This window comes from Nonomuraea pusilla (assembly GCF_900109355.1).
Classification (GTDB): domain Bacteria; phylum Actinomycetota; class Actinomycetes; order Streptosporangiales; family Streptosporangiaceae; genus Nonomuraea; species Nonomuraea pusilla.
The window spans coordinates 1-57,671 of record NZ_FOBF01000021.1; the positions used below are offsets into that span (position 1 = coordinate 1).

Below are 57,671 nucleotides of genomic sequence, written 5' to 3' on the forward strand. Positions count from 1 at the left end.
GAGATGCCCCGCGCCCCCGCCGACGGGTCGGTCACCGCCATGACCGTGTAGTACTCCGACACACCCGCGTTGGTGATCCACATCTTGACGCCGTCGAGCACGTAGTGATCGCCGTCGAGCACCGCCCTCGTCTTCATCGCGGCCGCGTCCGAACCCGCCTCCGGCTCGCTCAGCGCGTACGAGAACATCGCCTCACCACGCGCCACCGGCGGCAGATACCGCGACTTGAGCTCCTCCGACGCCGACAGCAGCAACGGCACCGTACCCAACTTGTTCACCGCCGGGATCAGCGAGGACGACGCGCAGGCCCGCGCCACCTCCTCGATCACGATGACCGCCGCGAGCGCATCGGCCCCCGCGCCGCCGTACTGCTCCGGGACATGGACAGCATGCAGGTCGGCCGCGACCAGCGCCTTGTACACGTCCCACGGGAACTCGCCCGTCTCGTCGGCCTCCGCGGCACGCGGAGCGATCTTGTCGTCGGCCAGGGCCCGGACCGTCTCGCGGAGCATCGGGTGCTCCTCTGCCGCGTCGTGCAGGTGGCTCGCCAGGCTCATGGGCCTCTCCCAATCCCGAAGTGTGCACTTAGTGCCTTATCGTAAGTCACTGAGTGCCATAGGGGAAGAGCTGCTGTTACGGTGGAGCGCCATGGACGACGGGAGGGACCGCATGCCGGCGAGACGCGACGTGCGCCGCGAGCTGATGTCGGCGGCCATCAGCCTGTCCCTCACCACGGGGTTCGACGAGACGACCGTGGACGAGATCGCCAGAGCCGCCGGCGTGGCCAGGCGGACGTTCTTCCGGCACTTCCGTACGAAGGAAGACGCGATCTTCCCCGACCACGACGAGTGCCTGGAGCGGGTGGTCGCGTTCCTGGACGCCGCCTCACCCCTGCGCCCGCCCCTGCTCGTGATCGCGGAGGCCGCCGGGATCGTCCTGGACATGTACGTCGAGGACCCCGACACGGCGGTCAAGCGCTACGAGCTGACGCGGCGCGTCCCCGCCCTGCGGGAACGCGAGATCGCCGCGACCAGCCGCTACCAGCGGGCCTTCACCCGCTACCTGGGCGGGCGCAGCGACGAGGCCACCGGCGACGGCGCCGCCGGCGAAGCCGCACCGGCGGGCGCGAAGGAGCCGCCGGTGGGCCCGGAGGTGGGCCCAGGGGTGGGCGGGGAGGCGGCGCGGTTGCGGCACGAGGTGGCGGCGGCGGCCGTCGTGGCCGCCCACAACCACGTGCTGCGCAGCTGGCTGCGCGGCGGCGGCCGGGGCGACCCGCGGGCCCGGCTCACCTCCGCCATGGACGAGGTGACGCGGGCCCTGCAGCCGTGGGCCGACGGCCGGGACGCCAGCGGCGACGCGCACTCCGACGAGGTCGTCGTGCTGGTGACGACGCGGCGCGCGCCCCTGTGGAAGATCGCCGAGGAGATCAGGAACGCCACGGGCGAGCCGCCCTCCTGACCCGGGCCGGGCGTGGCGCCGCCCGCGTCGTCCAGCCGCGCCGGGGTGAGGTCACCCCATCGTGGCGGGCCCGCAGCCGATGGCGATCAGGCCTCCGACGTTGTTCTGTTCGCACACCAGGGGCTGGGAGGCCCCGGGTCGATGCCGAGCATGGCGGCCAGGTTGCGGAACGCCTCGCTGTCGCCGGAGACAGTGCCGACGCAGCCGCGGCTCTCACGGCACGCAACCTGGCCGCACGCCTCCGGCCGCGTCTCTCTCCGCAGGCCGCACGCGCGCGGTCCGGGTCCGTTCCGGGCGGTCGCACCACCCCCGAACAGGGGTGGTGTGGCGACCACCCGCATGTTTGGATCGGGACATGGTGGAGGATTCGGACGTGTTCCAGCAGGCGCTCGCCAGCCTGCAGCGGGCCGCCGGCCTGCCTGTGGTGTTCGGCGGCATGGTGGGCGAGCGCCGCCGGATCACGCTCACCGAGATGCGCGGAACCCGGACGACGGCGCTCAACAACCTGGCCGTCAGCTCGGGCACCGGCCTCGGCGGCAAGGTGCTCGCCCTCGCCAAGCCGTCCGCCGTCGCCGACTACGCCGACTCGACCGACATCTCCCACGAGTACGACCGTCCCGTCCTGGCCGAGTCGCTGCGCGCGGTGCTGGCGGTGCCCGTCGTCGTGGACGGCGTCGTACGGGCCGTGCTCTACGGCGCGACCAGGCAGCGGCTCGCCTTCGGCGACAAGGTGCTGACGACGGGGATGTGCGTCGGCAGGGAGCTCGGCGCCGAACTGCGGATCCGCGCCGAGGTCGCCAGGCGGCTCGCCGTCGCCCAGACCTCCCCGACGGCGGAGCGGCAGAGCACGTCCGCGCTGGAGGAGGTGCGGGAGGCCAACGCCGAACTGCGCACCATCGCCCACGACGTCGCCGATCCGGAGCTGCGGCAGCGGCTGCTGGAGGTCTGCGCGCGGCTGAGCGGCGGCGGCACGCCGCGGCCCGCCGCCGGGGTGTGGCTGTCGCCGCGCGAACTCGACGTGCTGAGCTGGGTGGGCGTCGGCTGCGGCAACGCCGAGACGGCCCGCCGGCTCGGGCTGCTGCCGGAGACCGTCAAGAGCTACCTGCGCAGCGCCATGCACAAGCTGGGCACGCACAACCGCTACGAGACCGTCGTCACCGCCCGCAGGCTCGGCCTCCTCCCGTGACCCGTCCGTCCGCGCGGTCAGGTGCGGACGACGATGATCGGGGAGCGGGCGTGGTGGAGGACGGCGTGGACGGTGCCGCCCAGGGCGGGCAGGGGTCCTGGCCGGGCGTGGGTGCCGAGGATCAGGAGGTCGGCGTCCTCCGAGGCCCGGATGAGGATCTCCGCCGGGTGGCCGTGGGCGACGTGCTGGGTGAGGCGGACGTCGGGGTACTTCTCGCGCCAGCCGGCCAGGATCTGGCCGAGGAGCAGGGCTTCCTGCTCGCCGACGGTCTCGATGTCGTACACGAGGGGCTGCATGTCGCCCGGCGCGATGGCGGAGGGGTGGAGCCAGCCGTGGACGGCGCGCAGCGTGGCGTGGCGCAGCGCGGCCTCGGCGAAGGCGAAGTCGAGGAGGTCGTCCTGGCCGGGCTGGCCGCTCACGCCGACGACGACGGTGCCGGCGCCGGCGGCGGTGCCCGCGCCGGCGGGGCGCGGCTGCGGGACGACGGCCACCGGGCACGGGGCGCGGGTGGCGACGTGGCGGCTCACGGAGCCGAGGAGCAGGGCGGTGAAGCCGCCGCGCCCGCGGCTGCCGACCACGAGGAGGTCGGCCTCCTCCGCGGCGGAGATCAGGGCTTCGGCGGCGGAGCCCGCGGCGAGGTCGGTGGTGACGGGCAGGTGCGGGCGTCCGGCCCTGGCGCGGAGCGCGGCCTCCTCCAGTTGCCGCCTGGCGGCGGCCTCGGCCTCGACGTCCCAGCCGGACGGTTCGGGGACGAGGAGCACGTCGGGGGTCCAGCGCGCGACGGCGTGCACGATGTGCAGGGTGGCGTCGCGGAGGGCGGCCTCCCGGCCGGCCCAGTTCACGGCGTCGAGCGAGGGTTCGGAACCGTCGAAGCCGACGACGATCGTCCTGGTCATGGCCGTCCCCCTGAGCAGTCCCCCGAGCGCACCGCGCTCTTCACACCACGTTAGGCATACCCGTCAGGAGGGGTGGCATCCCCGGGCGGGTCAAGTGGTCTCGTCCAGCTCGGCCGCCGCGTCACGCAGCCGTTCGATGGCCGCGACGACGGCGGGGTCGGCGATCTCCAGGTCGGAGCGGTCGTAGATGTCGATGACGGCCAGCGCGGCGTTCTCGACGTGGTCCACCTCGGCGTCGGCGGCGAGGAGCGTCTCCAGGTGCCGCGCGGGCTCGCGCAGGGGCTCCACGTCGGCGCGGCGCGGATGGTGGTGGATCGCCTGGGCGAGCCGGCACGCGACCGCGCGGAACTCGATCTCGCTGTCCGGCATGCCGCCGCCGGGCATCCCGTTCCCCTGCGTCTCGTGGTGCGGCGGCCTCTGGTCCGGGGGCCCGTTGCCGGGCGTCCTGTCGGTCATCGTGTACGTCGTCCTTTCCGCAGGAAGCGCCGCAGCCGGTCGAGCGGCCACGTGTTGATCACCTGTTCGGGGGTGAGCCAGCCGCGCTGCGCCGTGCCTATGCCGTACCTGAGGTGGGCCAGGTGCGGGACGGCGTGGGCGTCGGTGTCGATCGAGAAGACCACGCCCGCCCCGGCGGCGAGCCTGATGAGGTCGGCCGGGAGGTCGAGCCGGTCGGGGAAGGCGTTGACCTCCAGGGCGGTGCCGGTGCGGGCGCAGGCGGCGAACACCTCCGCCCAGTCGGCGTCCACGGGCTCCCGCCTGCCGATGAGCCGGGCCGTGGGGTGGCCGACGATGTTGACGTGCGGGTTCTCGCAGGCCCGTACGAGGCGTGCGGTCATCTCCGCCCGCGACTGCCCGAAGTGGGAGTGGACGGACGCCACGCACAGGTCGAAGCCGTCGAGGAAGCCGGGCGGCCAGTCCACGTCGCCGTCGGGGCCGATGTTGAGCTCGATGCCGTGCAGCAGCCGCATGCCGCCGAGGGCGCCGTCGAGCGCCCGCACCAGCTCCCGCTGTTCGAGCGCCTTGGCGTCGGTCATGCGCTGCATGGACAGGCCGGGCGCGTGGTCGGTGACGGCGTAGTACGCGTAGCCGCGCGCGGCGGCGGCCTCGGCCATCTCCTCCAGCGACGCGAGCCCGTCGGTGAGGACGGTGTGGGTGTGCAGGTCGCCCCGGATGTCGCCGGCCGTGACGAGCCTGGGCAGGGCGCCGGCGAGCGCGGCCTCGATCTCCCCCGCGTCCTCGCGCAGCGTCGGCGCGATCCAGGGGAGGCCCAGGCGGCCGTACACGTCCTCCTCGTCGGTGGAGGCGATGCTGTCACCGGTCACCACGTCGAACAGGCCGTACTCGGAGAGCTTGAGCTTCTTGTGCACGGCGATCTCCCTGGTGCGGATGTTGTGCGCGCGGGAGCCGGTGAAGTACTGCAGGGCGGCGCCCCAGCTCCCCGGGGTGACGACGCGCAGGTCCACCTGCAGGCCGGTGTCGGTCCTGACGGAGGTCTTCGTCTCGCCGTGGGCGATCACCTCGGCGACGGCGGGCAGGCCGGGCAGCGCCGCCATCAGCGCGGCGGAGTCGTCGGCGGTGGCGAGGACGTCCACGTCGCCGATGGTGTCCTTCATGCGGCGCAGCGACCCGGCGTAGGCGCAGCGGACGCAGCCGGGCACGTCCGACAGCGCGGCGACGATCGCCTCGGCGACCTCCATGGCGGCGTCGAGGCGCACCCGGGCGCCGGTCTTGTGCATCAGCGCGATGCCGTGCAGGAGGTTGTCCTCGGTCTTCGGGCCGAAGCCGTGCAGGCCCTGGAGCCTGCCCGCGTGGATGGCCGCCTCCAGGTCCTCGACGGAGCGGACGCCCACCTCCTCGTACAGGACCATGGCCTTCTTCGGGCCGAGCGTGGGAACGTCGATGAGCCTGCGCACGCCGGCGGGGACCTTCGCGCGCAGTTCCTCAAGCTGGTGGATGGCGCCCGTGCGCAGGTACTCCTCGATCTTCGCGGCGATCGACTGCCCGACGTTCGGTATCCGGCGCAGCCCGGCCTCGTCCAGGGCCGAGAGGTCCTGGACGTAGCCGCCCACCGACCTGGCCGCCTTCTCGTAGACGCGGACCTTGAACGGCTCGCCGCCGGTGATGGCGATCAGGTCGGCGTACTCCTGCAGCAGGTCGGCGACCGCGTCGTTGCAGCGGGGCATGGGCGCTCAGCCCCGGCCGCCCGTCCCCGCGGGAGTGGCGACCTCGGTGCTCATCGGGGTCCACCGGTCGGCCAGCCGCTCCGTGAGCAGGGTCATCGTGGTGTATTCGAGCTCGTCGAGCGGCAGCCGGTGCGGCTCGAACGGGCCGTGCCGCCGCAGGTAGTCCATGACCTCGTTGGCCTGCTCCCTGGCCTTGTCGAACGCCGGGTCGGCGAACAGGTCGCGGGGGCCGATCAGCTTGCCGTCGTGGATCTGGAAGCCGAGCGCGACGACGCGCGGCGGCCCGTCGAAGCGTGACGGGTGGGCGTGGCCGCTGGCGACCGGCATGAGCGGCGCGTGGTGCGAGCCGCGCAGGCAGCCGGCGACGCCGTACGCGAGCGTGAACGGCTCCAGCACCTCGCCGACGGCGGGCAGGCCGGACTGACAGCGCACGATCATGACGGGGTCGTCCTTGCCGACGTACTCGCCGGCCATGAGCGACAGCCGCTGGGTGCTGGTGGCGACGGCGGTCTCGTCGAGGGTCTTGGACCGGACGCGGTGGACGACGTAGCGGGAGGGGGCGCCGATGTACATCAGCATCTCGTACAGCTCGGCGGGGCAGTCGAACAGGATGCGCTTGCCCGCCTGCAGGTCGTGGACCTCGAAGACGAAGCCGGCGTGCATCTTCTGGTCGATGACCAGCCCGGCGGTGTTGAACGGGTCGGCGAACATCTTGTACAGCGGCAGGTTCCACGCGCCAGGCCCGGTCTTGTCGGCGAGGAAGCAGACGACGGGCTCGGACGGGCGCTCCTCGAAGTCCAGTTCGGCGTAGCCGGGGCCCATACCGCGCAGGTTGCCGGAGAACGCGTCCGAGAGCAGGTCCTGGCCGGCGCCGTAGAGGCCGAGGTCCTTGGCGACGTGGGCGGTGTTCTGGAAGGTGTCCCAGGCGAAGGAGTGGATCAGGTCGGCGTCGGGGCCGTACGTGTGGGTCATGATGAGCGAGATGTCGTCGCCGCAGCTCGCTACGTGGCCGTCGACGAGCAGGCCGGCCTCGATGGCGCGGGTCATCTCGCGGCGGGCCTCGGCGAGCATGTCGGGGTGCACGGCGGAGTGGCCGACGAATCCCCCGGTGTCGGCCTTGATGATGCTCAGAGTGATCATTAGCAACCTCCCCCTTTCTGTCAGTCTTTGTCCGCCATTTTTCGGACGAAAAGGGAAATAGGTCCCATAAATGTGGGCCTTCCGGACATACGGGGAAATTTGACCTGATTGTGCCCGGGTCTTGGACGGCGGGAGGCGGCGGCGGCCGGGCAGCGGGAAGGTATGCGTCCGTGGACCGAGCCGAACGCTTCGACGCGTTCCGCGCGCTGGCCGACCGCCGGGGACGCCCCGGCATCGAGCTGATCGCGTCCCTGGACGCCACCAGGGACGGCCGCGCCGACGACCCCGCCGCCTGGGCCCCCGGCGTCGCCGCGCGGCTGGGGCTGCCCGCGGCCGCCGGGCTCGGCCCCGCCACCTTCTACGCCGACCTGGCCGCCCCCCACGGCCGCCGCCACGTACGCGTCTGCTCCGCCGCGGCCTGCTTCGCCGCCCGCCTCGGACGGCACCTGCCCGAGACCGAGCAGGCGCTCGGCGTCGCGGCCGGCACCGCGAGCCCCGACGGCGCGGTCTCCCTCCAGCGCGTACGCTGCCTCGGCTACTGCTACGCCGGACCCGCCTGCCTCGACGGCGACACGCCGTGCACCGGCCCGCGCCTCGCCGCGCAGCTCACCGGCGGCCGCCCGCCGCTCGACCCGCCCGTGCCCGCGTACGACGCCACCGGCGACCCCGTGACGCTCGCCGGGATCGCCGGCGGCGACCCGCCCTGGCAGGTCTGGCCCTCGGCGCTCGCGCTGCGCACACCCGAACAGGTGATGGCCGAGGTCGCCGCCTCCGGCCTGCGGGGGCGCGGCGGAGCCGGGTTCCCCGTGGCCGCCAAGTGGGCGTCGGCGGGCGGCTCGCCGGACACCGTCCTCATCGCGAACGGCGACGAGGGCGACCCCGGCTCCTTCGCCGACCGGCTGCTGATGGAGTCGGACCCCGGCCGGGTGCTGGAAGGGCTGGCGCTGGCCTGCTTCGCCTGTGGGTCGCGGCGGGCCGTGGTGCTGGTGCGCTCGGAGTACCCGCGGGCGCTCGCCGCGATGCGGGCCGCCGTGCGGAGGGCGTACGAGGACGGCCACCTGGGCCTGTCCGTCCACGGCAGCGGCGTGGACGTGGACGTCGAGGTGGTCCAGGGGGCGGGCTCGTACGTCGCGGGCGAGGAGACCGCGCTCATCGCCTCGCTGGAGGGCGACAGGGGGTGCGCGCGGCCCCGGCCGCCGTACCCCACGCGGCGGGGCGTCTGGGGGGCGCCGACCGTGGTCAACAACGTCGAGACCCTGGCCGCGGTGCCGTGGATCGTGCGCAGGGGCGGGCGCGCGTACGCCCGCAGGGGCACCAGGGACGAGGCGGGGACGAAGCTCGTCTGCCTGTCCGAGCGGTTCGCGAGGCCCGGCTGCTACGAGGTGGAGCTCGGCACGCCGGTGCGGCGGATCGTCACCGAGCTGGGCGGCGGGCTCAAGGACGGCGCGCGGCTGCGGGTGCTGCAGGTCGGCGGGCCGCTCGGCGGGTTCCTCGCGCCGGAGGCGCTGGACGTGCCGCTGGCGGAGGCCGCGCTGGAGTGCCGGGGGGCGGCGCTCGGGCACGCCGGGCTGGTCGCGTTCGACGAGCGGGCCAGGCCTGAGGAGATCCTGCGGCACGTCTGGGAGTTCGCCGCCGCCGAGAGCTGCGGGGCCTGCTCGCCGTGCCGGGTGGGGTCGCGGCGCGGCCTCGCCCTCGTACGGGAGGCCCTGGAGGGCGGGGCGGACGGCCCGGGACCCGACCGGACCCGGCGCGGCGACGAGTACCGGCGCGTGCTGCGGGTGATGGGCGAGGCGAGCCTGTGCGCGTTCGGCCGCCGGGTGCCGCCCGCGGTGCGCAGCCTCGCCCGCGCCTGCCGCCTGCCGGGGTGGCTGTGATGACCGGGGACGGGGTGGTCGCGGTCGAGGTGGACGGCCTGCCCGTGGCCGTGCCCGCGGGGTCGTCGCTGCTGGACGCCGTGCGGGCGGCCGGCGTCGAGGTGCCCGCGCTCTGCCACGACGACCGGCTCTCCCCCGCGGGCTCCTGCCGGACCTGCCTGGTGAAGCTCGGCGGGAGCGTCGTCGCCTCGTGCGTCACCCCCGTCAGGGACGGCGCGCGGGCGCAGGCGGCGACCCGGGAGCTGCGGGCGCTGCGCAGGGAGGCGGTCGAGGTGATCGTCTCCGCCCTGCCGGCCAGGGCGCTCACCGGCGGGGCCGAGGGCAGCGAGCTGGCCAGGGTGTGCGCGTCGCTGGGCATCGGGCCCGAGTCCGCGCTGGGCGAGCTGTCCGGGCGGGGCCGCGACGACAGCCATCCGTACGTGCGGCTCGACAGGGACCTGTGCATCGCCTGCGGCCGGTGCGTGCGGATGTGCGCCGAGGTGCAGGGGACGTTCGCCATCGCGCTGACCGGGCGCGGGGGCGACGCCGTGGCCGCGCCGGGCACCGGCGGGGCGTGGGTGGACTCCGCCTGCGTGGCGTGCGGCGGCTGCGTGGACACCTGCCCCACGGGCGCGCTGTCGGAGCCCGGCCTGCCGTACGGCGGGCGTCCCTCCGGCCTCGTCACCACCCGCACCACCTGCGGCTACTGCGGTGTCGGCTGCGCGCTGGACGTGCTGACGCGCGGTGACGAGCTGGTGGCGGCCCTGCCCGCCGGCGACGGGCCGGTGAACCGGGGCCACGCCTGCGTCAAGGGCCGCTTCGCGTACGGCTTCCGCGTCTCGGAGGAGCGGCTGACCCGTCCGCTGGTGCGCCGCGACGGCAGGCTGGAGCCGGCCGGCTGGGACGAGGCGCTGGACGTCGTGGCGCGCGGCCTGCGGGAGGCGGTCGCGTCGGGCGGCCCCGACGCGGTGGCGGCGATCTCGTCGGCCAGGGCGACCAACGAGGAGAACTACCTGGTCCAGAAGTTCATGCGGACGGTGATCGGCACGAACAACGTGGACAACTGCTCCCGGCTGTGCCACGCGCCGTCGGCGGCGGGGCTGACGGCGGCGTTCGGGCTGCCGGGCGGCACCGACTGCTTCGACGACGCCCAGCGGGCCGACTGCCTGCTGGTCGTGGGCGCGAACCCGGCCGAGGCCCACCCGGTGGTGGGGGCGCGGCTGCTGCAGCGCGTGCTGCGCGGGGCCAGGCTGGTGGTCGCGGACCCGCGCGCCGTGGGGCTCGCGCTGCACGCCGACGTGCACCTGCGGCCCCGCCCCGGCACGAACGTGGCGCTCTTCCACGGGCTGGCGCACGTCCTGCTCGCCGAGGGCCTGGCCGACGAGGACTTCCTGCGCCGCCGCGCGACCGGGCTGCCCGAGCTGGCCGAACTGCTCGCCGGCTACCCGCCGCACCGCGTGTCGGCGGTCACGGGCGTGCCGGAGGGCGACCTCGTGGCCGCCGCCAGGCTGTACGGGCGGGCCGCGCGCCCCGCCGTCTTCTACGGCCTGGGCGTCACCGAGCACCTGCACGGCACCGACGGCGTACGGGCGCTGGCGAACCTGGCGATCCTGCGGGGCGCGGTCGGCGGCGACCGCGGGTACGGCGTCAACCCGCTGCGCGGGCAGAACAACGTGCAGGGGGCGTCCGACATGGGCGCGCTGCCCGACCAGCTGCCCGGCTGCCAGAGCGTCACCGACCCGGTCGCCAGGGAGCGGGCCGCCCGGCTGTGGCGGGCCGAGGTGCCGGCGCGGCCCGGCCTGCGCATCCCGCAGATGTTCGCCGCCGCGCGGTCCGGCGCCCTGCGGGCGCTGTGGGTCATCGGCGAGGACGTGTGCGCGACCGACCCCGACGCCCGGCGGGTCGCCGCCGCGCTGGAGGCCTGCCCGCTGGTGGTGTGCGACGAGCTGTTCCCGTCGGAGACGGCGCGGCGCGCCGACGTCGTCCTGCCCGTCGCGTCATGGCTGGAGAAGGACGGCACGTTCGTCAACTTCGACCGCCGCTTCCAGCGGGTGCGTCCCGCGCTGGCCCCGCCGGGCGAGGCCCGCAGCGACTTCGCCGTCGTGCACGCGGTGGCCGCCGCCCTGGGGGCCGACCTCGGCTGCCCGACGCCCGCCGCCGCGCTGGACGAGTGCGCCGCGCTCGCGCCGCTGTTCGCCGGGCTGTCGCACGCGCGGCTGGACCGGGAGGGCGCCGTCTGCTGGCCCGCGCCCGACGCGGACCGTCCGGGCGAGGCCAGGCTGTACCGGGAGCGGTTCGCCACGGCGGACGGCCTGGCCCACCTGTCGGCCTGCCCGTACCTGCCGCCGGGTGAGGAGCCCGACGACGACTACCCGCTCGTGCTCGTCACCGGGCGGCGCTGGGCGCACTACAACTCGGGCAGCATGACGCGGCGCGGCGGCAACCTGCGGCTCGACGCCGTGGACCGGCTCGACCTGCACCCGGTGGACGCCGCCGGGCACGGGCTGCGCGACGGCGACCCGGTGACGGTCGAGAGCCGGCACGGCACGGCCAGGCTGACCGTCCACGTCGGCGAGGAGACGGCGCCCGGCCAGGCGTTCTGCGCGTTCCACTTCCCGGGCAGCGGCGTGAACACGCTGACGTCCGACCGGGCGGACACCGTCACCTCGTGCCCGGAGTACAAGGTGACGGCGGTCCGCCTGCGCCCGTGAGCGGTCCGCCCCTGGTGGGTGGTCAGGCGAGCAGCACGGCGACGGCGGCGGCCGTCTCGGGGTGCCCGGCGAGCAGGACCTCCGCCGCGCCGTGCGCCGACGGCTGCGGCGCCTGCCACTGGCCGTCGCAGCCGAGCAGCTCCGCCACCGCGTCGCAGGCCGCCGGATGGGCGACGAGCAGCTCCGTCACCGGCCCCGCCGCGGAGGCGGACGCCTTCGGCCGGGGGGCGGCGGCCCGCCGCTCCCACGGCGGCGTCCACGCGTCCAGCGCGGGCAGGCTCCCCGGGTACGTCCGGCCCGCCTCGCGGACCAGCACCGGCATCAGCTCGCCCGCCTGGGCGCGCAGCGTCGTCACCAGCTTCGGCAGCCAGGGCAGCAGCACCCGGTCCGGCAGCCGCCCGAACGCCTTCGACACCACCTCGACGACGAACCCCGACAGGCCGGGCGCCAGCTCCATCGCCTGGACGAAGCCCGTGACGTAGAGCGGGAACGACGGCACCACCAACGGGTTGGCCAGCAGCTCGTCGCAGCGCGCCCGCAGCTCCGCCAGCGGCAGCAGGCCGAGCTGGTTGCGCGCCGCCCACAGCAGCGCCACCTTCGCGGGCGACTCGGGGTGCGACTGCTGCACCGCGATCTCCAGCTGCGCCCTGTCGCAGCCGAGCGCCATCGCCAGGCTCTCCATCGTGAACAGGAAGCCCAGCATGGCGCCCACCTGCCTGACCCCGGTGTCGTCGTCGACGAACGCCGTGGGCAGCAGCGTGCAGTAGTGCGCGTACCCGGCTGTGACGAACGACTCGCACCACGCGGGCAGCTCCGGCTCGTTCGCCCTGAAGTAAGCGAGCAGGCGGCGGATCCTGCGCAGCACCTCGGGCGCGTCGTCCACCGTGCGCTCGGCAGCGAGCAGCTCCACCGCGCGGGCGCCCAGCTCGTCGGCGAACCGCCGGCTGCCGAGGTAGAGGATGGCGTCCTCGACCGCGGCGAGCGCCGTGGCGGCCGTCGCCTTCTGGTCCCAGACGGAGGCGCGCAGCCGCTGCTCCAGCACCTGCTCGACGGTGACGCCCTCGTAGCCCAGCTCGATGATCGACCGCTGGTGGCGGCCGATCGCGACGTCCCAGCTCTCCTGGATGGACCGCTCGCCCAGCCTGCGCTCGCCCATGATCGGCCGTACGGCGTCGGCCGGCAGCAGGTAGCGCAGCATCCACAGCAGGTTCGAGCAGGCGGCGAGGTCCGGGTCGGCGTTCAGGTCGAGCAGGGCCCGCTGGATCGTGCGTTTCTCCAGGTCGACGCCGAGCGGGCGGAGCCGGTCGAAGACGTCGCGGGCCAGCGGCGGCAGCGCGTCGTAGCCGACCGTGCCGACCCGGTCGCCGCCCAGCAGGATCTCGCACAGGCGGCGCACGTCGCGGCGGCCCGGCACGACGTCCTTCTCGATGCAGGTGACGGCCGCGTCCTGGAAGTCGTACGGCGTCGGCCTGGGCCGGTTGCGCATCGCGGCGAGCAGGATCGACGTCTCGAACACCGCGATGGCGTCGGCGGTGCTCGCCAGGTAGCCGTTGCGCCTGGCCAGCCTGACGATGTCGACGCACCAGCCGCGCAGTTCCTCCTCGTCCAGGCCGTCGAGCGGGGGCGGCGCCGACAGGTAGCCGGACAGCCGGTCGGAGGGCGGCGCCGGGGGCGCGGGCGGCGGCAGCTTGGCGGCCCGCTTGCGCGTGCCCTTCTGCCCGGCGAGCTGGAACGGGGTCAGGCCGTTCCTGCCCACCGCCTTGGACCAGGTGGCCGCCGCGATCGACACCGAGCCCGGCGCGAGGCCGAACTGCGTCTCGATCGCCGAGTGGCTCGACGGGATGAGGCCGTACAGCCAGCGGGTGCCGGTGGGCGGCGCGATCTCGTACGGCGCGGCGGCGTCCAGGCCGAACTGCTCGACCCTGCTGGCCGCGTGGAAGGCGCCGCACACGTACAGGCAGTCGGCCGGGTCGGCGCCGGAGGCGGCGAGGTGCTCGCGCATGCGCGTCCACATGTGCCGCTCGCGGTCCTCGTCCCTGGCCAGCCTGTCGCCGTCGCCCGGGTCGAGGCGGCGGAACAGGCTGCCGATGAGCACCATGACCTGCCGGTACGTGTCGTAGTCCGCCCCGGCGAGCGGCTGCTCGACGTACTGGTCCCACCACTCCGACCAGTGGCGCACCTTGCCGTGGTGCAGCAGGTGCTCCTCCAGCTCGGCGAAGCGGGGCCGCAGGTCGCCGATCTCGATGCCGACGGCGTCGCCGTGCAGCCCGGCGCCCTCGCGCGGCGGCTCCTCAGGGGAGTCCGCGGCCTCCTCCGGCCCGTGCGACTGGAAGACGTGGTCGGACGAGCGGTCCACCAGCACCAGCTCGACGCCGGGCGTCTCCAGCGCGTACGCGATGGCCTGGTACTCGGCGGACGCCTCCGTGATCGGAGCGACCACGCTGAGCGGGCCCCACGCGGGCGGGAACCCGTCGAGCTCGGTGGCGAACGCCTGGAGCGCCACCGGCAGGCGGCAGTTGCGCAGCTCGGTCAGCAGCGGCCCGAGGTCCTCGCACAGCTCCAGGTAGATGACCTTGGGCTGCTTCTCGCGCAGGCGCCGCACCATGGCGAGGGCCGACGCCGGCGAGTGGTGGCAGACCGGGAAGATCTCCAGCTTCTCGCTCAGCGCCCGGTCGACGTCGTCGACCATGCCGGTGAGGATGGCCGACACGGAGTCGCCGGCGAACGCGGCGGCAGCGTCGCCGAGCTGCCGCCGCAGCGCCTCGAAGGTGCTCACGACAGCGTGGCGATCGCCTCACGACCGCCTTCGAGGAAGTCCTGCCAGTCGCCGCCGTCCTTCTTGCTGCGCGGCTCGACGACGCCGTGCCAGTACTTGTTGAGTATGGCGAGGTCCTCGGGGCTGCGGCGGGCCAGCGAGCCGACCAGCGAACCGGCCAGCGTGCCGGCGCGCAACGTGCGGTCGCCGAAGAAGTGGCTGTGCAGGATGGCGTCCTCCAGCACGCCGATCTGCTCGGCCGTGGACAGCGCCGACTCCAGCTTCTCGTCGTCGCTGGCGGCCGACGCGGCGGCGGCGCGCAGGTCGGCGAAGCTCTGCAGCAGGATGTCCAGCAGCGTCGGGGGGACGTCCAGCTCGATGCGGTGCCTGCGCAGCAGCTCCTCGGTGCGGAAGCGGACGATCTCCGCCTCGCTGCGCTTGCTCGTCACGACCGGGATGCGGACGAAGTTGAAGCGCCGCTTGAGCGCCGACGACAGGTCGTTGACGCCCCGGTCCCTGCTGTTCGCGGTCGCGATGATCGAGAAGCCGGGCTTGGCGAAGACGATGTTGTCGTCGTCCAGCTCGGGGATCGAGACGTACTTCTCGGACAGGATCGAGATCAGGGCGTCCTGGACGTCGCTGGTGGAGCGGGTCAGCTCCTCGAAGCGGCCGACGACGCCCTGCTCCATCGCGGTCATGATGGGCGAGGGGATCAGCGACTCGCGGGACTGGCCCTTGGCGATCACCATCGACACGTTCCACGAGTACTTGATGTGGTCCTCGGTGGTGCCGGCCGTGCCCTGGACGACCAGGGTGGAGTTGCGGCAGATGGCGGCGGCGAGCAGCTCGGCCAGCCAGCTCTTGCCGGTGCCGGGGTCGCCGATGAGCAGCAGGCCCCTGTCGGAGGCCAGGGTCACGATGCTGCGCTCGACGAAGCTGCGGTCGCCGAACCACTTCTGCGGGATCTCGCGGTCGAGCCCGTCTGACGGTTCGGAACCGAGCACGAACAGCCGCACCATCTTGGGGCTGAGCCGCCACGAGAACGGCTTGGCGCCGTCGTCGATCGACTCCAGCCAGTCGAGCTCCTCGGCGTACTTCACCTCGGCGGGGGCACGCAGCAGGTCGGTCATTCGCGGGTCTCCTAGGTGAGGAAGTTCTTGAGCTCGAACACGAGCTTGCGGATGTGGCCCGAGATCACGGGAGTGCCCAGGTCCTTGAGTTTCTGGCGGTACCACGGGTCGACGCTCTGGTACCCGGAGCTGTTCACCGAGCCGACCGGGATGAACTTCACCCCCGAGCGGTGCACCGCCTCGAAGTCGTTGATCAGCGCGCGGTTGTCGTAGAAGTCCGAGATCCAGACCATCACGGTGTTGCGCGGGTCGGCGATCTTCGGCTTGGCCAGCGCCATGGCGGCCGTGCCGTCGGTGCCGCCGCCGAGCGTGGTGCGCAGCAGCACCTCGAACGGGTCGTGCACCCACGGCGTGAGGTCGAGCGCCCGGGTGTCGTACGCCAGGAGGTGCACGTCCACCTTGGGCAGCCCGGCGAAGATCGACGCCAGGATGGTGCAGTTGACCATGGCGTCGACCATCGAGCCCGACTGGTCCACCACCACGATCAGGCGGGCCGGCGTGGTGCGGCGGGCCGTGTGCCGGTAGTACAGCCGGTCCACGTACAGCCGCTGATCCTCGGGGCTCCAGTTCGTGAGGTTCTTCCAGATCGTGCGCTCGATGTCGAGGTTGCGGAAGACCCGCTTCGGCGGCACCGACCTGTCGATGACGCCCACGCTGGTCTTCTCCACCTGCGTGCGCAGGACCTCGGCGACCTCGTCCACGAACCTGCGGATGAGCGCCTTGGCGTTGGCCAGGGCGACGCCCGACAGGTTCGACTTGTCGCGCAGGAGCTGCTCGATCAGCGACATGCTGGGCGTCAGCTGCTTGGCCAGCGCCGGGTCGGCGAGCACCTCGCGCAGGCGCATGCGCTTGACGAGGTCGCCCTCCATGCCGGCGAGCCAGGCGGCCAGCTCCTCGTTGCCGGGGCCCGAGCGCAGCTGACCGGGCTCGCAGCCCATGCCGCGTTCGAACCAGGCTGCGTCCTGCTTCCAGCGGGCCAGGTCGGCGGCGGTGACGTCGCCGCTGCCCGTGGCGAACACGTTGAGCAGCAGCTTCGACACCAGCGCGGCGCGGCGCACCTCGTCGCCGTCGGCCCCGGCCCGCGCCGGGTCGTCGTCGGGGTCCTGCTCCGCCATGAGGTTCTGGAACTCCTCGCCCAGCTCCGGGTAGCGCTGGACGAGGGTGTCGACGGACACGGCGGGGTCGAGCAGGGCGGGCGGCAGGCCGAGGTCGTCGACGATCGCGACGCTCGACGACTCCAGCGACGGCTGCTCGTCCGCGCCGAACAGGCGCGACATCAGCCGCCAGTAGAGCAGCTGACGCCGGTGCTCTGCGGCGTTGTCGGGGGATTCGCTCATTTCCGCAGCAGCCGTCCCGCCCGCTCGCGCAGCACGGCGACGACGTCGCCGGCCTTGGCCTCGGCCTTGACCGCCTTCGGGTCGGTCGGCCCCGTCGCCCAGTCGGCGGTGTGGACGGCGACCGGCTTGCGCTTGACCGCCGTCTGCACGGCGAGCGGCTGCAGCAGCCAGCGGCCGTCCCAGCGCAGCAGCCCGACGCAGCCGGTGGAGGCGGCGACCAGCTCGGGGGTGAGCGGGCCGCAGGCGGGCAGCCGGTCGAGGTCCCACTCCAGGCCCTCGCCGCCGACGTCGAGCGTCGTGCCGTCGGTGGTGTAGCCCTCCAGCAGCACCGGCTCGGCGATGCGCACCGGGTGGCGGTCGAGCGGCGGCACCGGCGCGGCCACGGCCCCGCCGAGCATGACCCGCGCCGTCGTGAACGGGTCGGCCTCCGCGCCTGCGGTCGCGCGGTCGTCGTGCCAGACCAGGTCGCCGCCGGGCAGCAGCGGCAGGTCGGTGACGTCCAGGACGCGCCGCTCGGCCAGGGCGCCCATCAGCACCGGGTACCCGGCGAGCAGCCGCCACACGGCGGGGCCGACGATGGTCTCCACCTTCGCCGCGGCCACGCTGGTGCGCACCAGGCGGGGCGTGCCGCCGCCCGCGGGCTCCAGCACGCCGTGGACCTGGACGCGGACCACCGTGCCGTGCTCGTGCACGTCGGCGCCGAGGACGAGGAGGCGTCCCGACACCGGCTCAGCCGTGCCCTGCCAGGGGCCGGACTGCGCGAGCAGCAGGCCCCGCGTCCACAGGTCGGCCCAGCGGCGGGCGGGCAGCCGGTCCACCGTGGCGACCGGGCAGGACGCGCGCAGTTCGGCGGCGAGCCCGTCGAGCAGCACGGCCAGGCCGCGCAGCTCCGGGACGCCGAGCAGCGCCTCGACGGCCTGGTCGCAGGCCGTGACGAGGTCGTGGTCCACGCCGCGCCAGCCGGTGATGGCCAGCTCGCGCAGCCACACCCGGCAGCCTTCCAGCAGGTTGACGGGGATCCCGGCGGCCGGGGCCGCCGGCTGCCACGCCTCCCTGGTGCGCCCGAGCGCCGCGTCCAGGCCGGACAGCAGGGCGTCGTGCACCGCGCCGAGCAGCGCGGCCCGGCCGCCGGCCAGCGCCGCGAGGTGCTCGTCGGCGACGGAGCCCGCCGCCACCTTCTCGGCCGCCTCGGCGATCCGCGCCCCGACCGGTGTGGCCGCGAGCGCACCCGCCAGGCCGGACAGCGCCGACTCCGCCTCCTCGCCGACCCTGGCGAACCCCAGCGCGAACGCGCCGTCGAAGCCCGTCACCAGGTCGAGCGCCTCACCCGTTCCCGCGGGCAGTCCCGTGAGCAGCTCCCCGAGCCGCGTGTCCGTCATCACCGCACCGCCGGGAACCAGTGGAGCTCCGCCAGCGGGGCGGTGCTGTCGGGAACCTCCAGGTAGGCGAGGTGGCGCAGGAACCTGGCGAACACCGCGGCGGCGGGCGCCCGCGTGGGGCCGCCGCTCAGGCTGCCCAGCAGGTCGCCCCCGGCCGCGACCTCGACGCGCAGGTAGCGGGCCACCCGGTCGAGGCCGTACTGGAGGACGGCCTCGTCGGCCAGCGCGCGCAGGTGCTTGCACGGCGTGCCGTACAGCCCGCCGCACGGGCGGTTGTTGTTGGTGCTGCACGTGTACGCGTGGGTGCCGGCGGCGATCGACGAGACGTAGACCCGTGCGATGTCGGATCCGCTCGACACGACGCCCTGCAGCCGTCCGTCCGCGAGTTCGACGAACGGCACCTTGGCGAGTTTGCGCGGCTGCACGGGCGGGACGACCCGCACCACGCTGCGCTGTTCCCACGCGGAGATGTCCGCGTCCAAGCCTTTCGACCTCCAGAAGGGAAGGGTCGCGGGAGCTCGCGCGCACGGCGGCGTCACCGCGATCGAATGATCAACGAGCCGCGAATCTACCGGAGGCGACTGACAATCGAAGCGAATCAGACCTATTACCCCGGCTCAGGTGGGGCCGACGGGGCCCACGCTCACCGTGACCGTCAGCTCAGGTGGAGCCGGTCGGGGCCGAGGCTCACCGTGACCGTCAGCGACGCGCCCTGCCGGTCGGCGAGCGGCCCGAAGGCGAGCGCCAGCCGGTCGCCCGCGGTCGCGCCCATCAGCAGCGGATGCCCCTCGACCAGGCCCGACACCGGGCGGTTCCACGTCACGACGAGGCTGTCCAGGTCCTCGCGCGGATCCGACACGGTCACGGCGGCCGTGCCGTCACCGCGCTCCCTGACCAGCACCGAGCAGGGCGCCGACGCCGTCAGCGGGCCGGCGGCGCCGCCGCGCCAGAAGTTCACGGCCGTCAGCCCGAGCGACGGCACCGCGACGCCCTGCCGTCCGGCGGTGTTGGCGAGCGGCAGGACGCCGGCCTGACCGGCGGCGCGGGCGCGCGTCTCGTCCAGGGTCGCGCCCGGGAGCAGCACGTAGAGGTAGGACGCCGAGCCGGGGTCCACGCCGTGGTCGAGCCAGAGGGTGACGTGGTCACGGCCGCCACCGGCCGCGCCCGCACGCGCCGTCCCGCCGCCCTCCGTCGCGCGCCCTGTCCCGCCGCCCTCCGTCGCGCGCCCCGCCTGGCCGCCCTCCCCCGCCTGCCCGTCCTCCCCTGCCCCTGGGCGGTGCTCGCGCAGGGTACGCAGTCCGCCGCCGGGCACCAGGTAGCCGCCGTGGCCCTCCAGGTGCGCCCAGCCCGGCCCCACGGAGAGCGCGGCGTCCGTCCTGCGGTTGTCCACGACGGTCTCGACCGGCACCCCGTCCGCGCAGGTGATGCCCGCGCCCAGGCACACCACCGCGTCGTCGAGGAAGAACCACGACCTGAGCGCCTCCAGCGTGCTGCCCAGCCCGTACAGGTGCTGGCCGACGGCGGCGTACCTGCCGTCGGTCGTGCCGCCCACCCAGCGGGCCGGCGGGCAGGAGCCGCCCCACGCCTCCCCCGCGCCGTCCGGCAGGCGGCGCGTCGAGACCGTCGTGCCGGGCAGCCGGTACGGGTCGGCGGTCCGCCAGAACCCGTCGGAGTACTGGTCGCCGTGGCCCCCCGCCCACCACTGCAGCATGCCCGCGCCGGTGTGCCAGCCGCGCCGGTTCTCGCCGTTGCCGTGCTCGTAGTGCGCCACCCGGTGCGACGCCATGCTGAGCGCCGCGCACCAGCCGGGCCCGCGGTGCACCGCCCGCGCGCTCATCGGCATCAGCCGGTGCCCGCGCGGCTCGTCCAGAGCGGGCACGGCGTCGTCGGCCACGACCGGGGCCAGGCGGGCGTGCAGCGCCAGGTCGGCGTGGTCGAGCATCGGCCGGGCGGCGTCACGCAGCGCCCACCCCTTCACCAGGCCGTGCCAGCGCGACCGCCGCTCCGCCGAGGCCGACTCGGCCAGCAGCAGGAGGGCGGAGGCGATGGCCCGCCCCCTCGCGTGGTCGCCGTACGGCTGCCTGCCGACGGCTCTGCCGCTCACCGCGTCCATGCAGAGCCCGTCGTGGACGAACGGCGTGAACGACCGCTCGACCATCTCGTGGAAGCCGGGTGGCGCCTCGACCTCCCAGGGGGAGCCGCGCAGCACCGCGAGCAGCGCCGCCAGACCGCCCAGCAGCACGGCGCCGTACGTCCCCTGGTACGGCACGTGCGTGTGCTGGATGAACGAGCCGTCGGCGTAGAACCCGTCGCCCTCCCGCACCAGCGGGAACACCGGGGCGAGCGCCGAGGCCGCGCGCCGCGCCCCCTCGTGGTCGGAGCGCAGCGCGGCCAGCAGCAGCCGCACCGTGCACAGGTCCACCCGGTTGGCGCCGGTGCTGGTGCCCCGGTAGAAGGCGAGCCGGCGTTCAGGGACGAAGTGGTCCACGGCGTCGGCCAGCGCCCTGCTCCGCCGCTCGCCCAGGTGCGGGCCGACCAGCAGGGCCGCGTCCAGCAGCGCCTTCGGCACGCCGATCTGCCACGGCCACCAGTTGCCCGTCTGGCGGGCGCTCGCGGCGTACACGCGGGCCCGGTAGTGGTCCACGCCCGCGGCGACCGCTCCGGCAAGACCGGCGTCACCGGTGAGGCCCGTGCCGGGCAGCGCGTACGCGCGGGCCATCGTCTGGAGCCTGCCCGGGGTGACGCCGAACGACGGGAACGGCCGGCCGGGCCAGAGCGAGCCGTCGGACGGCGCCATCGCGTCGCGGTGCCGCGCCGCCCGCTCTCCCAGCGTCCGCAGCATCGTCCGGTACGGCTCCGCCGCCGGGTCGAAGCCGGACCCGGCCGTCGCCTCCAGCCACCGCGCGCGCAGCCGGACGAAGGAGTCGTCGGGCGTGTACGCGGGCCGCGCGGGCAGCAGCGCGCCGAGCGTCCCCGCCGCCGCGACGCCGCCGAGCAGGAGGAGGGATCGCCTCGATAGGGCCGCCACGCCTGGATTATGGCTGCTCAGCCAGGTTCGGGGAACGAGAGGAGAAAATCTTCGCCGCCCGTGTCGATCCTGGGGTCCCGTGTTCGACGCGTTGGTGACCGTGAAGGAAGACCGGCACGCGGAGGGATCCATGCAGAAGATCACGACGTTCCTGTGGTTCGACAGCCAGGCCGAGGAGGCCGCCGAGTTCTACACCTCGCTGTTCGCCGACTCCCGCGTCGTGGACGTGCAGCGCCACGGCGAGGCGGGCCCCGGGCCGGAGGGCACGGCGATGCTCGTGACGTTCGAGCTGGCCGGGCAGCGTTTCCTGGCGCTCAACGGCGGCCCGCACTTCCGCTTCACCGAGGCGGTCTCGCTGTACGTCGACTGCGAGTCGCAGGAGGAGGTGGACGAGCTGTGGGCCAGGCTGACCGAGGGCGGCGAGGAGTCGCAGTGCGGCTGGCTCAAGGACAGGTACGGGCTGTCGTGGCAGATCGTCCCGAGGGTGCTGGGCGAGCTGATGAGCGACCCCGACCGGGCCAGGGCGGGGCGCGTCACGCGGGCCATGCTCGGCATGAAGAAGATCGAGATCCAGGGTCTGCTGGACGCCGCCAGGGGCTGACCGGCACGGCGCTCCTGACCGGCGGGAGCGCCGCCTCCCGGGCGCGGGCGACGCTCCTGACCGGCGGGGGCGCCGCCTCCCGGGCGCGGGCGGCGCTCCTGACCGGCGGGGGCGCCGCCTCCCGGGCGCGGGGCGCGGGGCTCAGGCCCTCGCCCCGCGCGGCGCCGTCAGCAGCAGGGCGACGGCGAGCAGCGCGGTGAGCACCGCCTGCGTGGCCATGAGCACGGCCTGCGTGGTGTAGCCGGGCAGCAGCGACTGCACGGTGTTCAGCGTGGCGTGCACGGCGACCGCCGACGGCACGCTGCCGCCCGCGCGCTCGTACAGGCAGACCATGACGACCCTGATGGCGACGGTGGCGACGAACCACCAGGCGATCCACGCCGGGGAGCGGCCGGCCTGGAACAGCGGCACGAGGTGCCAGAGCGCCCACACCACGCCGATGACCAGCCCGGCGGCCAGGGCGCCCCGGCGGGCGCGCAGCGGCTCGACGGCGTACCCCATCCAGCCGGCCTCCTCGCAGAACGCCGCGACCAGGTACACCGCGAGCAGCGGCAGCGCGGCGGCGAGAGCGCCGTGCTCGCCGGGGACGGGCATCCCCGCGAGGGCGACCAGCCCGGACGCGGCCAGCGAGACGGCAGGCGACGTCAGCAGGCTCGCCAGGAGGGCGCGGGGCTCGCGCAGGCCGCGCGGCGCGAGCGAGCGCCGCAGCAGCCCGCCGACGGCGCCGCGACCCTCGCGCCACCGTGCCATGATCACGGCGGCGATCAGCGGGGACGGGAACATGAGCGCCGCCACGGGTAAGTCCATCGGCAGCAGCGGCAGCTTCCCCCCGGACGCGCCGGCCACCCAGAACGGCACGCCGAGCAGGAACACCAGGCCGAAGAACGCCCACACCCGCCGCTCGCCCGCTAACCGGCCCTCAGACGCCATGCTGCGATTATCCACACCACCCCGTCCGGTGCGGCCGGCGCGGGGCGGGAGCCCGGCGCGCCGGAGGCGGGGGCGGGACCGGGCGGCCTCCCGCCGGGGCGAGCGGAACGCGGGGCCTGGCGGCCTCCCACCGGGGCGGCGGAAGGGGCGTCAGTGGACCAGCAGCCGGTCGAGCAGCGCGTGCACCTGCGGGAAGGACATCGAGGAGCCCTCGCGCAGGCACGCCGACAGCTCCTCGGGCGGCAGCGCGCGGTGCACCGCCTCCACCCGGGCCGGGGCCTCCAGAGGGTCCATCTCGACGGGCGAGAAGCCGATCCTCGTGGCGTTGGCCTCCACCGCGCCGAGCAGGCGCGCGCCGTCGCGCGGCGAGCCGGTGAGCGCCAGCGCCGCCGCCACGGTGTGGGCGATGACCAGCCAGGACGTGATGTCCCTGTCCTCGTGGACGCGGCGCAGGGTCGGCGCGGCCTTGGCGATCACGCGGTCCGCGCGCCCCAGCCGCAGGTCGATCTTCATCATCAGCCAGGTGGACGACCCCAGCACGAACGTGTGCGCGTGGGCCGTGGCCACCTCGATCGACTCGATCAGCGGCTCCCTGGCCGCCTCGACCTGGCCCGCGAACATCAGCAGCATGCCGAGGCTCATCAGCGCCTCGGCCTCCAGCCAGCCCATGCCCGCCACCCTGGCGAGGTCCAGCGCGGCCCGCACGTCCGCCACCGCGTTCGGCACGCCGCGGATGCCGCCGAACAGCGCGCCGTACGTGATGCCCTGCGCCTCCGCGACCAGGTCGCCCGCGGCCCGCGCCACCTCGGCCGCCTGCCGGGCGCGCTCGTGCGCCGCGGCGAAGTCGCCGACCAGGTAGTGCAGCCCGGCCATGCCGATCAGCGGCCGCGACCGCACCGCGGGAGGCGCGTCCGGCGACAGGTCCATGGCGGCGGACAGGCAGGCCAGCCCCTCGGCGACGTGCCCCCTGCGGTACCAGAACCACGACAGCGCTCCGCCCAGCCGCAGCGCGTACTCGCCGTCGCCCGCGAGCAGGGCGGAGGTGAAGGCCGCGCGGTGCTCGGCCTGGTCGGCGATGAGCAGGTCCATCGCGGGGACCGCCTGCTCGCCGCGCAGCCTGGCCTCTGCGGCCTCGGCCCTGGCGAGCACCCAGGAGCGGTGGGCCTCCTGCGCGGACGCCAGCGCGGCGGCGTCCTGCCTGGCGCGGGCGAACTCCTTCAGGGTCTCCAGCATCCGGTAGCGGCGCGGCGACGTGCCGGGCTCGACGGAGAGGAGCGACTTGCGCACCAGCGCGGCGACGCCCTCCAGCACCGGCCGCCCGCACACGGCCGAGGCCGCGTCCAGGTCGAAGCCGCCCGCGAAGACGCTGAGCCGGTGGAACAGCTCGCGCTCCGGCGCGGCGAGCAGGTCGTAGCTCCACTCGACGGTACGCGCCATGGTCCGGTGCCCGGCGGCGAGGACGGAGAACCTGTCGTCCATGGAGGCGAGGATCTGCTCGACCGACAGCACGCGGCACTGCCCGGCGGCCAGCTCCACGGCCAGGGGCAGCCCGTCGAGCCCGGCGCACAGCCGCCCGACCTGCCCCAGCTCGGCCGCGCTCGGCTCCCAGCCGGGGGCCGCGGCCCGCGCGCGGCTCACGAACAGCTCGCCCGCCTCGGACGTGGACAGCGGCGGCACCTCGTACAGCGCCTCGCCGGGCACGCCCAGCGCCTCCCTGCTGGTGGCGAGCACGCGCAGCTCGCCCGCGCCGCCCAGCAGCACGGTGACGACCTCGCGGACGGCATCCACGAGGTGCTCGCAGTTGTCCAGCACGAGGAGCGTCCGCCGCCCGCGCAGGGCCAGCACCAGCCGCTGCGGCGTGGCGGAGCCCGACAGGCCCAGCACCTCCGCGATGGCGTCGGCGAGCAGCGCCGGGTCGCGCAGCCCTGCCAGCTCCACCAGCCAGGGGCCGTCGGCGTCGCCGCGCTCGCGGGCCGCCTCCAGAGCAAGCCTGGTCTTGCCGATGCCGCCGGGCCCGGCCAGCGTGACCAGGCGGTGCTCGCGCAGCAGCGCGCCCACCTGCGCGGTCTCGGCGACCCTGCCGACGAGGCCGGTGACGGGGAACGGCAGGTTGCCCGCCGTCGGACGGGGCGGGGGCGCCGGTTCCGGCCGCAGGGCGTCGTCCTGGGCGAGCACGGCGGCTTCCAGCTCGCGCAGCGCGGGGCCCGGGTCGATGCCCAGTTCCTCGGCGAGCACGCGGCGCGCGGTACGCAGCGCGGCGAGCGCGTCGCCCTGCCGTCCCGAACGGTACAGGGCGAGGACGAGCAGCTCCCAGCCGCGCTCGCTCATGGGCTGCTCGGCGGTGAGCTTCTCCAGCTCGGGCACGGCGGCGGCGTGCCTGCCGAGCGCGAGCTGCGCCTCGAACAGGCTCTCCCTGGCCGACAGGTACAGCCCTTCCAGCCTGGCGATCTCCGGCACGGCGAACGCCACGCCCGCGAACTCGCCGTACGGCTGGCCGCCCCACAGGCCGACGGCCTCGGTGAGCACGTCGGACGCGGCGGCGGCCTCGCCCGACTCCAGCAGCGCCCGCCCCTCCCCGACCAGCCGGACGAACCGCTCCGCGTCCACGGCGTCGGCGTCGACGCGCAGCGTGTAGCCGTTGCCGACGCGGGCCAGCACCCCGGACGGCGACCTGTTGGCACGTTCCGGTTCGAGCGCCTTGCGCAGCCTGGCGATGTAGGAGTGCAGCGTCGGCATGGTGGGCGGGTCCTCGTCGCCCCAGGCGGCGTCGAGCACCCGTTCGGCCGAGACGACCTGGCCGCGGGCGGCGACGAGCACGGCGAGGACGGCCCGCTGGCGGGGGCCGCCGAGCGGGACGTCCACCCCGTCGATCTCGGCGGCGATCGGGCCGAGCACGTTGACGCGGAGCGCCATTTCCCACCTCAGTTCCGCTGCCTGGGACAACGAAGCTTAGATGACATTTTGAACGATATGTCGGCCATTTTTGTCCTGACTCATCCGTCTTCCTGACGGTCGGGATGGGAGTCGTACAGGCCGCGGTGGGCGCGTGGTGAGGCGGCGGCGCGCCGTCGCCGGGCAGCCGGGGTGTGTCAGGAACGTGCGGGGCCGGTGGCGTCCGCGGCGAGGTGGAGCCGGGGCCGCGCCGGGCACCTGCTCGCCGTGCCCGCCGCGCGGTCGCGCCACCAGCGCAGCCCGGCGGCCTCCGCCCGGCGCTCCAGCGCGGCGAGGTGCCCCAGCGCCACCTCGCGACGGCCCGCCGCCGACGCCAGCAGCGCCAGGTACCAGTCCACCGGCCCGGCGCACAGCACCGCCGACAGCGCCGAGACGCGCCCCTCGTACGGCAGCAGCGTGGCGTACAGCGCGCGGCACTCGTGGGCCCGGCCGAGCGCGGCCACGGCGGCGGCCCGCAGGCACGTCATGGTGAGCCACGACCAGTCCAGCGGAGGCGCGGGCCTCGGGCCGCCGTTGAGCCTGCGCGCCTCCTCCAGCCGCCCCTGCGCGCAGAGCTGCAGCGTACGGGCGTCGTGGTCGAGCGTCGGGTGGACGCCGCGCACCGCGTCGATCAGCGGCCCGGCGTCGGCGATCGCGCCCCGGTGGTAGCTCAGGCCGATGCGTCCCATCGTCACCGCCTGGGCGGCGTGCCACACGCCGAGGTGCCGCGCCTGGGCGGCGGCGTCCTCGTACAGGGCGTCGGCGTCGTCGAAGCGGCCGTCGAGCGCCACCCTGTTGGCCCGCCACAGCGTGTGCTGGAACCTCGGCCACGGCAGCGGCAGCCGGTCGAGCAGCGCCTCGCAGCGGGCGGCGGCCCGGTCGGCCGCCTCCACGTCGAACAGCTCCAGCCGGTTGTGGGTGTCCATCATGTGGGCGAGCAGCTCGAACCCCGGCTCGCCCTCCGACAGCCGGTGCAGCTCGCGGGTGATCTCCATGAGCTCGGGGACGCGCTGCGGCTGCGGCAGCGACTGGTGCCTGGCGTTCAGGGTGCGCATCAGCAGGCGCCGGTCGCCCAGCCGCCTGGCCATGGCGACGGCCTGCGCGGACAGCTCGTCGCCCCGCGGGTCGCCGGTGCCGTCGTAGAGCTCCTGCGCCAGCCCGGCCAGCAGCATCGCCCGCTCTGGGCTGTCCGCGGCGGGCAGCGCGGCGAGCGCCCTCTCGAACCGGTGCACCAGCCGCAGCTCCACCGCCTCGTACGGGTCGCGCAACGTCCACACGGCCGGGGTGTCGAGCGCGGTCAGCGCGCGCACGAGCAGGTCGGAGGCGCAGCCGACGCGATCGGCCGCCCGCATGGCGGCGGCCCTGACGTTCCGCGCCCCGATCGGGTCGCCCGCGAGCAGCAGCGCCCGCACCTGGCGCAGCAGCAGCTCCACGTGCTCGGCCGGGTCGCCGCCCGCGCCGTCGTGGGCCTCGACGGCGTGCCCGAGCCAGGTCGCCGACTCCGCGTACGCCAGGCGCAGCTCCGCCTGCTCGGCGGCCGCAGACGCCCAGCGGACCGCCTCCGCGTACCCGGCGGGCCCGGCCTGCACGGCGTGGTGGGCGATGACCGCCACGTCGGCGGAGGGCCTGGCCGCCAGCGCCGCGGCCACGTCCCTGTGGACGGCGGCCTTGCGCAGCGGCGGCAGGTCGCGGACCAGGGCCTCGCGCAGCAGGTCGTGGGCGAAGGCCAGCTTCCTGCCCCTGGTGTCGAGCAGACCCTCCTTGACGGCGAGGTCGAGCACGTCGTACGCGCCGTCTCCGGCGGCCCCGGCCACGAGCACCGGGTCGAACTCCCTGCCGATCACGGCGGCCACGGCGAGCACCCGGTTGACGTCGTCGAGCGCGTCGAGCCGCATCCGCACGAGCTCGGTGACCGCGTCGGGCACGCGGTCCACGGGAAGGTCTCCCGCGAGGTCCCCGCCGGCGGCCCCGGCGAGCAGCTTCAGGCTCTCCCGCAGGAAGAACGGGTTACCGCCGGTGCAGTCGGTCATGCGCAGCACCGACCTCGTGTCCAGCTTCACCCCCATGTCGGCGGCGACGGCGCGCACGGCGTCGGGCGCGAGGCCGCCGACGCGCAGGCGGAGCAGGTCGTGGCGCGGCAGCGGGTTCGGCACGTCGCGGGCGCCGGTGCGGAACGCGGCCACCACCGTGATCTGGACGCCGTGCGGGGCGGTCAGCACGACGAGGTCCCTGAGCAGGCCGAGCGACGCGGAGTCCGCCCACTGGAGGTCGTCCAGGAGGACGACCAGCGGCTGGGCGCGGGCCGCCGCCGTCAGCCACGCGGCGAGCGCCTGGTTCCTCCGCAGCAGCAGCGCGTCGGGCGAGCCGTCCCGCGGTTCCACGTCGAGGAGGCCGGCCGCCGACTCGCCGCCGGGCGGGGGGCAGTGCTGTTCGAGCGCGCCGAACACCTGCGTCCACGGCCACAGCGGCGGCGTGCCCTCCGCGTCGTGGCAGCGCCCCCACAGCACCAGACGGCCCAGGCGGGTGGAGCAGTGCTCGTCGAACGCCTCCAGCAGCCGCGTCTTGCCGATGCCCGGCTCCCCCCGGACCGTGCCGGCCGCGAGGCCGTCGCGCCCGGCGAGCGCCACCAGCTCGGCGAGCTGCTCGTCGCGGCCGCGCAGCGCGTCCCCCGCCGGGCGGGGCGCGGGGGCGGGAAGGACCGCCGCGTCGGTGACCGGTTCGAGGGTGTCGACCTGGCGGAGGATGTCCTCCTCCAGCGCGCGCAGCTCGGGGCCGGGGTCGAGGCCCAGCTCGTCGGCGAGCAGGCGCCCCGCCCTGCGCAGCACCGCCAGCGCCTCCGCCTGCCGCCCGGTGCGGTACAGCGAGAGCGCGAGCAGCGACCACAGGCGTTCGCGCAGCGGGTTCGCCGCGGTCTCCGCCTCCAGCTCGTTGATGACGGCCTGCGGACGGCCCAGGTCGAGCAGCGCCCTCGCGCGGCGCTCCACCGCGACCAGGCGCAGCTCGCACAGCCGGGCCACCTCGGTGACCGCCCACCGCTCGTCGCGGAACTCCTCGTACGGCGTGCCGCGCCACAGCGCCAGCGCCTCGTCCAGGCAGGCCAGCGCCTCGGCGGGCCCGCGGAACTCGGCGCGGCTCACCAGGTCGGCGAACCGCGCCGCGTCGACGTCCTCCGCCGCCAGCAGGTAGCCGGGCGGACGGCCCACCAGCAGCCGCGGCGGCGTCCGGGGGCCTCGGCCGGGCTCGACGGCGCGGCGCAGGTTGGACACGTACGAGTGCAGCGTCGGCACCGCGCTCGGGGGCGGGGCGTCACCGTACAGGTCGGCGATCAGCGTGTCGGTGGCGACCACCGCGCCCTGCGCGATCAGCAGCCTGGCCAGCACCGCACGCGGGCGCGGCCCGCCCAGGGCGACGGGCGCCCCGCCGGGGACGCGGACCTCCAGCGGCCCCAGAACTCGGAATTCCACCTCTGCTTCACCTATGCGCTCGTCCGGCACAACGCGGGCGGCACCACCGTGGCAGAGGCGACTTGCAAGGCACTGGAAACGATCTACGACCGCCGCCTGAACGGCACCACCTCCGCCCGGCGCTCCTCGCGTGGCAGCGCGAACCAGGTGGCCTTGCCCACCAGGTCGGGACGGGTGACGTAGCGCTGCGGGTGGAAGCCGTGGAACCCGTCGGAGAGCGCGGCGACGATGCGCAGGCCCCGCCCGTGCTCGGCGGCGTGCTCGGCGGGGCCGTGGGCGGGGCCGTGGGTCAGGGGCGAAGGCGGCAGCGGGCTGGCGTCCACCACGACGCACATGATCTCCTCGGCGCCGAGGTGCAGCGCCAGCTCGTAGGGCGGCTCCCCGTACAGGAGGGCGTTGGTGACCAGCTCGCTGGCCATCAGGACGGCGTCGTCCACGACGTCCGGGGCGAGGCCGAGCCCGGACAGCTCGTGGCGGACGACGGCCCGCGCCTCGCGCACGGACCGCGCGTCGGCGGGCAGCGGCCACGCGTGCCGCGTCCCGCCCTGCCGCGCCTGCCCGCGCACGCGGTCCGGTCTGGTGGTGGTCGCTCGGATCCGGCTTTCGTTCAGCATGAGAACCTGCCTCGGTGTGAACGGACGCGGCTGTCCAAACGTGTACGCACGGCGGGCCGCCCCGGATCAATCGGCCGCCGGACCGCTACCCGCGCAAGCGCCAGAGGACCTGCGGCGTGAGGGGCAGGTCGGTGACGCGCCCCGCCAGCTCGGGCAGCGCGGCGGCGACGGCGTTGCCGATGGCCGCGGGCGGGCCGATCGTGCCCGACTCGCCGACGCCCTTCATCCCGCCCGGCGTCACCGGCGAGGGCGTCTCCAGCAGGACGACCTCGATGTCCGGGACCTCCCTGGTCGTCGGGATCAGGTAGTCCGTGATCGGCTGACCGTCGTCGGAGTAGACGATCTCCTCGGTGAGCGCCATGCCGATGCCCTGCGTCACGCCGCCCCGCAGCTGCCCCTCCACGATGGACGGGTTGACGAGCACGCCGGAGTCGTTGACCACCCAGTAGCCCTCCAGCTCGACCGCGCCCGTCTCCGGGTCCACGGCGACGGCCGCGGCGTGCGCCCCGTACGCGAAGGTGCAGGCGGCGGGGTCGTAGCTGACCCGTTCCTCCAGGCCGGGAGCGACGCCGCCGGGCAGGTCCCAGCCGCGCCAGGCGAGCGTGGCGACCTCGCGCAGCGGCACCGACGAGCGCGGGTCGCCCTTCACCCTGATCTCCGAGCCGTCGAGCTCCAGGTCGCCTGGCGCGGCCTCCAGCCGGTGCGCGGCGATGGCGAGCAGCTTCTCCCGCAGCCGGGCGGCGCCCCTGATGACCGCGCCGCCGCCGACCGTCAGCGAGCGGCTCGCGATCGACCCGATCGACGAGTACGGCGACGTCCCCGTGTCCCCGAGGACGACGCGCACCCGGTCGATCGGCACGCCGACGTGGTCGGCGGCGAGCTGCGCGAGCGTCGTCTCGATGCCCTGCCCCATGCCGACGACGCCCGACGACACGGTGACGGAGGCGTCCTGCTCCATCCGCAGGACGGCCGTCTCGTAGCCGCCCGCCAGCATGCCCATGGCCTTCATGTCCATCGACGGGCCGAGCCCGGTGCTCTCGACGTGGCAGGAGTACCCGACGCCGCGCCTGCGCCCGTCGTCCTTCGCGGGGACGTCGTCCTTCATGGCGACCAGGTCGCGCAGCGTGCGCAGGGCGCGCGGGTAGTCGCCCGAGTCGTACGTCTGCCCCATCCGCGTGGTGCACGGCAGCTCGCCCGGCTCGATCATGTTGCGCAGCCGCAGCTCGACGGGGTCGAGCCCGAGCCGCCTCGCGGCCTCGTCGACGAGCCGTTCCCTGGTCCAGGTCGCCTCGGGCTGGCCGAAGCCGCGGTAGGAGCCGGTGGGGGTGGTCGTGGTGACGGCGGCGCGCAGCCGCACGGCGACCCGCTCGAACCGGTAGGGCCCGGGGATCGTGGTGGCGGTGACGGCGAGCGGCGACGTGCCGACGTTCGACGGATGGGCGCCGAGGTCGCCGAGCACGTCCACGTGGAGCGCGGCGAAGCGCCCGTCGGCGTGCAGCGCGAGCCTGCCCCTGTGGACGGCGGCGCGGGCGGGCAGCGTCGAGACCAGCCGGTCGCCGGGCGACTCGGTCCAGCTCACCGGGCGGCCGAGCCGCATCGCGGCGAGGCAGACGAGCACCTCGTCGGGGTAGACGTGCTCCTTGCCGCCGAACCCGCCGCCGGTGTCGCCGCCGACGACGCGCACCCGGTCGTGCGGCAGCCCGAAGGCGTCGGCGACGTGCTCGCGAACGTGGTGCGGCGCCTGCGTCGCGATGCGGATCGTCAGCTCGCCGTCGTCGTACGAGGCGACGACCCCGCGCGGCTCCATCGGGTGGGGCGAGACCCGCCCGATGCGGAACGTCATCTCGACGACGTGCGCGGCCCCCTCGAAAGCGGCCTCGCAGTCGGGGTCGCCGATGACGAAGTCGGTGACGGTGTTGGCGCCCCACTCGGGGTGCAGCAGCGGCGCGTCAGGTTCGACGGCCCGCTCGGGGCCGACGACGGCGGGCAGCTCCTCGAGGTCGAGGTCGAGCAGGTCGGCGGCGTCCCTGGCGGCCTCCGGGCCGGTGGCGACGACGACGGCGACGGGCTGCCCGACGTACCTGACGACGGTGTCCAGCACCGGGTAGGAGGTCATGCGCTGCCCGGGGGCGAGCGTGACGCAGGGCAGGCGGAGCCCTTCCGCGTCGGCGGGGACGATCACGTCGAGCACCCCGTCCGCGGCCCGCGCGGCCTTGGCGTCGCAGCCCAGCAGCCTGGCGTGGGCGACCGGGCTGCGCACGACGACGGCGTACGCCATGCCCGGCAGCCTGACGTTGCCGACGTAGCGCGCCTTCCCGGTCAGCAGCCTGGAGTCTTCCCGGCGCGGCGTCCTGGCGCCCACATAGGTGTCTCCCATGAGGCGATTGTGAGCGCCGCCGCCCGCACGGTCCATGACCTCCGCCGTACGGGGAAGCGGTAGGTCATCGGGGGTACAACATGCAGACTTTCCTGCCATATCCGGATTTCAGGGAGACCGCGGGGGTGCTCGACCCCCTCCGTCTGGGCAAGCAGCGCGTCGAGGCGCTGCAGATCCTGCGCGCCCTCACCGTGCCCGGCTACGGCTGGCGCCACCACCCCGTCGTGACGATGTGGGCCGGGTACGAGGAGGCGCTCGTGCGCTACGGCCTGGAGGTGTGCCTCACCTGGCAGTCCGCCGGGCGGGCCGACACCTGCGCCGCCACCATGGCGAGCGAGCTCGCGGAACGCTGCGGCAGACCCGCCGTCCGCGGCCAGGACGAGCTGCGGACCGCCCGCGAGCTGCCGCCCTGGCTCGGGGACGAGGCCCTGCACCGCAGCCACCGCTCCGCCCTGCTGCGCAAGGACCCCGCCCACTACCGGCCGCTGTTCGGCGACGAGCCCGACGACCTGGCGTACGTGTGGCCGTGCTCCGACCGGCCGCCCGCCTGCCTGCCGCCCACCTGATCGGACGATGTGCGGGTGGCCGTGCTCCGACCGGCCGCCCGCCTGATCAGACCACCTCGAAGCCCGCCATCATGGCCATGTCCTCGTGCTCCAGGTTGTGGCAGTGCAGCACGTACCTGCCCCGGTAGTCGGTGAACCTGGTGACGATCTCGACGGTCTGCGCTTCGCGCAGCTCCACCGTGTCCTTCCACTCCGGCGGCCCCTCGACGCGTTCGCCGTTGACCGACAGCACCTGGAAGGGCGACAGGTGCAGGTGCACCGGGTGGGCCACGTCGCTGGTCAGCCGCCAGACCTCGACGTCGCCGAGCCGGGACCTGGCCTCCATCCGCGCCGGGTCGAACGGCCTGCCGTTGATCAGCCAGCCCCTCCCGCCGTGCAGGCTGCCGCTCGTGAACTCGAAGTCGCGCGTCACGGCGGCCCTGGCCGGGTCGAGCCGCTCCACCGACGACAGGCGCGACGGCACGGCCGAGTCGTCCGGCTCGTCCCGGTCCACCAGGAACCGCATCACCTTGCCCTGCGCCCCCTCCGCCGCCAGGTTGCGCAGCTCCACCCGCTCCCCCAGCTTGTACGCCGAGAAGTCCACGACCACGTCGGCGCGCTCGCCGGGGGCCAGCCTGATCTGGTCCACCGTGCGCGGCGCGGCCAGCAGCCCGCCGTCCGTGCCGATGCGCACCAGCGGCCGGCCGGTGGCCAGCTCGTACGGGCGGGCGTTCGACCCGTTGCACAGCCGCAGCCGGTAGCGCGCCCTGGCCACCCGCAGCTCGGGCCAGGGCGCGCCGTTCACCAGGATGACGTCGCCCAGCACACCCCCCATGTACGCCTCCAGCACCCCCGGCTTCCCCTCCAAGCCGGGGTAGAGCAGCGTCCCGTCGGCGGCGAACGAGCGGTCGCAGATGAGCAGCGGCACGTCCCTGTCGCCGGACGGCAGGCGCAGCGCCTCCTCCTCGGCGTCTCCGACGATGAACATCCCGGCCAGCCCGCGCCACACCTGCGGCCCCGTGTAGTCCATCCGGTGGTCGTGGTACCAGAGCGTGGCGGCGCGCTGCCGCATCGGGAAGGCGTACTCGCGGTCGGCCCCGGCCGCCACCAGGTCGGTGGGGTAGCCGTCGGACTGGGCGGGCGTGTGGCCGCCGTGCAGGTGCAGCACGGTCGGCTCCGGCAGCCGGTTGACCAGCTTGACCACGACGGGGCGTCCCGAGCGGGCCTTGATGGTCGGCCCAGGGAAGGAGCCGTCGTAGCCCCAGATCCGGGTGCGCAGGCCGGGCAGCAGCTCCACGTCGGCGGCGCGCTCGGTCAGCTCGTAGACGTCGGTGCCGCCCTCGGTGCGTACGGGCCTGGCGACGGGCGGGATCGGCAGCGGCACCGCGAACGGCTTGGGCAGCGGGGCCGCGCTGGCCAGGAGCTGCGGCTGCGGCGAGCCCCCCAGCAGGGAGCAGCCGGGCACGGCCGCCGCCGCGAGCGCGCCGAGCCCGAGCAGCCGCAGCGCGCCACGCCGGGTGAACGCCGGACCGGCCGCCTGGCCGTCCACGGCGCGCAGGTCGGGCGTCATGCCGGGCCTCCCGTCGTCCGCGAGGGTGCCGCGTCGCCCGCGGGTCGGGCCGGGCGTCCCGTCAGGTGGAGCAGGGCCTGGGCGCGTTCCGTGGCCGCGACCGCGCCGAAGGCGCACAGGCGCACCAGGTCCTCGTCCGTGCCTCCGCCTGGACCGGCGTCCCGGGCGACGGCAGGACCGGCGGCGCGCCAGGCGGCCACGTCCGCGTCGGTCACCCGGTACGGCGCGAGCGCGACGAGCAGCGCGAGCCTGGCCGCCGGGCGGTCCCGCTCGGGCAGCGCCGCGAGCGGCTCCGACAGCCAGGAGGCGCCCATGGGCGGGTGCTCGCCGTCCCAGGCGGCCACCGCGTCGAGCACCACGTCGCGCGCGTCCTGGCCGAGCAGCGCGCCGCCCGCGCCGCCCGCCGCACGGAGCGCCGCGTACGCCGCCCCGACCGGCGTGCCCTCCGCCCAGACCGGCTCGGGACCCACCGGCAGGTGGGCGACCAGGGGCAGGCTCGCGCCCGGCGTGAGCGGCCTGCGTACCGTGCGGGCCAGCGCCCTGCCGCCCGCGCTGCGCACCAGCCGCGACTTCTGCAGGTTGCCCGGCAGCAGGTTCTCGGTGAGCAGCGCGGAGGCGATGCGGTTGATGAAGTGGAACGCGAGCGCGGTGCCGACGTACTCGGGCGCCTCGGCGTCGGGGAACGGCAGGCCGGAAGCGGGCAGAGCGGCGGGCAGGGCGGCGGTGGACGGCGCCCTGGTGGACGCGGCCCAGGCCAGCAGGTCCGCGTGCCAGGGGTCGGAGGGGGTGCCGCCCGCGGCGATCGTCTCGGCCAGGTCGTGGTCTCCGGTGGCGTGCAGGAGCGTGGCGTGCGCGGCGACGCAGAACGGGCACCGGTTCGCGATCGAGACGCCCAGGGCGACGACCTCCTTGCCGGTCCTGGACGCCTTCCCCGCCAGCAGCGACTCGCGCAGCATCGCCCACGTCGCGGCCAGCACGTCCTGGGCGGGCGACATCGTCAGGAAGACCGCCATGCGGGCCATGCCGAAGTCTCGTGAGAGCTGCGCGTACACCTCTGCGACCAGCCCGGTCGCCTCCTGCGGGCGCACCGGGGAGACGTAGCGGAGGGCCATCACGTGGCCCCGTTTCGCGTCGTGTTCATGGTCGCCATCGTGACCCCGGGCAGGTCGCCCGGTCGTCGTGCTGCGGGAGGCTCCTGCGGCTACCGCCCGTGAAGCAGCTCCCGGGGGCGTACCACGGCGGGAGTACGTACCGTTTCCCTCCCTCAGGGGAGGATTTCGACCGCCCAGGGATCTACTGTTCGGGAATGACCTCTGCGCACGACTGGCGCCCGCTCGCCGCCGACGCGGGGCTCGCGGCGTCGGTGGCCGTGATGGTGACGGCGTCCGCGCTGATCGTGCCCGCCACGGGGGCCGGCGCGGGCCCCGCCGACTACCTGGCCATCGTGATCGGCTCGCTGGCGCTCGTCGCCTGGCGGCGCGCCCCGCTGGCGGCCCTGGCCGTCAGCGCCGCCGCCATGCTCGTGTACGCCGTCCACGCCCAGCCCGGCCCTCCTGCGGCCTTCCCCGTGCTCGTGTCGGTGTTCGGGGCGGTGCGGGCCGGGCACCTGGTCCTTCCGGCCGCGGTGAGCGTGCTGTTCCTGGCCGGGAGCCTCGCGGTGAACCTCACCTCGGCCGCGGGCAGGCCGCCGCAGGAGATCGTCCAGGCGACCACGCTGCTGGTCGGCTGGTTCGTCGCCGCCGGGGTGGCGGCGACCGTGACCCGGCACAGGAACGCCTACCTGCGGCAGGCCGAGCAGCGCGCGGCCGAGGCGGAGCGCACGCGTGAGGAGGTGGCCAGGCGGCGGGCGAGCGAGGAGCGGCTGCGCATCGCGCGGGAGCTGCACGACTCGCTCACCCACAGCATCTCGGTGATCAAGGTGCAGGCGGGCGTGGCCGTGCACCTGACGCGCAAGCGCGGTGAGGAGGTGCCCGCGGCGCTGCTCGCCATCCAGGAGGCCAGCGGCGACGCCATGCGCGAGCTGCGCGCCACGCTGGAGGTGCTGCGCGAGCCCGGGGACACCGGGGACTCCCCCGACTCCCTGGACTCCGGGGAGAAGGCGCCCCCGAGCGGTCTCGACCGGCTCGGCGACCTGGTGGAGCGGGCCCGCTCGACCGGCCTGCCCGCCACGGTGACGATCTCGGGCGTGCCGCAGGGGCTCCCGCCCGAGGTGGACAGGGCGGCGTACCGGATCGTGCAGGAGGCGCTGACGAACGTCTCCAGGCACGCGGGCGGCGCGTCCGCCACGGTGCGCATCGACTACGGCGAGGAGGAACTGGTCGTGCAGGTGGACGACGACGGCCGGGCCAGGCCGGACGCCCCGCCCGTGCCCGGCGTGGGGCTGCTCGGCATGCGTGAGCGGGTCGCCGAGCTCGGCGGACGCCTGCGCGCTGAGCCGCGCCCCGAGGGCGGGTTCACCGTGCGGGCCGAGCTGCCGCTGGCGGGCGCGTCGTGATCAGGGTCCTGCTGGCCGACGACCAGGCGCTCATCAGGGGCGGCTTCCGCGCCCTGCTGGAGGCCGAGGACGACATCGAGGTCGTGGCCGAGGCGGCCGACGGCGAGCAGGCCGTCGCGCTCGCCCTCGAACACCGGCCCGACGTGGCGCTCGTGGACATCCAGATGCCGGTGATGGACGGCATCGAGGCGACCCGCCGCATCGCGGCCGACGAGCGGCTGGGCGGCGTCCACGTCGTAATCCTCACGAACTACGGCCTCGACGAGTACGTGTTCAACGCGCTGCGCGCCGGGGCGGGCGGCTTCCTCGTCAAGGACACCGAGCCGGACGACCTGCTCCAGGGGGTGCGGGTCGCGGCCAGGGGCGACGCGCTGCTGTCGCCCGCGATCACGAGGAGGCTGATCGGCGAGTACGTCGCCCGCCGCCCCGCGCCCGGCCCCGAGGGGCTGGAGCTGCTCACCAACCGGGAGCGCGAGGTGGCGGCGCTGGTGGCGCGCGGCCTGTCCAACGAGGAGATCGCCGCGCACATGGTGATCAGCCCGATGACCGCGAAGACGCACGTCAGCAGGGCGATGACGAAGCTCGGAGCACGCGACAGGGCCCAGCTCGTCGTCTTCGCGTACGAATCCGGACTTGTCGTACCAAGAGGGAGGGGTGGGTGACCCCCTCCGGCGGCCGGGAGACTCGCTACCGGATTCGTCCGCAGTGCTCCGCCCGGCCAGCGGTGAAGCGGACTGCATGATCTGCTCCATGCGTTCCAGGTGTGCCCCGGTGAATGCCCGGTGCCAGAACTTGGTCATGAACACCACGTGGGCGTGCATGATGAGAATACGGTGCCTGCCGGTTCCGATGTCTCCACACTGGGCTATGAATCATGGTTATGGTCACGGTGTGCAGCTCAGGTACGACTTCCGTCTCTATCCGACGCCGGGCCAGCGTCACGCCTTGGCCCGTGCGTTCGGGTGCGCCCGGGTGGTGTTCAACGACGGGCTGCGCGCACGACAGGACGCTCGGGAACAAGGCATGCCGTACATCTCGGATGGGGAGTTGTCCAAGCGGGTCATCACCGAAGCGAAGAAGACTCCGGGACGCTCCTGGCTGGGAGAGGTGTCCGCCGTGGTGTTACAGCAGGCGCTGGCGGATCTGAATGTCGCCTACCGGAACTTCTTCGCCTCTCTGACGGGGAAGCGGAAGGGGGCGAAGGTCGCCCCGCCCCGCTTCCGGTCACGAAAGGACAACCGGCAGGCGATCCGTTTCACGAAGAACGCCCGCTTCTGCATCACGGCCGGTGGGAAGCTGCGCCTGCCGAAGATCGGTGATGTTCCGGTGCGCTGGTCGCGGGACCTGCCCGCCGAACCGTCCAGTGTGACGGTGGTCAAGGACGCGGCCGGCAGGTACTTCGCCTCCTTCGTGGTCGAAACCAGCGATGTTCCGCTCCCGGAGTCGGCCGCCGAAGTGGGGATCGACCTCGGGCTGTCCCACTTCGCCATCACCTCCGATGGCCGGAAGGTGGAGAACCCGCGTTTCCTGCGCCGTGCCGAACGACGCCTGCGCAAGGCACAGCAGGAACTGTCCCGTAAGGACAGAGGTTCAGCGAACCGCCGCAAGGCCAGGGTCAAGGTCGCCAAGGCACATGCCAGGGTGGCCGACGCGCGCCGGGACTGGGCACACAAGCTCTCCACCCAGATCATCCGCGATAACCAAGCGGTGTACGTGGAGAACCTTGCCGTGTCCGGCCTGGGGCGCACCCGCCTTGCCAAGTCCCTTCACGATGCGGGCTGGTCGCAGTTCATCGGAATGCTGGTGTACAAGGCGGCCCGGTACGGCCGCCACTTCGCCAAGATCGACCGATGGTTCCCCTCCTCCAAGCTCTGCTCTGGCTGCGGGGCCGTCGCCGAGGCGATGCCGCTTGCCGTCCGGTCGTGGACCTGCCCGTGCGGGACGGTCCACGACCGGGACATCAACGCGGCGAAGAACATCCTGGCCGCCGGACGGGCGGACAGGCTAAACGCCTGTGGAGCGCGGGTAAGATCGGGGCCTGCCCCGGCACAGCGCGAGGAAGCAGGAAGCCTCAGAGGTGCCGCATGACGCGGCATGGGCTGAATCCCCGGCCTTAAGCTGGGGAGCGCGTCAAACTCGGGCTCGTCCAACCGGCCGAGATCTGTACGGCGAGGCTCTTGGCCATGGGCGGCGGCCCTAGGCCCCCGTCCCCCTGGAGTCACGTGAGCAGCGGTCTTCTCGACACGCCCTCGCCCGCGCGCAAACCACCCGCCCGGCGGGGCCGCCGCTGGCTGCGGTGGACGATCGCGATCGTCCTGGCCGTCGTCCTCCTCGTGGTGGGCCTCGCCGTCGCCGTCGGCGCCAAGCTGACGGGCAACGTCAAGCACGTCGACATCACGCAGGACGACCTGGGCGCGACCCGCCCGCCCAAGGTCGCCACCTCGGCGATGAACGTCCTGATCGTCGGCTCCGACCAGCGCAACGGCAAGAACGCCAGGTACGGCCACCGCATCGCGGGCGAGCGCACCGACACGATCATGCTGGCGCACGTGTCGTCCAAGCGCGACAACGCGATGGTCATCAGCTTCCCGCGCGACTCGCTGGTGCAGCTCCCGGCGTGCCGGGCCACGGGCAAGCTCCCCGGCCAGCAGCCGCACCTCGGCATGATCAACGAGTCGTTCAACTCCGGCGGCATCGGCTGCACCTGGAAGACGATCGAGTCGCTCACCCACATCCACATCGACCACTTCGTGAAGGTCGACTTCACCGGCTTCAAGAGCATGGTGAACGCGGTGGGCGGCGTCGAGGTCTGCCTGCCCCAGCCGATCGACGACACCAAGGCGCTGCTGCACCTGCCCGCCGGCCGCCAGACCCTCACCGGCGAGCAGGCGCTCGGCTACGTGCGCGCCCGCTACAGCCTCGGCGACGGCTCCGACATCGGGCGCATCCAGCGGCAGCAGATGTTCATCGCCTCCATGCTCAAGAAGGTGATGAGCGGCGAGACGCTCAGCGACCCGATCAAGGTCTTCGGCCTCCTCGACGCGGGCACCAAGTCGCTCACCACCGACTCGGGCCTGACGCCCGGCGTGATGAAGGACCTCGCCACCAGCCTGAAGGGGCTGAACGCGGGCCAGATCCGCTTCATCACCACGCCGTGGCACTACTCGCTCACCCAGCCGGGCCGCGTCGAGTGGGTGCAGCCGCAGGCCGGCAGGCTCTTCCAGATCGTCGCCAAGGACGAGAGCCTGCAGGGCGTCAAGGGCGGCCAGACCAAGGTGGCCAGGTCGAAGATCCAGGTGGAGCTGCGCAACGGGACGTACCGCTCCGGCCTCGGCACGCAGGTCGCGGCCTTCCTGGAGCAGCGCGGCTACCACATCACCAGGATCGGCGACTCGTCGAGCAAGCCGGTGGCCAGGACGACCGTCCTGTACGGCCCGAACGGCGAGACCCGGGTCCCCACCCTGACCAAGGACCTCCTCGCGGCCACCCCGAGGCTGGTGGGGTCGGCGCAGACCAACCACCTGATCCTGGTGATCGGCGACGACTGGAAGGGCCTCAAGCCCCTGCGCGCCGACGACTCAGAGGCGCTGAAGGGCTTCGACGCGACCCACGACACCTGCGCCGCCTGACCGCTCAGTGCCGCACGGCGAAACGCCTGCGGCACGACGAGCGTACGCCGAGGTCGCCCGGCGCCCCGCCACACCTCGACGCGCCCCGCCACGCCGCGCCCCGCCACGCCGCGCCCGGCCGGCGGGCGCCCGGCCAGGCGCCCAAGGCCGGGCGGCTCACGAGCGTCACGCTCTCGCCCGCAGGCCGGCGCGCGTCATTGCGCGCGCTCGGACTCCTGCTCCGACGTCGTCGCCGGGTACATCTCCTCGCGGTGCGAGTCGGCGCCCAACTCCTCGCGGAGCCGGTCATAGTCGATGGTGTGGTGCGCGTACTTCAGCTGGCGAGCGACCTTCGTCTGCTTCGCCTTGGCTCTTCCTCGGCCCATGGCTACTCCCTAGTCCCCGCTGTCATGCTATCCAACAACGTTACGACTTGAAGAATTATGCAACTGCGCTCGATTAGTCTGGCAATATGCACGTGGAGGTCTACCAGGCCAAGGCCGACTTCTTCCGAACGCTCGGCCACCCCGCTCGCATCCGGGTGTTGGAGCTACTCCAGGGAGGGCCACTCCCCGTCAGGGACCTACTGGCCCAGATCGACATCGAGGCGTCCAGCCTCTCACAGCAGCTGGCGGTCCTGCGGAGAGCCGGCATAGTCAGCGCGATCCGCGAGGGCAGCACGGTGGTCTACACGCTGGCCACCCCCGAGCTCGCCGACCTGCTCGGCGCCGCGCGCCGCATCCTCACCGACATGCTGGCCGACCAGGGCGAACTGCTCGCGGAGCTGCGCGCCGAGGTCACCTGATCCCTTTCTTCCCGTCTCCGGCCAGGGCCGTCCACCGGGCGCGGCCGGGCGGCTCCGCCCGCGTCCGGCCCCGCCCGCGTCAACCTCCGGGTGGACGTCCCCCTCGGGGTCGATCCCCGGGTGCAGCGCGGATTGGTCCCGCAGCACGAGGAGCAGGCCGGAGTGCGCTGAAAGGCTCCTGGTGGCACGTCAGCCACCGAACGAGGAGACCTCGATGCCCATCCCCACCCGAGCCCGGACGACGAACCGCCGGAGCACCGGCGCCGCCCTCGCCGGGGTGGCCGCCGCCCTCACGGCGCTTCCCGCCGCCCCGGTCGCGGCTTCCGCGACTCCTGCCACCGCGGCTTCCGCCGGCCGGGCGGCCGCGGGGGCGCCCGTCCAGGTGGCGCTGCCCGCGCCCACGGGGCCGCGTCCCGTCGGCACGGTGGCGCTGCGCCTGGTGGACCGCGGCCGCAAGGACCCGCTGGCGCCGTCCAAGCCGTACCGGGAGCTCATGGTCAGCCTCTGGTACCCCGCCCGGGCGACGACCGGCCTGCCCGTGGCGCCGCAGATGACCGCGGGCGCCGCCGCGGCCTTCGACCGCGACACCGCCCCCGACCTCGGCCTGAAGCCGGGAGAGGTGGCGTGGGCGGCGACGAGGACGCACGCCCGCGCCGGCGCCCCCGTGGACACCCGTGCCGGCCGGCTGCCCGTGATCCTGTTCTCGCCCGGCTTCGAGGCGCCGCGCACGCTCAGCACCGTCCTCGCCGAGGACCTCGCGAGCCGCGGGTACGCCGTCGTCACCGTGGACCACACGTACGAGGCCGAGCAGGTCGAGTTCCCGGGAGGGCGGGTCGAGACGTCCAGGCTGCCGGTGGTGCGTACCCCGGAGGAGCAGGCGAAGCTCTTCTCCGTCCTCCTCCCGGCGCGGGTCGCCGACCTGCGGTTCGTCCTCGACCGGCTGGCCGACCTCGACCGGGGCACGGGGCCGCGTGACGCGGCGCCCCTGCCGGACGGGCTGCGCGGCGCCCTGGACCTGTCGCGTGTGGGGGCGTTCGGCCACTCGATGGGCGGCTCCACCGCGGCCCAGCTCGCGCACGACGACCGCCGCGTGGACGCCGGGGCCAACCTCGACGGCATCGTCTTCGACCCGGTCGCCTCGACCGGCGTCTCCAAGCCGTTCCTGCAGGTGGCGGGCGGGACGACGACCCGCGCGAGCGAACCGTCGTGGAAGTCCTTCTGGGAGGCGTCCACCGGCTGGAAGCGGGAGGCGCGGTTCACGGGGACGCAGCACTTCTCGTTCTTCGACCTGCAGGCGATGCTCCCCCAGATCTCCGCCGAGCTGGGGCACCCGGCCACCGCCGAGACCATCGGGACGATCGACCCCCGGCGCTCGGTCGCCGCCCAGCGGGCCTACCTGGCCGCCTTCTTCGACCTGCACCTGAAGGGCCGGCGCACGCCCCTGTTCGACGGTCCCAGCGCGGCGTACCCCGAGGTGAGACTGATCCCGTAGTGCCGCCTTTGCACCCTGAGATGGAGGCGGATCTCCGCCGCGAGGGGGACCCCCGCCGACGTGCCGATCCCTATGGTTGATCCCGTGTTGGGCAGACTGCGCGCCTGGGCGGCGCGCCACATCGTCGCGAGGGACGCGCTCGCCGTCGCGCCGCTGGTGCCGCTCTGCCTCGTCCACGCCCTGTTCGCCGCCGACCTGGGCGTCTCCCCCGACCGGACGGGCGGCCCGTGGGGCATGCTCGCCCTGACGGCCGCGCTGCTGGCGCCGCTGCCGTGGCGCAGGAGGAGCCCGCTCGCGGTCTTCGCGGTCACCGCGTCGGTGAGCTTCCTGCAGTGGCTGTGGACGGCCACCCTGCTCCCCGCCGACCTCGCCGTGCTGATCGCCCTGTACGCCGTGGCGGCGGGGTGCGCGACGCGCTGGGCCCTCGCCGCCGGCGCGGTGGCGGAGCTGGGCATCGCGCTCGTCGTGCTGCGGCCCGGCGAGTCCGCGTTCGTGCTGGCGAAGGAGTGGGCGGCGTTCTCGGTGTTCGTCGTCGCCGTCTGGATCGCCGGCCGGTACGTCCGCACGCACCGCCGGTACGCGGAGAGCCTGCGGGCGCGGGCCGAGCAGGCGGAGCGGGAGCGCGACCAGCGGGCGGTCATCGCGGCGGCGGCGGAGCGCACGCGCATCGCGCGCGAGCTGCACGACGTGGTCGCGCACAACATGAGCGCGATCGTCATCCACGCCGACGGCGCCAGGCTCGCCTTCGACAGCGACCCGGAGGAGGCCAGGCGGTCGCTGCAGACGATCTCGACGACCGGCAGGCGGGGCCTGACCGAGATGCGGCGGCTGGTGGGCGTGCTGCGCGACGGCGCGCCCACCGGGGAGCCGCACTCGCCGCAGCCGGACCTGGCGCGGCTGGAGGAGCTGGTCGAGCAGGCCCGCGCGTCGGGGCTGCCGACCGCGTTCACCCTGTCGGGAACCCCTTCCGACCTCTCGGAGGGCGAGCAGCTCGTGATCTACAGGATCGTCCAGGAGGCGCTGACGAACGCGCTCAAGCACGGCGGTCCCGGCACCCGCGCGACGGTGGTCATCGCGTTCGGGGCGGACGGCGTCACGGTGGACGTCGCCGACGACGGCCGGGGCAGGCCCGCCCTGGAGACGGAGGGCGGGCACGGGCTGGTCGGCATGCGCGAGAGGGCGGCGCTGTACGGCGGCACGGTGGAGGCGGGGCCCGGCGAGGACGGCGGCTACCGGGTGCTCGCCCGCATCCCCGCGGGCGGGCCGTGATCCGGGTCGTGCTGGTCGACGACCAGGAGCTGGTGCGGGCGGGGTTCCGCCTGGTGCTGCGCACCCAGCCGGACATGGAGCTGGTCGGCGAGGCCGCCGACGGCGTGGCCGCCCTGGAGGTGCTGGCCGCGGTCGAGGCCGACGTCGTGCTCATGGACGCCCGCATGCCCCGCATGGGCGGCGTCGAGGCGACCAGGCGCATCCGCGCGGAGCCCGGGCCGGCGACTCCGAAGGTGCTCATCCTCACGACGTTCGACCTGGACGAGTACGCCTTCGCCGCGATCAGGGCGGGCGCGTCGGGCTTCCTGCTGAAGGACGCTCCCCCCGAGGACCTGTTCGGCGCGCTGCGGGCGGTGCACGCGGGCGACGCGGTGATCGCGCCCAGCACGACCAGGCGGCTGCTGGACCGCGTGGCCGTCCACCTGCCGGGCGACGACGTGGGCGGGGGCGACGCGGACGCCCTGACCGCGCGGGAGCGCGAGGTGCTGATCCATGTGGCGCGGGGGCTGTCGAACGCGGAGATCGCGGCGCTGCTGCGGCTGGCGGAGGCGACGGTGAAGACGCACGTCAACCGGATCCTGTCGAAGCTGGGGCTGCGCGACCGCGCCCAGGTCGTGGTCTACGCGTACGAGAACGGGTTCGTCACGTCCTCGTACCGGCCGTGAGGACCTGCCGGGGGCGGGGGGTCAGGCGGAGGTCCGCCCCTGCTCGGCCAGGCGGCGACGGGCGATCTTGGGGTAGCGGGCCGTGAAGGCGGCGGGGAGGCAGAACGTGAGCACCTTGATGGCGATGACCAGCGCGGTCACCCTGGGGTCGAGCGCGAGCACGAGGGTCAGGGAGCCGGCCGCGACGGTGAACGCCACCGCCCACACGGTCGTGATGACCGCGTTGACCCGGTAGAACCGCGGCGTCTCCCACACCTCCTTCGGGGCCATGGTGCGCGCGATGCCGAGGGTGAACGGCCGCCGGATGGCGAGCGATCCCCAGGCGGTGGCGGCGAGCCAGACGTTGACGAGCGCGGGCCCGTACGGCGTGAGGGGCGAGTGCGGGGCGGCCAGGGAGAACACGGTGAGGCAGGCGAAGAACACCGCGGCGCTCGCCTCGATCACCATCTCGTCCCAGGCGCGCCCCGACCTGCGGTCGAAGACGACGAGGCCGACGGCGACGACCAGGCCGGTGATGGCGCCCCAGCGCCACTCGTCGCCGGTGGCGACGACCGCGTAGACGATCCAGGGGAGAAATCCGAGCAGGCCGCGCACGTTGGGCTCCTTCGACATTCCACTAGCGACAGGTCGAAAGTAGAACTTCCACTCGCGATATGTCAACATAGGAATATGAGTTTGAGACACGCCGTGCTGGGGCTGCTCTCCGAAGGGCCCGCCAGCGGGTACGACCTGATGAAGCTGTTCGACCTCTCCCTGTCGAACGTCTGGCCCGCCACCCAGAGTCAGCTCTACGCCGAACTGGGCAGGCTGGCCGACGCGGGGCTCCTCGAAGTGGTCGCGGAAGGGCCGCGCGGGCGCAAGGAGTACGCCATCACCGAGGAGGGCCGGGCCGAGCTGCGGCACTGGATCAGCGAGGTCGAGCCCACCCGCGTCGCGCGCAGCGACATGCTCCTGCGCGTGTTCTTCCTCGCCCAGCTCGACCCCGAGCAGGCCCGCGCGTACCTGCGGCGCCAGGCCGAGGTGGCCGGCGAGCGCCTGGAACGGCTGGAGGGCATCCGCTCCCTCGTCGAGGGCGGCGAGGACAATCTGTCGGTGTACGGAAGGATCGCACTGGAGTACGGCGTGCGGCTCGGCGAGGCGCAGCGGCAGTGGGCCGAGTGGGCGGAGCAGCAGATCCGTTAGGCTCGGCGCATGGTCTCCGAGCTGTTCGATCCCAAGGCGTGGCAGGTTGTCGAGGGATTCGACTTCACCGACATCACCTACCACCGGGCCGTCGACCAGGGCACCGTGCGCATCGCGTTCAACCGTCCCGAGGTGCGCAACGCCTTCCGGCCGCAGACCGTCGACGAGCTGTACCGCGCGCTCGACCACGCCAGGCAGACCACCGACGTCGGCTGCGTCCTGCTCACCGGCAACGGCCCGTCGCCCAAGGACGGCGGATGGGCCTTCTGCTCCGGCGGAGACCAGCGCATCAGGGGCAAGGACGGCTACCAGTACGCCGACGGCAGCGCCTCCACCGGCCGCCTGCACATCCTGGAGGTGCAGCGGCTCATCCGGTTCATGCCGAAGATCGTGATCTGCGTCGTGCCGGGCTGGGCCGCGGGCGGCGGCCACAGCCTGCACGTCGTCTCCGACCTCACGCTGGCCAGCGCCGAGCACGCCAGGTTCAAGCAGACCGACGCCGACGTCGCGAGCTTCGACGGCGGCTTCGGCTCCGCCTACCTGGCACGCCAGGTAGGGCAGAAGTTCGCCCGTGAGATCTTCTTCCTCGGCGACACGTACACCGCCGAGGACGCCCACCGCATGGGCATGGTCAACGCGGTCGTCCCGCACGCCGAGCTGGAGGCCACCGCGCTGGAGTGGGCCCGCAAGGTCAACGGCAAGTCGCCCACCGCGCAGCGCATGCTCAAGTTCGCCTTCAACCTCATCGACGACGGGCTCGTGGGCCAGCAGGTGTTCGCCGGCGAGGCGACGCGGCTCGCGTACATGACCGACGAGGCCGCCGAGGGCCGCGACTCCTTCCTGGAGAAGCGCTCCCCCGACTGGTCCCCCTTCCCCTGGCACTTCTGACCCGCCACGCCCGCCGCCCCGGCGGCGGGCGGTCAGTCGGAGAGTCCCCGGAGGAAGTCGCGGACGAGGGCCGCGATCTGCGTGCCGCGCGTCTCCAGGGCGAAGTGGCCGGCGTCCAGCAGCTGGATCCGCGCGTCGGGCACGTCGCGGGCGAAGGCGAGGGCGCCGTCCGGGCCGAAGATCTCGTCGTGACGCCCCCACACGGCGAGCACCGGCGGCCGGTGGACGCGCAGGTACTCCTGCCAGGCCGGGTAGAGCGGCGGGTTCGAGCCGTAGTCGAGGAAGAGGGCGAGCTGGATCTCCTGCCCGCCGGGACGGTCGAGCCCGGCCTGGTCGAGCGCGGCTCTGTCGGGGTTGACCAGGGTGGTGTCGGCCACGCCGTGCGTGTACTGCCAGCGGGTCGCCTCGGGGGTGAGGAGGCCGCGCAGCGGGGCGAGGTTCGCCTCTGACGGGTCGGCCCAGGCGGCGCGCAGCGGCTCCCAGAACGGCGTCAGCCCTTCCTCGTACGCGTTGCCGTTCTGGGTGATGATGCCGGTGACGCGGTCGGGGCGGCGCACGGCGAGCCGGAAGCCGACGGGCGCGCCGTAGTCGTGGACGTAGAGGGCGTACCGGGTGACGCCGATGGTGTCGAGCAGCGTCTCCACGATGTCGGCGAAGTGGTCGAAGGTGTACGCCCATTCGGCCGCCGAGGGAGCCGAGCTGTGGCCGAACCCTGGGTAGTCGGGTGCGATCAGGTGGAACTCGCCCGACAGCTCGTCGATCAGCCCCTGGTAGGCGGCCGACGAGGTCGGGAAGCCGTGGAGCAGCACGAGCGTGGGCGCGGACGGGTCGCCGGCCTCCCGGTAGAAGATGTCGAGGCCCTCGACGGACGCGGTGCGGTAGCGGACGGTCAAAGCGAACTCCTTAACCGGCTAAATGTGTTTAGGTGGTTAAGTGATAGCATGAAGATCTGTAACCAGTCAAGCCAGCTTTAGGGGTTAAGGCAGTGAGACTGCGACCGCTGCGGGGAGAACCGCTCGCGTTGGACCTGGTCGACACCGTCTGGGTCGAGCACGGAACGCGGCTCGACCAGTTCGACGACCCGGAGGGCGTGCGGGCCTGGCTGTCGGAGCACGGCCTGCCCGGCGGCGACGAGCCGGACCGGGTGCGCGGGCCCCTGGTCGAGGCCCGCGACGCGGTACGCGACGCGCTGGAGGGCCGCGGGCCCGACCGGCTCAACGACGTGCTCGACCGCGGCTCCTGCCGCCCCCGGCTCGGGCCCGACGGGCCCTCCGAGAGCGTGGTGATCGAGGACGCCGCCTGGCACGCGCCCTGGGTGGCGGCGGCCTCCTTCGTCCGGCTGCTCGGCGAGCGGCCCGACCGGGTGCGCAGGTGCGCCAACCCGGAGTGCACGCTGTGGTTCCTCGACGCCAGCAAGAACGGCAGCCGCCGCTGGTGCTCGATGGAGGTGTGCGGCAACCGCGCCAAGGTCGGCCGCTTCAACCAGCGCCACAGAACCTCCGCCTGACACCATCCCCGCCGGCCGCGCGTCGCCGCCGGGGGCTGGGCCGGGGCCAGGGGCGGAGCCGGGGCCAGGGGCGGGGGCGGGGGCGGGGCGTCTCAGGCGAGGGTGAGGACGATCTTGCCGCGGCCGTGCCCGGTCTCGATCTCCCTGTGCGCCCGCGCGGCCTCCTCCAGCCGGTACGCCCGCCGCACCGGGAACGTGAACGCCCCCTCGGCGTACAGGCGGGCGTAGCGGCCGAGGCGTTCCGCGGTGCGCCGCCCCTGCACGGTGGCGACGCCCAGCTCGGGCGCCCTGGCGTGCTCCACGAGCGTCACGATCCGCCGCCGGTCGGCCACCAGTTCCAGCGACACCTCCAGGGCGTGCCCGCCGGCGCCGTCCAGGGCGGCGTCCACCCCTCCGGGGGCGAGCGCCCGCACCCGGTCGGCCAGCCCGTCGCCGTACACGACGGGCGCGGCTCCGAGCTTCCACAGGTGGTCGTGGTTCTCCTCGCGGGCGGTGCCGATCACGACGGCGCCGCGCATCCTGGCGATCTGCACGGCGGCCGTCCCGACCGCTCCCGCCGCGCCGTGGATCAGGACGGTGTCGCCGTCGGCGACGCCCATGCCGTCGAGGGCCAGTTCGGCGGTCTGCACGGCGGCGGTGAGCCCGCCGGCCACCTCCCACGGCACCTCGGGCGGCTTGGGGGCCACGTCCGTGGCGGGCACGACGATGTACTCGGCGTACGCGTGCAGCGCCGAGAACCCGAGCACCTCGTCCCCCTCGGTGACCCCGGTGACGCCGTCGCCCACCTGGTCCACCACGCCGGCGAACTCGTTGCCGGGCACCCGCGGCCACCCCGCCGTGATGTACGGCGGCAGCCATCCCGACCTGACGGCGGTGTCGAAGGGCTGCACGCCGGCCGTCCGCACCCGGACCCGCACCTGGCCGGGGCCCGCCTGCGGGGCGGGCAGTTCCATCACCTTCAGCGCCTCGGGCGGCCCGCCGGGCTCGTGGACGGCCGCCGCTCTCATCATGTGTGTCATGGGGCCAGCCTGCTACCTCAACCGAAGTTGAGGTCAATCCGCTGCGATTTCCGGACCACTCGGGAACTTTTCCCTTTACTCGGACTTTATGCAGATATAGTCCGAGGAGGACATCAACGGGGGATGGGCAAACCGAGGCTTGATGACCGAGTTGTTGCACGCCGCTCTTGGCTTTCCGACCGTCGTTTTCAGTTTCCTCCTCGTCGTGGTCGCCGCCTACTGGCTCGCGGCGGCCACCGGCCTGTTCGACGCCGACGACGACGCCGCCTGGCTGGGCTTCGGAGGCGTGCCCGCGGGCGTCACGCTGTCCCTCCTGGTCGCCGTGGCCTGGCTGCTGAGCCTGGCCGGGAGCCGGGTGGCGAGCGGGCCCGCGCTGGCCGCCGTGCCGGTCGTCGCCCTGGCCGCGGGCTGGGCCGTCGTACGCGCCGCCGTGGCCCCGCTGCGCAGGCTGTTCCCCGGCGGCGGCCGGCATTCCAGAAGCGATTTCGTCGGCCAGATGTGCGTGATCCGTACAGGTGCGGTCACGTCGGACTTCGGCCAGGCCGAGGTCACCGCCGCCGACGGTTCGTCCGCGATCGTGCAGGTCCGCACGACGGGAGGCGACCGCCTCGGGCGCGGGGACTCCGCGCTCATCTTCGAATACGACAAAGACGGCGAATTCTTCTGGGTCATGCCTTACGAAAGCGAGCACTGATGGACGTCATCTCCACAGGCTTCGGCGTTTTCCTGGCCGTTGTCCTGCTCATCGCGATCGGCCTGGTCGTCATCGTCGGACGCCTTTTCCGTAAGGTCGAACAGGGCAAGGCGCTCATCATCTCGAAAGTCAACAAGGTGGACGTCACGTTCACCGGCGCGGTGGTGCTGCCGGTCGTCCACAAGGCCGAGATCATGGACATCTCGGTGAAGACGATCGAGATCGAGCGCGCCGGCCGCGACGGCCTGATCTGCCGGGACAACATCAGGGCCGACATCAAGATCACGTTCTTCGTACGGGTGAACAAGACCGCCGAGGACGTCATCAAGGTCGCCCAGGCCATCGGCACGGCCCGCGCCAGCCACGAGGTCACCCTGCAGGAGCTGTTCAACGCCAAGTTCTCCGAGGCGCTGAAGACCGCCGGCAAGCACCTCGACTTCGTCGACCTCTACACCAAGCGCGACGAGTTCCGCGACGAGATCGTCCGCCTGATCGGCACCGACCTCAACGGCTACAGCCTGGAGGACGCCGCCATCGACTACCTGGAGCAGACCCCGCTCCACCAGCTCGACAAGAGCAACATCCTCGACGCCCAGGGCATCCGCAAGATCACCGAGCTGACCGCCATCGAGCACGTCCGCACGAACGAGTACCAGCGCAACGAGGAGAAGGAGATCACCCGCCAGAACGTGGACGCCCGCGAGGCGATACTCGAACTGGAGCGCCGCCAGACGGACGCGGAGCTCAAGCAGCGGCGGGAGATCGAGACGGTCAGGGCCCGCGAGGAGGCCGAGATCGCCAGGGTGCGGGCCGAGGAGCGGCTGCGCGCCGAGACGGCGGGCATCAAGGCCGACGAACAGCTCGGCGTCCAGCAGGAGAACAAGGCGCGCGAGGTCGCGGTCGCCGAGAAGAACCGCGAGCGGGTCATCGCGATCGAGAGCGAGCGCATCGAGAAGGACCGCCTGCTGGAGGTCATCGCCCGCGAACGCGAGACCGAGCTGTCGCGCATCGCGAAGGACAAGGAGGTCGAGACCGAGAAGCGGTCGATCGCCGAGGTCATCCGCGAGCGCATCGCCGTCGACAGGACGGTGGCCGAGCAGGAGGAGAGCATCAAGCGGCTGCGGGTGGTCGAGGAGGCCGAGCGCACCCGCCAGAGCGTGATCATCGCGGCCGAGGCCGAGGCGCAGGAGAACCTGGTCAAGGACATCAAGGCGGCCGAGGCGGCGGAGGCCGCGTCCAAGTTCAGGGCGCGCGAGGAGCTGGTGCTGGCCGAGGCCAGGCAGCAGGCCGCCGAGATGGAGGCGCGGGCCAAGATGCGGCTCGCCGAGGGCGTCCAGGCCGAGACGGCCGCGGCCGGGCTGGCGCAGGTCCAGGTCAAGGAGCGCGACGCCGAGGCCATCGAGAAGGTGGGCCGCGCCGAGGCGCTCGCGCTGGGCGAGAAGCTGAGGGCGGAGGCCGAGGGCGCCAGGGCGATGGCGGTGGTCGAGGGCGCCAGGCTGAAGGCGCGGGCCGAGGGCGAGCAGGCCATGGCGCTCGCCGGGGCCGCCGCCGTGGGCGAGAAGCTGAAGGCCGAGGCCGAGGGCCTCACCCAGAAGGCCGCCGCGATGGCCGCGCTGGACGACGCCAGCAGGGCCCACGAGGAGTACCGCCTGCGCCTGGAGGCCGACAAGGAGGTCAGGCTCAAGCACATCGACGTGTCGCGGCAGATCGCCGAGTCGCAGGCGAACGTCCTGGCGGCCGGCCTGACCAAGGCCAACATCGACATCGTCGGCGGCGACACGGTGTTCTTCGACAAGCTCGTCGGCTCGATCACGGCGGGCAAGGTCGTGGACGGCTTCGTCGGCCACTCGCGGGTCGTCGGCGCGGTCGCCGAGCCGTACGTGAACGGGACGGCGAGCCTGGCGGCCGACCTCGCGTCCGTGGTCGGCGGGGTCCGCACCGAGGACGTCAAGAACCTGACAGTCTCCGCCCTGCTCATGAAGCTCATCCAGGAGGGCGGCCCCGAGTCGGGCCCGTTGGGCGAGCTCCTGGAGACGGCGCGCCGCCTGGGCGTGGCCGACTCGCCGGTGGCGGCGCTGGCGGCGGCGAGGGGCTGACGGCTTCGTGAGCACGGACACGCTGGAGGCGGGGACGTACGAGGTTCTCAGGAACCGCCTCCAGGCACAGGCCAGGGCGCTGGCCGCCGCGGCGGCCGCGGTCAACGAGGAGCGGCTGGCCGTCTTCGGCGGCGCCGAGCTGCGCCTGCTGGGCACCGAACGGATCCGCACCGACAACAACTGCGTCCCCAGGGACATCGTCTCCCTGGGCGACGTGATGCTCTTCGGCTACAACGTCTTCATCGGGCTGAGGCCGGAGACCGCGGTCTCGGACGTGTTCTCCGTGCACCGGTTCGTCCGGCAGGGCGAGGCGTTCACGTTCGAGGCGGGCCGGCTGGACGCGCTGGACGACCCCGCGTTCCGCAAGGACTTCGCGGAGCTGTACCGGTACTACAAGGAGACCAGGCTCCAGCAGCTCAGGCGGGTCGAGGGCAGGCTGCTGGCGGTGTTCGGCACCGGTACGGGCGACACCAGGGTGCTGCGGTGGGCGGCCGGCGCCGACGGCACGGTGCGCTACCTGGACAACCAGGGCGAGCGCGACCACGTGTTCCCCCCGTCGCACGAGTTCGCGTGGACGCCCGCGACGCGCGACGACCACGTGCCCGGCCGCCACCCCCACATCTCGATCAGGGGCGAGGTGTTCGTCGAGACCGTCGGCGGCGACCTCACCATCAAGGTCGAGAACAACACGGAGACCGGCGAGGGCGTCTACTCGGAGCCCGTGGACGAGCCGCTGCAGAGCCTGGCCGACGCCGACGTCGAGCACGCCGCCGTCGGGCCGCTCATCCTCATGCGGATCAGGCCGTACAAGGAGGAGACCTGGCGGCACCTGGTGTTCAACACCCGCACCAAGGCCGTGACCAGGCTCGACGGCATCGGCCAGTCCTGCCGGCTGCTCCCCGAGGACCAGGGGCTGATCTTCCCCGGCGGCTACTACCTGACGACCGGCGTCAGCAAGACGTTCGACACGGACGTGGCCGACCTGGAGTTCGAGCGGGTGGTCCGCTCCCCCAACGGCGAGGACGTCCTGTACGTCTTCCACGCGAGGGGCGACGGGCGGTCGCTGCTGCTGCCGTACAACGTGATCAGGAAGGAGGTGGCCACGCCGCTCGTCTGCCACGGCTACTCGCTGTTCGACGACGGCACCATGGTGGTCTTCCGCGCCACCTCCGACGAGCCGGCGCGGGTCCACCCGATGCAGGTGTGGCAGACGCCGTACGTGTCGGACACATACGCCGCCGCGCAGCCCGCCGGCACGGGGCCGCTGGAGCGCATCGGCAACGCCGAGCTGGTGCGCGGCATCTCCGACTGCCTGTCGGTGGCCCGGATGGTCGAGGAGATGGCGCCGTCGGCCGCCACGTTCGAGGCGCTGATCGCGGCGTGCACGCGGGCGCTGGACTCGTACCACTGGCTGGGCGGGCACGGGCTGGGCGGGCCGCTCGCCGACGTGCGCGCCACCGCGGAACAGGTGCTCGACGAGTACGAGAACGTCGAGCAGCTCACCCGGCAGGCCGCCGACCGGCTGGCCGGGGCGGCCGAGGACGTCACCCGGCTGGTGCGCGAGGCACGGGCGGGCGCCCCTGCCACGGCCGACGGCTGGGTGTCGGCGCTCGCCGGGCTGCGCAGGGCGCAGGGCCGCCTGGTGACGTTGCGCGAGGTCCGCTACATGGACCTCGCGGCGCTGGACGCGCTGGAGGCGACGCTCGCCGGGGAGCTGGCCGACACCGGGCGGCGCGCGGTGGCCTTCCTGGAGGGCCCCGACGCGTTCTCCGCCTACCGCGCGGCCGTCGAGGAGCTGGCCGCCGAGGCGGCCGCGATCGGCACCACGGCCGAGGCGAGGCCCGTCGCCGACCGGCTGTCGGAGCAGGCCGAGGGCCTGGAGGTGGTCACGGAGGTCGTCGGCTCGCTCGACATCGCCGACCCGACCGTCCGCACCTCCATCCTGGGCCGCATCGCGGAGGTGCTGGGCGGCGTCAACCGGGCGCGGGCCGTGCTCGACGGCCGGCGGCGCGAGCTGCTGGGCGAGGAGGGCAGGGCGGCGTTCGCCGCCGAGTTCGCGCTGCTCGGGCAGGCCGTCACGGGCGCGCTGGCCGTCGCCGACACGCCGGGGCGCTGCGACGAGCAGCTCGGCAGGCTGATGCTCCAGGTGGAGAACCTGGAGTCGCGGTTCGGCGAGTACGACGACTTCGCCGCGCAGCTCGCCGCGCGGCGCGACGAGGTCTACGAGGCGTTCTCGGCCCGCAAGCAGGCGCAGCTCGACGCGCTCGCCCGCCGCGCGGACCGGGTCTTCGCCTCCGCCGAGCGGGTGCTCGGCAACGTCGCCAGGCGCGCGGGCGCCCTCGCCTCGCTGGACGAGGTGAACGCCTACTTCGCGGGCGACCCGATGGTGGCGAGGGTCGGCGCGGCTGCGGCCGAGCTGCGCGGGCTGGGCGACGCGGTCCGCGCGGAGGAGCTGGACGGGCGGCTGAAGGCGGCCAGGCAGGAGGCGGGCAGGGCGCTGCGCGACCGCCTCGACCTGTTCTCCGACGGCGGCGAGGTCATCCGGCTCGGCCGGCACCGGTTCGCCGTCAACACCCAGCCCATCGACCTGACGCTGGTGCCGCACCAGGGCGAGATGCACGTCGCGATCACCGGCACGGACTACCGCGCGCCGGCGCCCGCGTCTTTCGCCGACACCCGCCCGTTCTGGGACCAGCTCCTGGTCTCCGAGATACCTGAGGTCTACCGGTGCGAGCACCTGGCCGCCTGCCTCCTCGACGCCGTCGTGCCTGGGCCTCCCGCCCGGGACGACCTCGCCCGCCTGGTGCGCGAGGCCGTCGAGTCGCGCTACGACGAGGGGTACGAGCGCGGCGTCCACGACCACGACACGCTCGCCGTCCTGGAGGCCCTGGTCCGGCTGCGCGACGGGGCGGGACTGCTGCGTTACCCGCCGTCCGCGCGGGCGGCGGCGCAGCTCTTCTGGACGTTCGGCGCCGATGATGTTTCACGTAAAACATCGGCCACGAGGGCGTCGTCTCTGGTGCGGGCGCGTGCCGTCCTCGGCGCCCCGCCTGCCCTGGCCGCGCTGGCGGAGGAGCTGGGCGGGCGGATCGCGGCGTTCCTCGACGGCGTCGGCGCGCCACCCGTGGACGCCTCGCTCGCCGGGGAGTACCTGGTGGAGGAGCTGGGCGGCGAACCGCACGGATTCGTGACCGCCAAGGCCGCGCGGGACGTCCTCGACCGGTTCAGGGCCGCGCTCGGCCCCGAGCGGGCCGCCGCGTTCGACGCCGACCTCGCGGCGCTGCCGCTGCCCGAACGCCTCCAGCTCGCGCACGCCTGGATCGGCGCCTTCCACGACGGCCCCGACGTGGCCGAGGCCGTCGCCGTCCAGCTCTGCGACCTGCCGCGCCACGACAGCGCCGCCGCGCTCACCGAGACCGTGGACGGGCTGCTCGGCACCCACCCGCGCGTCGTGGACCGCCGGCTGGAGCTCCGGCTCGACGAGTTCCTGTCGAGGACGCGGGCGTTCCGCACCGAGCGGGTCCCCGCCTACCGGGCCTACCAGCGGCGGCGTGCCGAGCTGGTCGAGACAGAACGGGCCAGGCTGCGCCTGGACGAGTACCGGCCGAAGGTGATGAGCGCGTTCGTCCGCAACCGGCTGCTCGACGAGGTGTACCTGCCGCTGATCGGCGACAACCTGGCCAAGCAGCTCGGCGCCGCCGGCGCGGACCGGCGCACCGACCAGATGGGCCTGCTGCTGCTCATCTCACCGCCCGGCTACGGCAAGACCACCCTGATGGAGTACGTCGCCGGCCGCCTCGGCCTGGTCCTCGTCAAGGTGAACGGCCCCGCGCTGGGCCACCGCGTCACCTCGCTCGACCCGGCGCAGGCCCCCGACGCCGCGGCCAGGCAGGAGGTCGAGAAGATCTCCTTCGCGCTGGAGGCGGGCAACAACGTCCTGCTCTACCTGGACGACATCCAGCACACCTCGCCCGAGCTGCTGGAGAAGTTCGTGTCGCTGTGCGACGCGCAGCGCCGCATCGAAGGCGTCTGGAACGGCCGGACCCGCACGTACGACCTGCGCGGCAAGCGGTTCGCCGTGTGCATGGCGGGCAACCCGTACACCGAGTCGGGCAGCCGGTTCCGCGTCCCCGACATGCTGGCCAACCGGGCCGACGTGTGGAACCTGGGCGACGTCCTCAGCGGCAGGGACGAGCTGTTCGCGCTCAGCTACATCGACAACGCCCTCACCTCCAACCCGGTGCTCGCGCCGCTGTCCGCCCGCGACAGGGGCGACGTCGAGCTGCTGGTGAGGCTGGCCAAGGGCGACCCCTCGGTGCGGCCCGACCAGCTCGGGCACCCGTACGCGAAGGCGGAGCTGGAGCAGGTGCTGAGCGTGCTGGGCAAGCTGGCGCGCGTGCAGGAGGTGGTGCTCGGCAGCAACCGGGCCTACATCGCCTCCGCCGCCCAGTCCGACGCCGCCCGCACCGAGCCGCCGTACCGGCTGCAGGGGTCGTACAGGAACATGAACAAGCTGGCCGAACGCATCGTCCCGGCGATGAACGACGACGAGCTGGAGGCGCTGATCGACGACCACTACCTGGGCGAGGCGCAGACCCTCACCTCCGACGCCGAGGCGAACCTGCTCAAGCTGGCCGAGCTGCGCGGGCGCCTCACCCCCGCCCAGGCGGAGCGCTGGGCGGAGGTCAAGGCGGCGTACCTGCGGGACAAGGCCCTCGGCGGGCCGGCGGACGATCCGGTGACGCGCGCGGTGGGCGCCATCGGGCTGCTCGCCGACCGCGTCCGCGAGGCGGGCTCGGAGGTCGGCTCGGCCATCAGGGACCGCTGAGGGCGGCCGTCCGGCTAACCGTCGAAGCGCCCGTCCTTGATCGCCAGGTCCGCCCGGGCGACGGCGTCGGCGCTCGCGGGCAGCAGCGGAAGCCGTACGTCCGGGGTGGGGATCAGGCCGCGGGCGTGCAGCACGCCCTTGATCACGGTCGGGTTGGGCTCGGCGAACAGGGCGGCCGACATGCGGGCCAGCCGGTGCCCCAGCTCCCGGCCGCGGGGGGCGTCGCCCGCCTGCCATGCGTCCACCAGCTCTGCGAACGCCTGCGTGGCGAAGTGGGCGGAGGCGAGGATGCCGCCGGAGGCGCCCAGCGCGAGCAGCGGCGAGACGAACGGGTCGTCGCCGCCCAGCACCTCGAAGCCCTCGGGGAGGTCGCCCAGCAGGTCCACGGTGTCCTGGTCGACGCCGCCGACGGCGAGCTTCACGCCGGCGATCCTCGGGTGGGCGCCGAGGCGGCGCAGCGTCGCCGCGCCCACGGCCTGCCCGGTCCTGTACGGGATGTGGTAGATCACCAGCGGCACCGGCGTCTCCTCCGCCAGCGCCTCGAAGTGCGCGATCACGCCGCGTTCCGACGGCCGCAGGAAGTACGGCACCGTCACCAGGGCCGCCCCGACGCCCTCGGGAAGCTCCCGCAGCGCCCCCGCGACCGAGCGCGTGTCGTTGCCGGTGACGCCCACGGTCAGCAGGGCGCCGCGCTCGGCGCAGAGCCGTCCGCACACCTCGACGACCCGGGAACGTTCCTCGCCGGAGAGTGCGGCCACCTCCCCCGTGGTGCCCAGCGCGACCAGCCCGGCCGCGCCCTGGTCGAGCGCCTGGACGGCGAGCCGCTCGACCGCGTCGAGCGCCACCTCCCCGGACGGCGCGAACGGCGTGACCAGTGGTACGTGGATTCCTCTCAGCATGCTCCGAGCCTGGCCTGCCACGACCCGTTAGGTCCAGCGGAGATTTCTTCACCCGACATTAAGCTGAACTTATGCTCGATCCACGCAAGCTCCACCTGCTCCGCGAGCTCGCGGGACGCGGCACGATCGCCGCCGTC

General features: G+C 73.9%; 44 protein-coding genes (1 of these 44 running past the window's edge). 21 read left to right on the forward strand and 23 right to left on the reverse strand.

Translation table 11 applies throughout. The features are described from left to right. Positions 1–557: acyl-CoA dehydrogenase family protein (locus tag BMX74_RS33035; RefSeq protein WP_218154126.1), on the reverse strand; the 557-nt coding region annotated here is incomplete at its 3' end. 91 nt (positions 558–648) lie between these two features. On the opposite strand from BMX74_RS33035, the gene BMX74_RS33040 reads away from it, so the two are divergent. Together BMX74_RS33040 and BMX74_RS33045 are read left to right on the forward strand one after the other, a co-directional pair. Next, positions 649–1,458, forward strand: coding sequence for a TetR family transcriptional regulator (locus tag BMX74_RS33040; protein WP_091104503.1), 810 nt, complete (start codon positions 649–651; stop codon positions 1,456–1,458). A 355-nt stretch (positions 1,459–1,813) separates the two neighbouring features. Beyond that, a complete protein-coding gene (locus BMX74_RS33045; protein ID WP_055508702.1) occupies positions 1,814–2,644 on the forward strand; it encodes a helix-turn-helix transcriptional regulator in 831 nt (276 codons plus the stop codon). Positions 2,645–2,661: 17 nt separating this feature from the next. On the opposite strand, the gene BMX74_RS33050 is transcribed toward BMX74_RS33045, so the two are convergent. The 4 genes from BMX74_RS33050 to fbp all read right to left on the reverse strand — a co-directional run bounded on the left by BMX74_RS33050 (position 2,662) and on the right by fbp (position 6,863). Next, entirely contained in the window at positions 2,662–3,540 is an 879-nt protein-coding gene (locus BMX74_RS33050) for a universal stress protein (protein ID WP_055508700.1), read from the reverse strand. Between the two features lie 90 nt (positions 3,541–3,630). Continuing rightward, positions 3,631–3,996, reverse strand: coding sequence for a hypothetical protein (locus BMX74_RS33055; protein ID WP_055508698.1), 366 nt, complete (start codon positions 3,994–3,996; stop codon positions 3,631–3,633). Continuing rightward, positions 3,993–5,723, reverse strand: a complete 1,731-nt coding sequence (gene polX, locus BMX74_RS33060; protein ID WP_091104505.1) for a DNA polymerase/3'-5' exonuclease PolX — start codon at positions 5,721–5,723, stop codon at positions 3,993–3,995. The genes BMX74_RS33055 and polX overlap by 4 nt, the downstream gene beginning before the upstream one ends. A gap of 6 nt (positions 5,724–5,729) precedes the next feature. Further along, on the reverse strand, positions 5,730–6,863 hold the full coding sequence (gene fbp, locus BMX74_RS33065; RefSeq protein WP_055508694.1) for a fructose-1,6-bisphosphate aldolase/phosphatase: 1,134 nt from the start codon (positions 6,861–6,863) through the stop codon (positions 5,730–5,732). Between the two features lie 170 nt (positions 6,864–7,033). Here fbp and BMX74_RS33070 point away from each other — a divergent pair, with 170 nt between their 5' ends. Then, positions 7,034–8,737: an NAD(P)H-dependent oxidoreductase subunit E gene (locus BMX74_RS33070; RefSeq protein WP_055508692.1), complete on the forward strand. Its 1,704-nt coding sequence runs from the start codon at positions 7,034–7,036 to the stop codon at positions 8,735–8,737. Beyond that, entirely contained in the window at positions 8,737–11,427 is a 2,691-nt protein-coding gene (fdhF, locus tag BMX74_RS33075) for a formate dehydrogenase subunit alpha (RefSeq protein WP_091104506.1), read from the forward strand. The genes BMX74_RS33070 and fdhF overlap by 1 nt, the downstream gene beginning before the upstream one ends. A gap of 22 nt (positions 11,428–11,449) precedes the next feature. On the opposite strand, the gene BMX74_RS33080 is transcribed toward fdhF, so the two are convergent. The 6 genes from BMX74_RS33080 to BMX74_RS33105 form a co-directional block, all read right to left on the reverse strand. Beyond that, a complete protein-coding gene (locus BMX74_RS33080) occupies positions 11,450–14,203 on the reverse strand; it encodes a DUF5682 family protein (protein ID WP_055508688.1) in 2,754 nt (917 codons plus the stop codon). Next, positions 14,200–15,312 (reverse strand): ATP-binding protein, encoded by a 1,113-nt coding sequence (locus BMX74_RS33085; RefSeq protein WP_055508685.1) that lies wholly within the window; start codon positions 15,310–15,312, stop codon positions 14,200–14,202. Before BMX74_RS33085 ends, BMX74_RS33080 begins: the two co-directional genes overlap by 4 nt. Before the next feature lie 11 nt (positions 15,313–15,323). Then, on the reverse strand, positions 15,324–16,649 hold the full coding sequence (locus BMX74_RS33090) for a VWA domain-containing protein (RefSeq protein ID WP_091104508.1): 1,326 nt from the start codon (positions 16,647–16,649) through the stop codon (positions 15,324–15,326). Beyond that, a complete protein-coding gene (locus BMX74_RS33095; protein ID WP_055508857.1) occupies positions 16,646–18,028 on the reverse strand; it encodes a hypothetical protein in 1,383 nt (460 codons plus the stop codon). Before BMX74_RS33095 ends, BMX74_RS33090 begins: the two co-directional genes overlap by 4 nt. Continuing rightward, on the reverse strand, positions 18,028–18,510 hold the full coding sequence (locus BMX74_RS33100) for a hypothetical protein (RefSeq protein WP_055508859.1): 483 nt from the start codon (positions 18,508–18,510) through the stop codon (positions 18,028–18,030). The genes BMX74_RS33095 and BMX74_RS33100 overlap by 1 nt, the downstream gene beginning before the upstream one ends. A 173-nt stretch (positions 18,511–18,683) precedes the next feature. Beyond that, positions 18,684–21,056: a polysaccharide lyase 8 family protein gene (locus BMX74_RS33105; RefSeq protein ID WP_177227606.1), complete on the reverse strand. Its 2,373-nt coding sequence runs from the start codon at positions 21,054–21,056 to the stop codon at positions 18,684–18,686. Positions 21,057–21,186: 130 nt separating this feature from the next. On the opposite strand from BMX74_RS33105, the gene BMX74_RS33110 reads away from it, so the two are divergent. Continuing rightward, positions 21,187–21,657, forward strand: a complete 471-nt coding sequence (locus BMX74_RS33110) for a VOC family protein (protein WP_091104511.1) — start codon at positions 21,187–21,189, stop codon at positions 21,655–21,657. A 141-nt stretch (positions 21,658–21,798) separates the two neighbouring features. Here the strand turns inward: BMX74_RS33110 and BMX74_RS33115 are convergent, their stop codons facing one another. From BMX74_RS33115 to BMX74_RS33135, 5 genes are all read right to left on the reverse strand, one after another. Then, positions 21,799–22,587, reverse strand: a complete 789-nt coding sequence (locus BMX74_RS33115) for a CPBP family intramembrane glutamic endopeptidase (protein WP_091104513.1) — start codon at positions 22,585–22,587, stop codon at positions 21,799–21,801. Between the two features lie 150 nt (positions 22,588–22,737). Then, positions 22,738–25,500: an AfsR/SARP family transcriptional regulator gene (locus BMX74_RS33120; RefSeq protein ID WP_055508864.1), complete on the reverse strand. Its 2,763-nt coding sequence runs from the start codon at positions 25,498–25,500 to the stop codon at positions 22,738–22,740. 176 nt (positions 25,501–25,676) lie between these two features. Then, positions 25,677–28,982 carry an ATP-binding protein gene (locus BMX74_RS33125; protein ID WP_177227607.1) on the reverse strand — a complete coding sequence of 1,102 codons (3,306 nt, stop codon included), beginning with the start codon at positions 28,980–28,982 and terminating at the stop codon, positions 25,677–25,679. Positions 28,983–29,065: 83 nt separating this feature from the next. Continuing rightward, positions 29,066–29,596 carry an ATP-binding protein gene (locus tag BMX74_RS33130; protein ID WP_091104516.1) on the reverse strand — a complete coding sequence of 177 codons (531 nt, stop codon included), beginning with the start codon at positions 29,594–29,596 and terminating at the stop codon, positions 29,066–29,068. Between the two features lie 85 nt (positions 29,597–29,681). Beyond that, on the reverse strand, positions 29,682–31,973 hold the full coding sequence (locus BMX74_RS33135) for a xanthine dehydrogenase family protein molybdopterin-binding subunit (protein ID WP_091104518.1): 2,292 nt from the start codon (positions 31,971–31,973) through the stop codon (positions 29,682–29,684). Between the two features lie 80 nt (positions 31,974–32,053). Between BMX74_RS33135 and BMX74_RS33140 the strand changes: the two genes are divergently transcribed. Further along, positions 32,054–32,539 carry an MSMEG_6728 family protein gene (locus BMX74_RS33140; RefSeq protein ID WP_091104519.1) on the forward strand — a complete coding sequence of 162 codons (486 nt, stop codon included), beginning with the start codon at positions 32,054–32,056 and terminating at the stop codon, positions 32,537–32,539. A gap of 46 nt (positions 32,540–32,585) precedes the next feature. On the opposite strand, the gene BMX74_RS33145 is transcribed toward BMX74_RS33140, so the two are convergent. Next, positions 32,586–34,088 carry a multicopper oxidase family protein gene (locus tag BMX74_RS33145; RefSeq protein ID WP_055508872.1) on the reverse strand — a complete coding sequence of 501 codons (1,503 nt, stop codon included), beginning with the start codon at positions 34,086–34,088 and terminating at the stop codon, positions 32,586–32,588. Then, the gene (locus BMX74_RS33150; protein ID WP_091104521.1) at positions 34,085–35,200 is read right to left on the reverse strand and encodes a carboxymuconolactone decarboxylase family protein; all 1,116 of its coding nucleotides are present in this window, start codon (positions 35,198–35,200) and stop codon (positions 34,085–34,087) included. Before BMX74_RS33150 ends, BMX74_RS33145 begins: the two co-directional genes overlap by 4 nt. Positions 35,201–35,394: 194 nt before the next feature. Here BMX74_RS33150 and BMX74_RS33155 point away from each other — a divergent pair, with 194 nt between their 5' ends. The 4 genes from BMX74_RS33155 to BMX74_RS33170 all read left to right on the forward strand — a co-directional run bounded on the left by BMX74_RS33155 (position 35,395) and on the right by BMX74_RS33170 (position 40,211). Next, on the forward strand, positions 35,395–36,582 hold the full coding sequence (locus tag BMX74_RS33155) for a sensor histidine kinase (protein ID WP_055508876.1): 1,188 nt from the start codon (positions 35,395–35,397) through the stop codon (positions 36,580–36,582). Then, positions 36,579–37,244, forward strand: coding sequence for a response regulator (locus tag BMX74_RS33160; protein ID WP_055508878.1), 666 nt, complete (start codon positions 36,579–36,581; stop codon positions 37,242–37,244). Before BMX74_RS33155 ends, BMX74_RS33160 begins: the two co-directional genes overlap by 4 nt. A gap of 229 nt (positions 37,245–37,473) precedes the next feature. Further along, positions 37,474–38,670: an RNA-guided endonuclease InsQ/TnpB family protein gene (locus BMX74_RS33165; protein ID WP_143078851.1), complete on the forward strand. Its 1,197-nt coding sequence runs from the start codon at positions 37,474–37,476 to the stop codon at positions 38,668–38,670. Positions 38,671–38,804: 134 nt separating this feature from the next. Beyond that, positions 38,805–40,211 (forward strand): LCP family protein, encoded by a 1,407-nt coding sequence (locus tag BMX74_RS33170; RefSeq protein ID WP_082535598.1) that lies wholly within the window; start codon positions 38,805–38,807, stop codon positions 40,209–40,211. A gap of 194 nt (positions 40,212–40,405) precedes the next feature. On the opposite strand, the gene BMX74_RS33175 is transcribed toward BMX74_RS33170, so the two are convergent. Continuing rightward, a complete protein-coding gene (locus BMX74_RS33175; protein WP_082535599.1) occupies positions 40,406–40,576 on the reverse strand; it encodes a DUF3073 family protein in 171 nt (56 codons plus the stop codon). An 86-nt stretch (positions 40,577–40,662) separates the two neighbouring features. Here BMX74_RS33175 and BMX74_RS33180 point away from each other — a divergent pair, with 86 nt between their 5' ends. The 4 genes from BMX74_RS33180 to BMX74_RS33195 all read left to right on the forward strand — a co-directional run bounded on the left by BMX74_RS33180 (position 40,663) and on the right by BMX74_RS33195 (position 44,421). After that, entirely contained in the window at positions 40,663–40,995 is a 333-nt protein-coding gene (locus BMX74_RS33180) for an ArsR/SmtB family transcription factor (protein ID WP_055508882.1), read from the forward strand. A 214-nt stretch (positions 40,996–41,209) separates the two neighbouring features. Continuing rightward, positions 41,210–42,487, forward strand: coding sequence for an alpha/beta hydrolase family protein (locus tag BMX74_RS33185; protein ID WP_055508884.1), 1,278 nt, complete (start codon positions 41,210–41,212; stop codon positions 42,485–42,487). A gap of 84 nt (positions 42,488–42,571) precedes the next feature. Next, positions 42,572–43,756, forward strand: coding sequence for a sensor histidine kinase (locus BMX74_RS33190; RefSeq protein ID WP_091104522.1), 1,185 nt, complete (start codon positions 42,572–42,574; stop codon positions 43,754–43,756). Further along, positions 43,753–44,421 (forward strand): response regulator transcription factor, encoded by a 669-nt coding sequence (locus tag BMX74_RS33195; protein ID WP_091104524.1) that lies wholly within the window; start codon positions 43,753–43,755, stop codon positions 44,419–44,421. The genes BMX74_RS33190 and BMX74_RS33195 overlap by 4 nt, the downstream gene beginning before the upstream one ends. A 21-nt stretch (positions 44,422–44,442) precedes the next feature. On the opposite strand, the gene BMX74_RS33200 is transcribed toward BMX74_RS33195, so the two are convergent. Continuing rightward, a complete protein-coding gene (locus BMX74_RS33200; protein WP_218154127.1) occupies positions 44,443–45,015 on the reverse strand; it encodes a hypothetical protein in 573 nt (190 codons plus the stop codon). A gap of 75 nt (positions 45,016–45,090) precedes the next feature. On the opposite strand from BMX74_RS33200, the gene BMX74_RS33205 reads away from it, so the two are divergent. Next, positions 45,091–45,603, forward strand: coding sequence for a PadR family transcriptional regulator (locus BMX74_RS33205; RefSeq protein ID WP_091104527.1), 513 nt, complete (start codon positions 45,091–45,093; stop codon positions 45,601–45,603). A 9-nt stretch (positions 45,604–45,612) separates the two neighbouring features. Further along, positions 45,613–46,491 (forward strand): 1,4-dihydroxy-2-naphthoyl-CoA synthase, encoded by an 879-nt coding sequence (locus tag BMX74_RS33210; RefSeq protein WP_055508892.1) that lies wholly within the window; start codon positions 45,613–45,615, stop codon positions 46,489–46,491. Positions 46,492–46,523: 32 nt separating this feature from the next. Here the strand turns inward: BMX74_RS33210 and BMX74_RS33215 are convergent, their stop codons facing one another. Continuing rightward, the gene (locus BMX74_RS33215; RefSeq protein WP_091104529.1) at positions 46,524–47,384 is read right to left on the reverse strand and encodes an alpha/beta fold hydrolase; all 861 of its coding nucleotides are present in this window, start codon (positions 47,382–47,384) and stop codon (positions 46,524–46,526) included. Between the two features lie 92 nt (positions 47,385–47,476). On the opposite strand from BMX74_RS33215, the gene BMX74_RS33220 reads away from it, so the two are divergent. Continuing rightward, positions 47,477–47,998 (forward strand): CGNR zinc finger domain-containing protein, encoded by a 522-nt coding sequence (locus BMX74_RS33220; protein ID WP_063792336.1) that lies wholly within the window; start codon positions 47,477–47,479, stop codon positions 47,996–47,998. A gap of 92 nt (positions 47,999–48,090) precedes the next feature. On the opposite strand, the gene BMX74_RS33225 is transcribed toward BMX74_RS33220, so the two are convergent. After that, a complete protein-coding gene (locus BMX74_RS33225) occupies positions 48,091–49,017 on the reverse strand; it encodes an NADP-dependent oxidoreductase (RefSeq protein WP_337959869.1) in 927 nt (308 codons plus the stop codon). A 142-nt stretch (positions 49,018–49,159) separates the two neighbouring features. Here BMX74_RS33225 and BMX74_RS33230 point away from each other — a divergent pair, with 142 nt between their 5' ends. From BMX74_RS33230 to BMX74_RS33240, 3 genes are read left to right on the forward strand one after another with little or no spacing between them, the layout of a single operon-like run. Continuing rightward, entirely contained in the window at positions 49,160–49,711 is a 552-nt protein-coding gene (locus tag BMX74_RS33230) for a DUF1449 family protein (protein ID WP_091104532.1), read from the forward strand. Beyond that, positions 49,711–51,807, forward strand: a complete 2,097-nt coding sequence (locus tag BMX74_RS33235) for a hypothetical protein (RefSeq protein ID WP_091104534.1) — start codon at positions 49,711–49,713, stop codon at positions 51,805–51,807. The genes BMX74_RS33230 and BMX74_RS33235 overlap by 1 nt, the downstream gene beginning before the upstream one ends. A 7-nt stretch (positions 51,808–51,814) precedes the next feature. Then, a complete protein-coding gene (locus tag BMX74_RS33240; RefSeq protein ID WP_091104535.1) occupies positions 51,815–56,635 on the forward strand; it encodes a DNA repair ATPase in 4,821 nt (1,606 codons plus the stop codon). A 14-nt stretch (positions 56,636–56,649) separates the two neighbouring features. Here BMX74_RS33240 and BMX74_RS33245 read toward each other — a convergent pair whose 3' ends face one another. Beyond that, positions 56,650–57,534: a 4-hydroxy-tetrahydrodipicolinate synthase family protein gene (locus BMX74_RS33245; protein ID WP_055508903.1), complete on the reverse strand. Its 885-nt coding sequence runs from the start codon at positions 57,532–57,534 to the stop codon at positions 56,650–56,652. Between the two features lie 71 nt (positions 57,535–57,605). On the opposite strand from BMX74_RS33245, the gene BMX74_RS33250 reads away from it, so the two are divergent. Then, positions 57,606–57,671, forward strand: partial view of a LysR family transcriptional regulator gene (locus BMX74_RS33250; RefSeq protein ID WP_055508905.1) — the 5' end (the start) only. It continues 804 nt past the right edge of the window; only the first 66 of its 870 coding nucleotides appear in the window; the start codon lies at positions 57,606–57,608; its stop codon lies off the right edge, out of view.

Excerpts from the sequence above, each read along its gene's own strand:
- BMX74_RS33040 (WP_091104503.1), top strand. The coding sequence starts at position 649 with ATGGACGACGGGAGGGACCGCATGCCGGCGAGACGCGACGTGCGCCGC.
- BMX74_RS33045 (WP_055508702.1), top strand. The coding sequence starts at position 1,814 with ATGGTGGAGGATTCGGACGTGTTCCAGCAGGCGCTCGCCAGCCTGCAG.
- BMX74_RS33050 (WP_055508700.1), bottom strand. The coding sequence starts at position 3,540 with ATGACCAGGACGATCGTCGTCGGCTTCGACGGTTCCGAACCCTCGCTC.
- BMX74_RS33055 (WP_055508698.1), bottom strand. The coding sequence starts at position 3,996 with ATGACCGACAGGACGCCCGGCAACGGGCCCCCGGACCAGAGGCCGCCG.
- polX (WP_091104505.1), bottom strand. The coding sequence starts at position 5,723 with ATGCCCCGCTGCAACGACGCGGTCGCCGACCTGCTGCAGGAGTACGCC.
- fbp (WP_055508694.1), bottom strand. The coding sequence starts at position 6,863 with ATGATCACTCTGAGCATCATCAAGGCCGACACCGGGGGATTCGTCGGC.
- fdhF (WP_091104506.1), top strand. The coding sequence starts at position 8,737 with ATGACCGGGGACGGGGTGGTCGCGGTCGAGGTGGACGGCCTGCCCGTG.
- BMX74_RS33085 (WP_055508685.1), bottom strand. The coding sequence starts at position 15,312 with ATGACCGACCTGCTGCGTGCCCCCGCCGAGGTGAAGTACGCCGAGGAG.
- BMX74_RS33090 (WP_091104508.1), bottom strand. The coding sequence starts at position 16,649 with ATGAGCGAATCCCCCGACAACGCCGCAGAGCACCGGCGTCAGCTGCTC.
- BMX74_RS33095 (WP_055508857.1), bottom strand. The coding sequence starts at position 18,028 with ATGACGGACACGCGGCTCGGGGAGCTGCTCACGGGACTGCCCGCGGGA.
- BMX74_RS33110 (WP_091104511.1), top strand. The coding sequence starts at position 21,187 with ATGCAGAAGATCACGACGTTCCTGTGGTTCGACAGCCAGGCCGAGGAG.
- BMX74_RS33115 (WP_091104513.1), bottom strand. The coding sequence starts at position 22,587 with ATGGCGTCTGAGGGCCGGTTAGCGGGCGAGCGGCGGGTGTGGGCGTTC.
- BMX74_RS33120 (WP_055508864.1), bottom strand. The coding sequence starts at position 25,500 with ATGGCGCTCCGCGTCAACGTGCTCGGCCCGATCGCCGCCGAGATCGAC.
- BMX74_RS33130 (WP_091104516.1), bottom strand. The coding sequence starts at position 29,596 with ATGCTGAACGAAAGCCGGATCCGAGCGACCACCACCAGACCGGACCGC.
- BMX74_RS33135 (WP_091104518.1), bottom strand. The coding sequence starts at position 31,973 with ATGGGAGACACCTATGTGGGCGCCAGGACGCCGCGCCGGGAAGACTCC.
- BMX74_RS33140 (WP_091104519.1), top strand. The coding sequence starts at position 32,054 with ATGCAGACTTTCCTGCCATATCCGGATTTCAGGGAGACCGCGGGGGTG.
- BMX74_RS33145 (WP_055508872.1), bottom strand. The coding sequence starts at position 34,088 with ATGACGCCCGACCTGCGCGCCGTGGACGGCCAGGCGGCCGGTCCGGCG.
- BMX74_RS33150 (WP_091104521.1), bottom strand. The coding sequence starts at position 35,200 with ATGGCCCTCCGCTACGTCTCCCCGGTGCGCCCGCAGGAGGCGACCGGG.
- BMX74_RS33155 (WP_055508876.1), top strand. The coding sequence starts at position 35,395 with ATGACCTCTGCGCACGACTGGCGCCCGCTCGCCGCCGACGCGGGGCTC.
- BMX74_RS33175 (WP_082535599.1), bottom strand. The coding sequence starts at position 40,576 with ATGGGCCGAGGAAGAGCCAAGGCGAAGCAGACGAAGGTCGCTCGCCAG.
- BMX74_RS33180 (WP_055508882.1), top strand. The coding sequence starts at position 40,663 with ATGCACGTGGAGGTCTACCAGGCCAAGGCCGACTTCTTCCGAACGCTC.
- BMX74_RS33185 (WP_055508884.1), top strand. The coding sequence starts at position 41,210 with ATGCCCATCCCCACCCGAGCCCGGACGACGAACCGCCGGAGCACCGGC.
- BMX74_RS33205 (WP_091104527.1), top strand. The coding sequence starts at position 45,091 with ATGAGTTTGAGACACGCCGTGCTGGGGCTGCTCTCCGAAGGGCCCGCC.
- BMX74_RS33210 (WP_055508892.1), top strand. The coding sequence starts at position 45,613 with ATGGTCTCCGAGCTGTTCGATCCCAAGGCGTGGCAGGTTGTCGAGGGA.
- BMX74_RS33225 (WP_337959869.1), bottom strand. The coding sequence starts at position 49,017 with ATGACACACATGATGAGAGCGGCGGCCGTCCACGAGCCCGGCGGGCCG.
- BMX74_RS33230 (WP_091104532.1), top strand. The coding sequence starts at position 49,160 with ATGACCGAGTTGTTGCACGCCGCTCTTGGCTTTCCGACCGTCGTTTTC.
- BMX74_RS33235 (WP_091104534.1), top strand. The coding sequence starts at position 49,711 with ATGGACGTCATCTCCACAGGCTTCGGCGTTTTCCTGGCCGTTGTCCTG.
- BMX74_RS33245 (WP_055508903.1), bottom strand. The coding sequence starts at position 57,534 with ATGCTGAGAGGAATCCACGTACCACTGGTCACGCCGTTCGCGCCGTCC.